This is a genomic window from Roseovarius gaetbuli (assembly GCF_900172365.1).
Lineage (GTDB): Bacteria > Pseudomonadota > Alphaproteobacteria > Rhodobacterales > Rhodobacteraceae > Roseovarius > Roseovarius gaetbuli.
Genome location: NZ_FWFJ01000017.1, coordinates 1 through 56,964 on the forward strand (window position 1 = coordinate 1; position 56,964 = coordinate 56,964).

The following is a 56,964-nucleotide window of genomic DNA, read 5'->3' on the forward strand; positions in this document are numbered from 1 at the left end:
CCAGATACTGGCGGATGCCGCTCAGATCGACAAACCGGTCAATCGAACGAAGCAAGTGATTTTGCGGGATGTGATCCTCCAGCGAGAACTCATAAAACAGCGCCGCCTGTGCTTCCTGCCTCGGTCCCAACATGGCAAAATCCCCCGATCAATATGGGAATTGAATCAGTGATGCACGCCTCGATCAAGGAAGAGTTTTTCAACAAAATAAGCCGAAAGCCGCGAGCAGGCCGGTCTTATCGGCAAGCCGCATCAGATGGAACAGATTGCCGCCAATCTTGCGGGCCGCACGCCGGATTTCAAAGGCAAGGTCTGACGGGGCGGCCTAGTCGCCATAGACAATGCCCCAACGTTCAATCAGCGCCTGTTGCAACTGTTTCGCGCGCTTGTTCCAGGACGACGCGCCGGGCGGGCGATCATCCTGCGCCGAGTTCACCTTGGCGCGCAAACTGTCGCTCGCAGAGAAAATGGCAAAGGCCAGGTCGACCCCGTCGGGCGTGGTCATGTACCCCGCAAGCGCGCTCACGAAATAGAGCGTGCCGGTCTTTGCCACGACCTTGATCGGCTGGTTCTTGAGGGTGCGCCCGCGCGCATCGCGCAGCGGGATGTCACGCAACAGCGGCTTCAACAGCCCTGCCTTATGGGCCTTTCCAAGCGCGCGCGCCATCGACGCCGCCGTCAGCCGCGAGGCATCGCCAAGCCCGGAGTGATCAACCAGAAGCGCGCCGCTCATGCCGAGTGTCGCCTGTGCCCATTGGGTCATTTCCCGCGCCGAGGCCCGAAGTGGCACGGGCTTGCCACGCCGCGCGGCACTGGCGGCAAGGCCGACCATTTCGGCCGTCAGGTTGGTGGAATAGCGCAGCATGTCGCGCAACACGGTGCTGAGCGGATCACTGCGGTGGGTGACAAGGGCACTGCCGATGGGCGCACTTTTGGAGATTTCGGGCTGGCCGAGCTTGATGCCCTGCGCACGGGCAAAGGTGGCAAGCACCTCGCCTGCGTAAAGCTCTGGCTGGCGCACCGGCAACCACCGCGCGCCGCCGTTCCCAAGTGCGCTGCGCGCCACGGTCCACTCGTCGTGCTGAGCTTTGCCGCGATAGGTGTAAACCGGCGCTTTACGCTCGGCGATGCGCATGCGCGCCATGGTGACATCGGGGCGGTACTTGTCGGATCGCGCGTCCATGGTGATGGCGTATTTGCCGCCGCTGCGCTTCCACTCAAAATGCACCCGGTTGTAATTGAGGTTCAGCCCCGAGAGCGACGGATTATAGCCTGCGTGCTCGGGCTGGGTTTCATCAATCGCGCGCAGGAACGGCAGCGCCCCGCCCCAGACCAGGAACTTGCCGCGCAACTCGCGCAGGCCCGCCTTTTTGAGGGCGGCGGCCATTTCGGCAAGCGCGTTGGTATCAAGCGTCGGATCGCCCCCCCCGGCCAGCACGAGATCGCCCCTGAGGATCCCGCCGCTGATCGGTCCGGTGGCGACAAGGCGGGTCTGAAACCGGTGATCGGGCCCCAGCGTATCCAGCCCGTAAAGCGCCGTCACGGCCTTAGTCACGCTGGCGGGCGGCAGGCCGAGGGCGGCGTCGCCCTCTTCAAGGATAAGGCCGGTCTTGGCGTCGCTCACGGCAAAGCCGACGTTTCCCGACAGCTTGGCCTCGGCGATCAGGGCCTTGGTGCTGGGCGCGGTTGGGCCGCGGGTGGCGACACTGCGGGCGAAATCACCGGGGCGCGCCTTTGGGCGCAGCGACACGCTTGGCGCACCGGCCCATGCAGGGACGGCAAGCGCCGACAGCGCAGTGCCAAGAAAGGCGCGTCTGGAAAGCGGCTTGGTCATGGCGCAGAGTAAAGCGCAGCGCGCGGCGCGGTGCAATCGGCATTCGCGCTCACGGCCGCGTCACTTTTGTGTTGCATCCGCCCATGCGCCGCTCTGGCGCAGGTGGGTGGATGAGATCGCCATCATCGGCACATTGACAAAGCACCAGGCCGGGGCGTCCATCTGGCCAAGCCGGTGACATTGGCGGGCGCCAAGCCGGGCGTGATCAAACACCCGCGCGGCGGGCGACATGCGCGCCGAAATCCGCTGGCCCGGGCGGGCCAGAACGCCCACCGGCACGGTATTCATGATCTCGCGCCAATCCTGCCAGAGGTGAAATTGCGCCAGGTTATCGGCGCCCATCAGCCACACGAACCGCACCCCCGGCCGCGCACGGATCAGCGCCCGCAGGGTCTGGGCGGTATAGCGTGTGTCGGCCTGGGCCTCGAAATCGGTGATGTCGATGCGCGGGTGATCGACAAGCGCGCGCGCCGCGCCCATCCGGCGCCCAAGTGGGGCCGGGCCCTGCTCCTTGAGGGGGTTGCCGGGGCTGACCAACCACCACAGCCGATCCAGCCCGAACCGCTTGAGCGCCTCGCGGCTGATATGCAGGTGGCCGGCATGGGGCGGATCGAATGATCCACCCAAAAGGCCGATCACCTGACCGGGATGCGAAGGGGGCAGGGTGTATCTCATGGCTCTTTCATTGCCAGCCGCGCGCGTGGTGTAAAGCGAAAAGGCGCGGATCAGGATCTCGGGGGGCTTGCGAAAATAGCCCTGACCGGCGCTCTGCCAGATGCCCGCGAGGGTTTGCACGGATTCCTCGTAGCTGTTCTTGAAGCCATGCAAATAGAGCAGACCCTTGTCTTGACCGCTGTCGCTTCTCGTTGGGCCTCGACGCTCAGTATGACGCCGCTTTGACGCGCAGGGTCACTAAAAAAAAATTTTTCGGATTTTTTGCTGAAAGGGCATGGCGCGCTACGGGTCGTTAACCTTGCGCTGTTTAATGTGGCGCGAGGTCAGGCTTTATGCGGAGAATTTGTGCAGGTGTCAGAGGGCGCTCAGAACGTGACGGGGCCAGCGGTGCCCGAGGGCGCAGAAGCCCTGCAATCGGTCTATGGGTTGATCCTTGAACAGGCGCGCGATGGTATCGTCGTGCAGGATATCGAGGCGCGTATCGAATGGGTGAACCCGGCCTGTGAAGACATGTACGGCTGGAGCCTTGAGGAAATGCGCGGCCGCAAGCCGCAGGATTTCATCCTGCCGGCCAATGAGCGCCCGGATCGCGAAGCGTTGGAGAATTTCCGCTATGATCCCGAAAGCCCGCTGTTTCGCCGCTATCAGCTAAGCCGGAATGTTCGGCGCAATGGTCAGGTTTTCTGGAATCAGCAAAGTTTTGCGATGCTGGATCTCGGCCCCGGAGCGCATCAAAAAAGGGTGGTGGTGACCTGTCGAGATGTCACCGACCAGGTGAATGCGGAATTGGCGCTGCGCCAGATTCAGGTCGATCTCAAGCGAAGCGCGCATCACGACGATCTTACGGGGCTGGCCAATCGCAAGAAGCTAGAGGATTACCTTGGGTCCAAACTCGTGACGGATCATATCGCGCAGGGAAAGTTCGGCGTTCTGGTGATCGACATCGACAAGTTCAAGGATATCAACGACACGCTTGGCCACGGCGCGGGCGATGCCACGCTAAAACACGTGGCGCGCGCCCTTGAAAGTCATTGCGCACCGGGGGATTTGGCGTGCCGGACGGGCGGCGACGAGTTTCTGCTGATCTGCCTTGAACCCGGCAACAAGGCCGCGTTGATCGAGCGGGCCAATGCGGTGCTTGAGACGCTGGCCCATCCCCTTGACTGGGATGAGCAGGCGATTCGCATCGGCGCCTCGATCGGGGCCTGCTTGCCAGAGCGGCTTTCCGATACCGGCGAGGCCCTGATCCAGCGTGCCGACCAGGCGCTTTACAGCGCCAAGGCGCGTGGCCGTGGGCAGGTCGTGTGCTACACGCCGCATCTGGGGCAGGTCCAGAAGGCGCAGCAGGAACTGGCGCGCGATCTGCGCGAGGCGTTGGTCGCGGAACAGTTTGAAATCTACCTTCAGCCACAGCTTCGCCTGTCGGACCGCCGGATTTGCGGCTGTGAAGCGCTGGTACGCTGGCGCCATCCGCGGCGCGGATTGCTGCTTCCGTCAGAGTTTTTGTCGGCGGCGGATGGTTTGGGGATATTGGCCGATATCGACTATATGTCGATGAACATGGCGCTTGATGCCCTGGCCGAATTGCATGCGGCCGGGTTTGACCAGATGACCATGGCGATCGACGTGTCAGCCTCGATCCTGGCGGATGTGAATTATCCCGGTCTGCTTGACTGGGGGCTTCAGATGCGCGGTTTGCGCCCGGAACATATCTGTATCGAAGTGCTCGAAACCACCATCCTTGACGGCAGCGGCCATGACATCGTGACCGCCGTCGAGCGGCTCAAGCGGCTTGGCGTGCGCGTGGCGCTTGATGATTTCGGCACCGGCTATGCCGGCCTGTCGCATATGGCCACCTTCGAGATTGACGCGATCAAGCTTGACCGCTCGATGATCGCGCGGCTGGACAGCGATCCGCGCAATCGGGTGATCGTGCGCGCCATTATCCGCCTTTGTACCCTGCTGGACATGCAGGTGGTGGCCGAAGGTGTCGAAACCGAAGGCCAGCTTGACATGCTGCGCCGGGCCAATTGCCCGGTCATTCAGGGCTTTGGCCTTGCCCGTCCGATGCGGCGCGAGGATTTGATCACCTGGATGACGGCGCATGATCCGCTGCCAGCGACCAAGCCATTTCGCATTGCCCCGGCGCCCGTGTCGTCGCCGATCCATAGCCTGCGCTAGGCCATTGCCCCTCGACGCCATGGAGGGTATCAGGTGCGTTGGATTACAGATACGCAAGTGGAGCGGCACAACATGGCAGCCTATCAATACGTCTATCACATGCAGGGGGTCTCCAAGACCTATCCGGGCGGGAAGAAATGTTTCGAGGACATTCACCTGAGCTTTTTGCCCGGCGTCAAAATCGGTGTGGTGGGTGTAAATGGCTCGGGTAAATCGACCCTGATGAAAATCATGGCCGGCCTTGATACCGATTTCACCGGCGAGGCCTGGGCCGCCGAGGGCGCCAAGGTCGGCTATCTGCCGCAGGAGCCGCATCTTGATCCGGCGCTGAACGTGCGCGACAACGTCATGCTTGGCGTCGCCGCCAAGAAGGCCAAGCTTGATCGCTTCAACGAATTGGCGATGAATTACAGCGACGAGACCGCCGATGAGATGGCCGAGTTGCAGGATGAAATCGACAGCCAGAACCTCTGGGATCTGGATTCACAGGTCGATATCTCGATGGAGGCGCTGCGCTGTCCGCCCGATAGCGCCGATGTCGAGAGCCTGTCTGGCGGTGAACGCCGCCGCGTCGCGCTCTGCAAGCTGTTGCTCGAAGCGCCCGAAATGCTCTTGCTCGACGAGCCGACCAACCACCTTGACGCCGAGACCATCGCCTGGCTGCAACAGCATCTGATCGACTATAAGGGCACAATCCTTATCGTCACCCATGACCGCTACTTCCTTGATGATATCACCAGCTGGATTCTCGAGTTGGATCGCGGCCGCGGCATGCCCTATGAGGGCAATTATTCTGCCTGGCTTGAACAAAAGGCCAAGCGCCTGAGCCAGGAAGCACGCGAGGATAAATCCAAGCAAAAGACGCTTGAGCGCGAACTTGAGTGGATGCGGCAGGGCCAAAAGGCGCGCCAGGCCAAGCAAAAGGCCCGGATCAACGCCTATAACGAGCTTGCCGGACAGTCCGAGCGCGAAAAGCTCGCCCGTGCCCAGATCGTGATCCCCAATGGCCCGCGTCTTGGCAACAAGGTGATCGAGGTCAACGGCTTGACCAAGCACATGGGCGACAAGCTCTTGATCGAAGACCTGAGCTTTTCGCTGCCGCCGGGTGGTATTGTCGGGGTGATCGGCCCCAACGGCGCGGGTAAATCGACGCTGTTCAAGACCCTCACCGGCCAAGAGGCGCCGGATTCTGGCACGATCGAGTATGGCGATACGGTCAAGCTGTCGTATGTAGACCAGTCGCGCGACGATCTTGCCCCCAATGACAACGTCTGGGAAGCGATTGCCGACGGCAAGGACATCATCAAGCTTGGCGATGCCGAGGTGAACGCGCGCGCCTATTGCTCGTCGTTCAACTTCAAGGGTGGCGATCAGCAAAAGAAGGTGTCGCTTCTGTCGGGCGGTGAGCGCAATCGCGTGCATATGGCGCGGCTGCTCAAGGATGGCGGCAATGTTCTGCTGCTCGATGAGCCGACCAACGATCTTGACGTTGAAACCCTGCGCGCGCTGGAAGATGCGCTGGTGGATTTCGCCGGCTGCGCCGTGGTCATCAGCCACGACCGCTTTTTCCTCGACCGGATCTGTACGCATATCCTTGCGTTTGAGGGCGACGCGCATGTCGAATGGTTCGAAGGCGCCTTCAGCGATTATGAAGAGGACAAAAAGCGCCGTCTTGGCCCCGATGCGCTTGAGCCGAAGCGGGTGAAGCACAAGAAATTCGTGCGATAGGCGGCAGGTATCCGCTTTAATATCGGGGGCAGGCGCGGAAATACCTTGCAATTTTTGCGCTTTGCCCCCATATGCACCTTGCGAACGTTATTCTATTTCGACCTGTTGTCTCCCTAAACCGGCGCTCAGTCTTCGATCCAGACATACCTTGCCGGGCTGCCGCACCTACGCGGGCAGCATTAAATTTAGGAGAACACGGATATGGCTACTGGCACCGTGAAATGGTTCAACACAACTAAAGGCTTCGGCTTTATTGCCCCCGATGGCGGCAGCAAAGACGTTTTCGTACACATCTCGGCCGTTGAGCGGTCGGGCCTGTCGGGTCTTGCAGATGATCAAAAAGTAACATTTGACATCGAAGCCGGCCGTGACGGCCGCGAAAGCGCGATCAACCTCGCTCTGGCATAAGCCTTAGCATCGGTTAAGATTACAGGCGCGGCCCCCGAAACGGGGCCGCGTTTTGCGTTTGCGGGTGCGGTATTTTGCACAACAGCGAAAGTGCTAGCGCTAACCCGGTTCACCCCGGCGCGCGAAGGGGATAGAAGGCGGACAAGACCAAGCCAGGAGCCGTCATGCGTACCCCAAAACCCGTCGTTTTATGCATTCTGGATGGCTGGGGCCTGAGTGAGGAAACAGCGGCGAACGCGCCGCATCTCGCAAATACCCCCACCTTTGACCGGCTGATGGCGACATGTCCCAATGACACGCTGATCACCCACGGCCCCGATGTCGGCCTGCCGCGCGGGCAGATGGGCAACTCCGAGGTCGGGCACACCAATATCGGCGCGGGCCGGGTGGTGGCGATGGATCTGGGACAGATTGACCTTGCGATCGAAGAGGGCAGCTTTTTCGAGAATGCCTCGCTGAAGCGCTTTATCGCCAAGCTGCAAAAGAGTGGCGGGCGTGCGCATCTGATCGGGCTGGTGTCGGATGGCGGCGTGCATGGCCATATGACCCATATCGTGGCCGCAGCACGCGCGATTGCCGAGGCCGGGGTGCCGGTTGTCCTGCATGCGCTGACCGACGGGCGCGACGTGGCGCCGAAATCGGCGCGGGTTTACCTTGAACGCCTCGCCGAGACATTGCCCGAGGGGGTCGAGATCGCCACCATCATCGGGCGTTATTTCGCGATGGATCGCGACAATCGCTGGGGCCGGGTGCAAGAGGCTTACGAGGCGATCGTTTTTGGCAAGGGAATCCGCTGTGCCAACCCGCGCATCGCGGTGACAAACGCCTATGTGCGCTCTGAATCCGATGAATTTATCGCGGCGAGCGCGATTGGCGACTATTTTGGAGCGCGCGATGGCGATGGTGTGTTCTGTCTCAATTTTCGCGCCGACCGGGCGCGCGAAATCCTTCAGGCGATTGCCGACCCTGATTTCACGGCTTTTGACACCGGCAAGCGGCCGGAATGGGCCGCGCTTTTGGGGATGGTCGAGTATTCCGAGGCGCATAATGCCTGGTATGACACGGTGTTTCCGTCGCGCGATATCAATAATACGCTCGGCGAATGGGTGGCCAAGAAGGGCCTGCGACAGTTCCATCTGGCCGAGACCGAAAAATACCCGCATGTCACGTTCTTCCTGAACGGAGGCAAGGAAACGCCCGAACCCGGCGAAGACCGCTATATGGCGGCCTCGCCTCATGTGGCGACCTATGACTTGCAGCCCGAGATGTCGGCGGATGAGGTCACATCCCATTTTGTCAGCGCTATCCATGAAGACTATGACCTGATCGTCGTGAACTATGCCAACCCCGATATGGTTGGGCATACTGGCAACCTTGCGGCCGCGATGGCGGCCTGCGAGGCGGTGGATCAGGGCCTTACCCGTGTGGTCGAAGCGTTAGAGGCGGTGGGCGGCGCGATGATCGTGACCGCCGATCACGGCAATTGCGAGGTGATGGTCGATCCGGTCACGGGTGGCCCGCATACCGCGCATACGCTCAACCCTGTGCCGGTTATCCTTGTGGGTGGGCCAAGTGGCGCGCATCTGCGCTCAGGCGGGCGGTTGGCCGATTTGGCGCCGACCTTGCTTGAGCTGATGAACCTGCCCAAGCCCGAGGAAATGACCGGGGAAAGTCTTTTGAAATGAGCATGTTGCGGGCCCTTCTCTGTGTCGGGTTGGGCTTTGTGCCGCCCGCGTTTGCGCAGGTGTCGACCGATCCTGCCACGGCGGCCTTTGCGGCCGCCGAGCGGCTTGGCCGGGCGTCAGAGGCGCTCAGCAAGGCGGAAGGCGCGCAAAACCGGGTCAAGGCGCTGACCGAGACGATCACCGCCTTCGAGGACGGGCTTGAGGCGATGCGCGACGGGCTGCGCCGTGCGGCGGTGCGCGAACAGGCGCTGAGCGCTGAGTTGCGCGCGCGCGACGATGAAATCGCCCAGCTTTTGGGCGTGCTTCAGACGATGGGCAATGCCCCGGTGCCGGTGCTTTTGATGCATCCGGCGGGGCCGGTGGGCACGGCGCGGGCGGGGATGATCCTCTCTGAGGTGGCCCCGGCGCTTGATGCACGCGCGCTGTCGCTGCGTGACAAGGTTCAGGAACTGAGCGTGCTGCGCGCGCTTCAGCAAAGCGCGGCGGACAAGCTTCAAGAGGGGCTTGAGGGCGTGCAGGAGGCGCGCAGCGCGCTCAGCGCCGCGATGGCCGAGCGCACCAACCTGCCGCGCCGCTTTACCGAGGATTCGGTAAAAACCGCGCTGTTGATCGCCTCGACCGAAACGCTTGAGGGCTTTGCCAGCGGGTTGAGCGAGATCGCGATCGACGAGGCATCCGGAAGCCTGCCCGATATCAGCGCGCGCAAAGGCGCCTTGCCGCTTCCGGTCGAGGGCACCATCCTGCGCCGCGCAGGCGAGGCAGACGCCGCCGGCATCAAGCGCCCCGGTGTCGTCGTCGCCACCCGCCCGCGCGCCCTTGTTCGCACGCCTGCGGCGGCGACGGTGCGCTATCGTGGCCCATTGCTTGACTACGGAAATGTGATCATCCTGGAACCGCAATCGGGGATTTTGCTGGTGTTTGCCGGGTTGGATGTTGTTTATGGTCAAACAGGCCAGGTGTTGCCCGGCAGCAGCCCGGTGGGGTTGATGGGCGGTGCGGGCGCAGAGGGCGATCTGCTTTTGGCCGCCGATTCTCAGGATACGGGTTCCGAACGGACGCAGACGCTCTATATTGAGGTCAGACAAGACAATTCCCCAGTGGACCCGCTTGCGTGGTTCAAGACCGACAAGGATGACTGAAACATGAAAAAGTTCCTGATGGCCGCTTCGGCCGGTATTCTGACCGGCGTCGTGGTAACAACCCAGGTGGCGGCACCGCTTTTGGCACAGGAAGCGACCGACTCGATTGACGTTTACGAACAGCTTGATCTCTTCGGGGACATTTTTGAACGCATTCGCGCGCAATACGTCGAGGATGTCGACACCAAGGATCTTGTCGAGGCGGCGATCAACGGCATGCTGACCTCGCTTGATCCGCATTCCAGCTATCTGTCGCCTGACGATTCCGAAAACATGCAGGTCCAGACCCGCGGCGAATTCGGCGGCCTTGGCATCGAGGTGACGCAGGAAGACGGCTTTGTCAAAGTTGTCTCGCCGATGGATGGCACCCCCGCCGATCAGGCCGGGATCGAATCGGGCGATTTCATCACCCATGTCGATGGTGAAAGCGTTCTGGGCCTGACCCTCAACGAGGCGGTCGAATTGATGCGCGGCCCGGTCGGCAGCGAGATCATCATCACCGTGGTGCGCGAAGGATCGCCCGAGCCGTTCGATGTGTCGATCATTCGTGACACGATCAAGCTTACGGCGGTGCGCGCGCGTGTCGAGCAAAACGCCGTGGTGCTTCGGGTGACAACCTTTAACGAGCAAACCTATCCCAACCTCGAAGCTGGACTGGCCGAGAAGGTCGAGGAACTTGGCGGCGAAGACAACGTCAGCGGCATCATTCTTGATCTGCGCAACAATCCCGGCGGGCTTTTGAACCAGGCCATCAAGGTGTCGGATGCCTTCCTTGACAAGGGCGAGATCGTCAGCACCCGTGGCCGCAACCCGCAGGACGGCGAGCGTTTCAACTCGACGCCCGGTGATCTGGCGAACGGCAAGCCGATTGTCGTGCTGATCAACGGCGGCTCTGCCAGTGCCTCCGAGATCGTGGCCGGCGCGCTTCAGGATCATCACCGCGCGATTGTTGTCGGCACCAAGAGCTTTGGCAAAGGCTCGGTTCAGACGGTGATGCCGCTGCGCGGCAATGGCGCGATGCGTCTGACCACAGCGCGCTATTACACGCCGTCGGGCCGCTCAATCCAGGCGCTTGGCGTGAGCCCGGACATCCTTGTGGAACAACCCCGCCGCACCCCGGCCACCGAAGAGGATGAGGCGGTCACAACCCGGCCCAATCGCTCCGAGGCCGATCTGCGTGGCAGCCTGTCCAACGACAGCTTGACCGAGGATGAGATCAAGCAGATCGAAGAAGATCGCGCCCGCGCCCTTGAGGCGGCCAAGCTGCGCGAAGATGATTATCAACTGGCTTATGCCATTGATATCCTGCGCGGTCTGTCGGTGATTGGTGGCGGCAACTAAGCCAGTCTAGCAACGCTTGAAAGGGCCCTGTTCCGCTCGGGACAGGGCCCTTTTTTGTGGGCCAGCGTCAACTTTGAGCCTATTCCGTTGAAAAACTCGCCTGATCGCTCGAAAGGGCAAGATCAGCAGAATATTGTCCCGCTAAAACGCCATTCTGGAAGTACCGTTTGTCAATTGGCCTGTGACGAGAACAGTGTTCCAAGTTTCCGAGGCGATTTTGGCGTAGCGGAGTTTTTCAACAGAATAAGCCCATAGCAGACTTGGCCCCAACGCCCGGAGCAAGGCGCATGGCGTCGCCGGGCAGCGACCGACCGCCCCATGGGCGGGCGCTTTTGCAGTGTTGAACTCCAATGAATTCGTTGGATGTTTGTTGCAGGATAAAGCGGCAGTTACGACCGGATGTACGCCCACCCGCGGTCAGGCACCGCCTGGCATTCAACGTCGGCTTCGTCATTCGCCATAAGGCGCCATTGATCACGCGGTGTCTGAGAAAGAGGGCGTTTAGCGGCAAACCAATACTATCACCTGAGCGGCGTCAGACCTATCAAGGGCGCTGTCAGGCCATAGGCCTTGCCCCCGGAAGGTGCAGCGCCAAAATCGGCGACGGGTGCAGGATTTGCGAAAGGCTCAGGCGTTGGGCGGGGTCCAGGCGCGCAAGACTTTGCTGTTGTCGTCGTCGTCGTATTCATAAAGCTCTTCGGTGGTCACGCCGGGAATGGCGCCAAACTCGTCCGAGGTCTTGCGCGGAAGCCAGGAGGTTTTGACCTGACCGGGATAAAGCTCTGCGAGGATTTGAGAGGTCGACAGCGAGCATTGCGCCGAGGGCACCGGGCCCGCGGCCTTGGCAAGCGCGATGGCGCGCTCTGCAGTTTCGGGCGAGACATCGAGGCGCTGAATGCGCACGCGATAGGTCTTGCGCGCGTGATAGCGGGTATAGACATCGGCCACCGGCGGGGTGATGCCATAGAGCAGGTCGTTGCGCTCTGGGATGGTCTCGTGCTTGAACGACCCGGCGGGGTCAAAGATCACCCGTTGCGAGCCGTTGATCATCAACGAGGTATGCGCGCCCGCGTCACTATGGTTGTTGAGCATCGTGAACAGGGTCAGGCGCGGCGGCCCGTCATGACGGTACGCGGCGCGTGTCACTGCCTCATCCGGGGCCCATACCGATTCGGCGGCGCAACCGGCCAGCGCAAACACAGCCGCAATCGCAATCATCCAACCACGCATGGGAAACCCTCTACCTTGAACGCTCGTCCGGTCGCGCAAGCGCGGCTTAGCCGTTGACGATTGCGATAAAGACCAGCACGCCGATGATCACGACAACGCTCCATGTGACCGCTTTGACAAAGCCGTCAAAGGTCTTTTCCTGAACCTGAATATCCATCTCACCATGCTTGTGATCGGCCATTTGGGTATCCTCTTTCATAACTGAATCTGTGTATCTTGCGGCTGGATACTGCATTTGATCGGGGCTGTCACCACCCAAGCTGTCACAGGGGATCAAGCTTTTGCAAGGTCCTCGGCAAGACGAAAGCCGATGCGGTTGGGCGCGGCCACCTTGGCCGGTTTCGGCAGGGCGCGCAACATCACGCTAAGCTGCCCCACATGCTGGACAAGCTGGGTGCGCGCACCGCTGGCATCCTCGCCGTAAAAGGTGACGATATCGGGGTCGAAATAGCCCATGCCTTCGATCCGCAACACGCCCGCGTCCCCGCCGACAAAGCCCATCGCGACCTCGTGTTCCTCGTCGAGGGTCTTCTCGAAATTCTGGATGTAAAGGATCATCCGCTCATAGGCCCATTGCGCCGCGCTCTTGTCGCCGCCCGGCTTGTCGCCAAGCGCCTTGGCGGCCGCTTTCATGCAGGGTTGATCAGGGTCGGAGTGGACTTCGTGAAAGCGCGGCATCGCATGTGCCTCGGCGGCCTCGGCCGATGTTTCGATCTTGTCGTCCATATCACCACTCCTCTTTAACTGTCACAGACCTGCCAGAGCCAGGCGCCATCATCGCGGCGCCAGCGTCTAACTTCGCCAGCCTGATGCATATGATTGAGGTGCGCAACCGACTCGACAAGGGCCAATCCATAGGTGCCGCGATCAATTTTTCGTTTGAACAGCTGCGGGAAACACTCCGCTGCGGTGCGCGGCGTCTCGAGGTGCTCGCGCAGGCGCGTCAACGCGCCGTGGTGGTTTTCGCTCAGCTGGCGCATCCGCATCGGCAGACCGGTGAAGGGTAATTTATGCCCGCCAAGCACCAGATGATCGTCAAGGGCAAACCCGGCAAGGCGGGCACAGGCCGCCAGCCAATCGGCAAGCGGGTCGGCCTCGGGCTCGGTCGGGTAGACGCCGATATTGGGGCTGATCGAGGGCAGGATCTGATCGCCGGCTATGACCAGAGTGTCGTCGCGGCTCCAGAGGGTGAGGTGGTCGGGCGCATGCCCGCCGCCAAGCCGCACGTCCCAATCGCGCCCGCCCGCGCGGATCACCTCGCCCTCTTGCACGCGGGTATAACCCACCGGCAGCGGGTAACAGATATCGGCGAAATTATAGGGACGCTCGGCGCGACGCGCTTCAAACACATCCGGGTCCATCCCGGCGCTGCGCCAGAATTCAAGCGCCTGTGGTGTCGGTTCATCCTCGACATCAAGGATCAGCATCCGCGACAAGAGCCACGAGGTCCGCGTTGCCCAAAGCTCGGCGTTAAAACGCGCCATGAACCAGCCCGCCATGCCGATATGATCGGGGTGGTGGTGGGTCAGGATCACGCGGGAAACGGGTTTGCCCGCCAGCGGCCCGGCGAGAAGGGTTTCCCAGAGGGCCACGCTGCGTTTGGAGTGGATGCCGGTATCGACGATGGTCCAGCTGTCGCCCTCCTCAAGCGCGTAGATGTTGACGTGATCAAGCACCATCGGCAACGGCAGGCGCAGCCAGAGCACGCCGGGCGCGACGGTGATTGCCTCGCCCGCTGCGGGCGGTTCCGCCCACGGATAACGGATGATGCCGCCGCCGCCGTCCATCATGCGCCAAGATCCGCGGCGCTGAGCGCATAAAGGTCATCGGCACCCGATGTGGCATGCGCCAAAAGCCCGGCATGTTCGGGCAAAAGCCGGGTGATATAGAACCGTGCAAGGCGTGCGCGCGCGCCAGTGCCGCCCTCGGCCAGAGCCGCCTTGAGGTGGAAATGCCCGCCAAGGACGCGCGCAAAGGCGCGCTGGAACGGCGCGGCGCCGGCAAAGCGCTGGTTAAGGTCGCCCTGCGCCAGCATCCATTCCATCGCCTCGCGCAGGGTTTCAGAGGCCTGCCAGACCGGCTCGGCCAGATCAGGCAGCGTGCTGCGCGCGGTTTCGGCCAGCGTCGCGATCTCGTCAAGGATCGCAAAGCCCGCCTCGCCGCCATCCATGAGTTTGCGGGCCACAAGATCCATCGCCTGAATGCCGTTGGTGCCCTCGTAGATCGCGGTGACGCGCACGTCGCGGTAATACTGCGCCGCGCCGGTTTCCTCGATAAAGCCCATGCCGCCATGCACCTGGACGCCCATTTCCGAGACGGCCATGCCGGTTTCGGTGCCAAAGGCCTTGACAATCGGCGTCAGGAAGGCGGCGCGTGCGCCCCAGTCGGCATCATTGGTGGCGGTCTGCATGTCGGTGGCCGCCGCACAGGTCAGCGCGATGCTGCGCGCGGCAAAGATATCGGCCTTCATCGTGCTCAGCATGCGGCGCACATCGGCGTGATCAATGATCGTGCCGGTGCCGCCCTCGACCGGGGTGCGGCCCTGTTTGCGATCCAATGCATAGGCAAGCGCGTGCTGATAGGCGCCTTCGGCGACGCCGATGCCCTGACCGCCGACGCCAAGGCGCGCGTTGTTCATCATCGTGAACATTGCGCGCATCCCGTCATGCGGTTTGCCCACAAGCCAGCCGGTCGCGCCGTCAAATTGCATCACCGCCGTCGGGCTTCCGTGCAGGCCCATCTTATGCTCAAGGCTGACCACCTTGAGAGAGTTGGCGCGCCCCGGTGTGCCGTTGTCGTCGGGGATGAACTTCGGCACCAGAAAGAGGCTAATGCCCTTGGTGCCGGGCACCCCGTCGGGCAGGCGGGCCAGCACAAGGTGACAGACGTTTTCGGTGAAATCATTGTCGCCCCAGCTGATGTAAATCTTCTGGCCGGTCACCGCATAGCTGCCGTCGCCATTGTCTTCGGCCTTTGAACGCAGCGCGCCGACATCCGATCCGGCCTGCGGCTCGGTCAGGTTCATGGTGCCGGACCATTCGCCGCTGACCAGTCTGGGCAGGTAGATATCCTTGAGCGCATCGCTGGCGTGATGTTCAAGCGCCTCGATCTGGCCTTGGGTCATCAGCGGGTTGAGTTGCAGCGAGAGACAAGCCGAGGACATCATTTCATTGACCGCCGTCGTCACCGTCATCGGCAGGCCCATGCCGCCATGCTCGGGGCTGGCGCTTATCGAGACCCAGCCGCCTTCCGCAATCGCGCGATAGCCGTCGCCGTAACCCGGCGAGGTGCGCACGACGCCGTTCTCAAGATGCGCCGGATGCAGATCGCCGGGGCGTTGCAGCGGGTAAAGAACGTCCTGACACATGCGCCCGGCCTCGGAGAGAATGGCGGCGGTCATATCCGGGGTGGCCTCTGCGAAGCGATCGGTGGCGGCGACCTTTTCAAGGTCGACAACGTGATCGAACAGAAACTGATATTCCTCGACCGGGGCACGATACGGCATTGAAATCTCCTGATCTATTGTGCGGGCGACTTGGCAGCGTGGCCGCGCCCCTATATGGAACTTACCTTGAACCTGAGCGTAATCAATCGCGGCCAGCCTTCAACCGCTACGCCGCGTCAAAAAGGGCCACGTTACCTTGGAAACGACATGTCTTTCGCCCGACGAAGAGGGATTTGCAAGGGCGGCTGCAATTTTGCGCGCCGGGGGACTTGTCGCATTTCCGACCGAAACGGTCTATGGGCTTGGCGCGGATGCGCGTCAGGATCACGCGGTCGCGCGGATTTTCGAGGCCAAGGACCGGCCGCGGTTCAACCCGCTGATCGTGCATGTCGGCAGCATCGAGACCGCTCAGGCCTATGTCGAGTGGAACGATTTTGCGGATGTGCTTGCGCGTGCCTTCTGGCCGGGGCCGCTGACGCTTGTGTTGCCGCTGAAACCGGATGCGGGCCTGTCGTCGCTTGTGACCGCCGATTTGGCGAGCCTCGCCGTGCGCCTGCCGGCGCATCCGGTCGCGCAGGGCTTGCTTGAGGCTTTCGACGGGCCGGTGGCGGCACCATCGGCCAATCCTTCGGGGAAAATAAGCCCGACCGAGGCCGGGCATGTGCTGGCCGGTTTGTCGGGCCGGATCGAGGCGGTTCTAGATGGTGGCGCCTGTGCGGTCGGGGTGGAATCCACTATTGTGGGGCTGGTCGGCGCGCCCGTGCTTTTGCGCCCCGGAGGATTGCCTCTGGAGGCGCTTGAGGCGGCCTTGGGGCAGCCGTTGCGCCTGCATGGGGCGGATGATCCGTTGAGTGCGCCGGGGCAGATGCAATCGCATTATGCCCCCGGTGGGCTTGTTCGGCTGAACGCGACCGAGCGCCGGGAGGGGGAGGTTTTGCTGGGGTTCGGCGCGGTTGAGGCCGATCTGAACCTGTCGGTGGCCGGGGATTTGACCGAGGCTGCGGCCAATCTGTTTCACCACCTGCATGCGCTTGATGCGCAAGGTGCGGGCGTGATTGCGGTCTCGCCGATCCCGGATCACGGATTGGGGCGCGCGATCAATGACCGCCTGCGCCGCGCAGCGGCCCCGAGAGACTAGGGGGCGCTGCCCCCGCCGCGCGAAGCGCGACTCCCCCGGAGTATTTTTGCCAAGAAGAAGGGGCTTGCAAGGGGTCAGCCGAGCAGGGCGAGACCGCCGTAAAGCGTGAGCGCGCCGAGGACGATGGCGAGGATCACGTTGCGGGTGAAATAGCCCACCGCCAAGGTGATGATCGCCGCCGCCATGCGCGGGGCATCCAAGGTGCCGCCGGTGGCGGCGGGCCAGACCACGAGCGGTGCCACCAGCCCCGGCAGGACGGCCACGGCGGTGTAGCGAAGGTGGCGCAGCATCCAGGCAGGCAGGGGGCGGTCGCCGATAAGCCCGGTGAACACGAAGCGCAGTCCGAAGCTTCCGAGACCAAGGAGGAGGATGACGATCCAGAGGCTTGTCTTGTCGATCATTGTGCGTCCCCTGCAGGAAGGGCGCGGCGTTCGACGATCAGCTCGACCTGAGCGCCGACCATCATCGCGGCCACGCCCGCGATCAGCAGGCCGAGGTTGTAAGGAAGAAAGGCAAAGACCAGCGACAGGGCGACGGACGTAAAGGCCGCCGCCAAATGGGCCGGTGTGCGCAGCATCGGAGCAATCATCGCAAGAAAGGTGATCGGCAGAGCAAAATCAAGCGCCAGCCCCTGTGGAATGGAGGTGCCGACAAGCGCGCCAACAAGAGTGAAGATATACCAAAGCGGGCAGATCGGGGTGACCACGCCAAAGAAATAGGCCAAGCGTTGCGGGATCGACCAGCCGGGGTTGGCCTCGAATTTGACGATCGCGCAGGCATAGCTTTGGTCGACGGTGAAGTAGGCCGCAAGCGCGCGCTGGCCCAAGGTTGCCCCGCCGATATAGGGGGTGAGCGAGGCCGAATACATCGCCATGCGCAGGTTGACGGCCAGTGCCGAAATCAGCGCGATTGCGGTTGGCGCGCCGTCTGACAAAAGCTGAAGCGCGGTGAATTGCGCCGCGCCGGCGATGACGAGCACTGAAAAGCTCATGGTTTCAAGAACGTTGAGGCCCGCCTCGGTGGCGACAACGCCGAAGAGGACGGAAAACGGGACGATTACCAGAATAAAGGGCGCGCCATCGCGCACACCTTGCCAATAGATCGATTTGGTGGTTTGCCTTGGCACCGCTTGCCCCTAAGTTGCCCTTGTGCTCTGGCAAGGGCGTACCCAATGCAAGGAGGAGATGCAATTGGCCTTGAGCGATGATCTGTCCGGTTACCTGATCGCGCCTGATCCCGGTGCGCCGCGTCTGACGCGCGCGGTTGAGGGCGTGGATCACATGGGACAGCCGATACGCATTTCCGTGGTGGAGGAGCGCCCCTTGACGATTTTCCTCAATGGTCAGGAAATCGTGACGGCGATGACGATTGGTGACTATCCTGAATATCTGGCGCTTGGGTTTCTGCGCAATCAGGGGATGCTTGCCAAGGGCGAGGTGGTCCGGGGTGTCGATTATGACGAAGATCTGGAGACGGTTGTAGTGCGCACCGATGGGCAGACCACCTACGAGGAGAAGCTCAAGAAAAAAACCCGCACCAGCGGGTGTGCAGTGGGCACGGTTTTTGGCGATATGATGGAGGGGCTTGAGGGCGTGCAATTGCCGCAGGTCGAGGTCAGGACCTCTGATCTTTACGCCTTGGCCGCGCAGATCAATCGCACACCATCGCTCTACCTTGAGGCAGGGGCGATCCACGGCACGGTGCTCTGTAAAGGGGCGCGGCCCTTGGTCTATATGGAGGATGTGGGGCGTCACAATGCGGTGGACAAGATCGCTGGCTGGATGCTGAGCGAAGGTGTTTCGGCGCAGGACAAGCTTTTGTACACCACCGGGCGGCTGACATCAGAGATGGTGATCAAGACGGCGATGATGGGCATTCCGGTGCTGGCGTCGCGGTCGGGGTTTACCGCTTGGGGCGTTGAGATTGCCAAGCAAGTCGGGCTTACGCTGATCGGGCGGATGCGGGGCAAGCGGTTTGTGTGCCTGTCGGGAGAAGAGCGGCTTTTGCGCGACGCCGACCCAGAGGCCGTAGCCGATGAGGATCACAAATATCGTCGCAAGGGGGCACCGACATGATCGGCCGGGCGCGGGTCATTTTCTTGAACGAAGAAAATGTGAAAGAAAATTCATCTAATTTTCTTGGCTGGTTGCGAGGGCAGCGCGCATGAAGCCGCCTCTTGGTGTTATTCTCGCGGGGGGGCGCGCCACGCGCATGGGCGGTGGCGACAAGGGGCTTTTGCCGCTTGGATCGTCAACCATTCTTGACCATGTGATGACACGGTTGAAGCCTCAGGTGGCAAAGCTCGCGCTAAATGCCAATGGCGGCCCGGAGCGGTTCGCGGAGTATGGCCTGCCGGTTTTAGGCGACAGTATCGAGGGATTTGCCGGGCCTTTGGTTGGGGTGCTGGCCGGGCTCGACTGGGCCGCGGAACAGGGCGCGGACGCTATCGTGACCGTGGCGGCGGATACGCCGTTCTTCCCCACCGACCTGGTGGCGCGCTTGATTGTGGCCGCAGAGGGCATGACGTATCCGCTGGTTCTTGCCGCCACTCCGCGCGGCGCGCAGGAGACGAAATCCATGAGCGGCTCTGGTCTCATCCGGCATCCGACCTTTGGGCTCTGGCCGGTGGCCTTGCGCGATGACTTGCGCGTGGCCCTTACCGATGGCTTGCGCAAGGTGGTGATCTGGACTGACAAGCACGGCGGGCGCGAGGCGCTTTTCGACGAGGCGGGTGATCCGTTTTTCAACGTGAATACTCCCGAAGACCTTGAACAGGCGCGGGACAGATTGGGGGCAGGGGTATGAGGCTTTACGGCGTGACCGGCTGGAAGAATGCGGGCAAAACCGGCTTGATGGAGAGGCTTGTGACCGAGATCACCGGGCGCGGCATCCGTGTCTCGACGGTGAAACACGCCCACCACACCTTTGACGTCGATCACGCGGGCAAGGACAGCCACCGCCACCGGGTGGCCGGCGCGACCGAGGTTTTGCTGGCCTCGCGCAACCGCTTTGCACTGATGCACGAGTTGCGCGATGAGGATGAACCGTCGCTTGCGATGCTGCTCGACAAGCTGGCGCCGGTCGATCTTGTGTTGATCGAGGGCTACAAGCGCGACACGCACCCCAAGGTCGAGGCCTTTCGTGCAGAGACCGGCAACCCGTTGATTGCCACCAATGACCCGACCATCCGCGCCGTCGCAAGCGACAGCCCGCTTGATCTTGATCGCCCGGTTTTCGACCTCGACGACACGCTGGCGATCGCTGATTTCATCCTTGCCGAGGTCGGGTTGTGAGACCATTCGATACCTTCGCCGCAGTCGATTGGTCCGCCGGAAAGCGCGGGCCTGCCAAACCTGGCAAGGACTCAATCTGGTTGGGTGTCGAGCGAGTCGGCGTCAGTGCGGAACCGGTATATTGCAGATCGCGATTTGAGGCCGAGGAGCGGCTTGCCACCTTGATCGACGCAGAGCGTTCCGCCGGAAGGCGCCTCTTGCTGAGTTTCGATTTCCCCTTCGGCTATCCGCGTGGTTTTGCCGAGCATGTGACCGGACAGTCGGATACTCTTGCGCTATGGGACTGGCTTGCAGAGCGGGTTGAGGATGCGCAAGACGGCCGGAATAACCGCTATGACGTTGCCGAGATGATGAACTTTATGTTCGAAGGGCCCGGTCCGTTCTGGGGCAAGCCGAACGAGCGCGATTGGCCCGGCATTCCTTATCGCAAGGTGGGAATCCCTTTTGCACCGGTCGGGGAACGTCGGGCTTGCGATCTCAAGGCCAAGGCCTCGTCAAGCTGTTTTCAACTTGCCTTTCCTCCCACCGTCGGCGGGCAGGTCTTGATGGGGCTTCCTGTTCTTTCGCGCCTCAGGCGCCGCCCCGGTGTTGCGGTCTGGCCCTTTGAGATATCGGCGCAGGCCCCTGTCGTGCTTGCCGAGATCTGGCCGGGTTTGATCGAGTCGGCTGTCAAGGCGCGCATGGCGCGGTTGGGCAAGGGGGCGATCCGGGATCGCGAGCAGGTGCGGCTTCTCGCACGGGCCTTGTCGCGCGTGCCGAGTGATGAACTGGGGCAAATGATGGCGGACGTTCCTGCGGATGCAGCTGAGGAAGGCTGGATATTGGGCGCAGGCAATGGCGCGCGCCTAACCGCACTCACGGATATCCCGGCAACGGCTCCCCCCCCGCTGCGCGACGATTGCTTTGCACTTCCCGGCGGTGTCGACTGGACCCCGGCGGATCAGGCGCTGGCGCTGTTGCGCGCGCGCTTGCACCGGGTGGTCGGGCAGGAAGAGGTTGATCTGTCGCGCGCCCTGGGCCGGGTGCTTGCCGCACCTGTCACCGCGCGTCGCGCCAATCCCCCGCATCCCAACACGGCGGTCGATGGCTATGGCTTTGCCTTTGCCAGCCTTGGCGCGGGTGATCAGACCTTGCCGCTGGTGGCGGGGCGCGCGGCGGCGGGGGTGCCTTATGCGGGCGAGGTGCCGACGGGGCATGCGGTTCGGGTGCTGACCGGGGCAGCCTTGCCGACCGGTGTCGATACGGTGATCCTGCAAGAGGATGTGAGCGTTGGCCCGGGCGAGATTGCCTTTCGTGCGGGCATAAAACCGGGCGCCAACACCCGCCGCGCGGGCGAGGATGTGGGCGAGGGCGAGACCATCCTTGCGCCCGGTCGTGTCCTGACGCCCGCCGATCTTGCGCTTTGCGCCGCCGTGGGCGTGGCGCGGCTTGAGGTCTGCCTGCCGCTCCGGGTGGCGATCATTTCGACCGGGGATGAATTGGCCGAGGCCGGAGGAACACCGCGCGAGGGCCAGATTTTTGACGCCAACCGCCCGATGCTAAGCGCGCTTGTGCGCGATTTCGGTTATGAGGTGGTTGACCTTGGCAAGGTGGCGGATGACCGCGAGGCCCTGCGCCGCGCGCTTGATCGCGGCGCGGCCGAGGCGGATGTGATCCTGACCTCGGGCGGGGCCTCGGCGGGGGATGAAGACCACGTCTCGGCGCTTTTGAACGAGGCGGGCGCGATGGCGGAATGGCGCATCGCGATCAAACCGGGGCGGCCTCTGGCGCTTGGGCTCTGGTGTGAGACACCGGTTTTCGGCCTGCCCGGTAATCCGGTGGCGGCGCTTGTTTGTACGCTGATCTTTGCGCGCCCGGCGATGGCCGCCCTTTCTGGGGCCGGGTGGTTTGAACCGCAAGGCTTTGATGTGCAATCGAATTTCGAGAAGCGCAAGAAACCCGGACGGCGAGAATATCTGCGCGCGCGGATGCGCGACGGGCGCGCCGAAGTGTTCAAATCCGAAGGTTCTGGCCGCATCAGCGGGCTAAGCTGGGCCGAGGGCTTGGTCGAACTTCCCGAGGCGGGCGCCGAGATCAAGCCCGGCGACAGCGTGCGCTACATCCCCTTTGCCAGCTTTCTGCGCGGCTAGAGCATGTTGCTCAAAGGTGGGAACCGGTTTTGAGCGTCGACAACATGCGACACGCTCTGAGCGCGCGTTATTCCGGGGCAGGGCCGGTCACATGCACACGCGTGCCCCAGCCGGTGCATTGTTCGGTCAGACGCGGCGGCAGGGGCTGGTCGGTGAACACCTGATGCACATCGCGCAGCGATCCGATCCGCACCGGCGCGCTGCGCTGGAATTTCGAGGCATCGGCGACCAGAAACACCTCGCGCGAGCGGTTGAGAAGGGTCTGGCCGACGACCACTTCCTGAATGTCGAAATCAAGCAGGTCGCCGTCGACGTCCATCGCCGAACAGCCAAGGATCGCGTAGTCGAACTTGAAATTCTCGATGGTGCGCGCCGTCAGGTTGCCGACAAGCCCGTTGTCGGCCCGCCGCAGGGCGCCGCCCGCAACCACGATATTGCAGGATTTGTTGGCCAGCAGGATTTGCGCGACGTTCATGTTGTTGGTGACCACCATCAGGTTGCGATGATCAAGCAATTCGCGCGCGACCGCCTCTGTGGTGGTGCCGATATCAAGAAAAACCGAGGCCTCGTCGGGGATCGCGGCGGCACAGGCGCGCGCGATGGCGGTCTTGGCGGCCTCGTTCAGGCGGCGGCGTTCCTCGTAGAGGATATTGTTGACCCCCGACGGCAGGATCGCACCGCCATGCACCCGCTCAAGCTTGCCCGCATTGGCAAGTTCGGTCAGGTCGCGGCGGATCGTCTGAACCGTGACGTCAAAGCGCTCGGCCAGCCCCTCGACGGTGACCTTGCCCTCGGCGCGGGCGATTTCAAGGATATCGGGTTGGCGAAAGCTTTGTGACATGCGGCTGTCCTTGGGTGGGTTTCGTTCGATTATGTTCGTTTTTGTCCGCCGCGCAAGGGGATGGGGCATTGGCAACTCTGAAATCGCCGTGCCCGGTGACGAATCAAGCGGGGTAACGCCGCATCAAGCAGGTGGGCGAGACCCAAGTGGCGCAAGGGTGGGTGCGGTAGCTCCGCTAAAAAACAATGAAAACAATCAATGCGGGAAAAATGGAACGCAAACGAATATTCTTTTCTTGACGGTTGGGCGGATTGGTGGTTCGCTTTGGGGCATATCGTGGGGGGAAATCGGTGCCGGATGCCAACGCAGACAGGATTGTCGATCTGTTCGTCATTGGCGGCGGGATCAATGGCTGTGGCATTGCGCGCGATGCGGCGGGGCGTGGGTTATCGGTCGAACTGGCCGAGATGAACGATTTGGCCTCGGCGACCTCTTCGGCCTCGACCAAGCTGTTTCACGGCGGTTTGCGGTATCTGGAATATTTCGAAATCCGGCTGGTGCGCGAGGCTTTGATCGAGCGCGAAACCTTGTTGTGCGCCATGCCGCATATCAGTTGGCCGATGCGCTTTGTCCTGCCCTATCACAAGGATATGCGGTTTGAGGGGGAAACGCCGACTTCGCGGATCGTGAACCTGGTGATGCCCTGGATGAAGGGGCGGCGCCCGGCCTGGCTTATCCGGCTTGGGTTGTTTCTTTACGACCATCTTGGCGGGCGCAAGATTTTGCCGGGCACGGCCACGCTTGATTTGACGCGCGCGCCCGAGGGGCGACCGCTCAAGGACAAATATACCCGCGCGTTCGAGTATTCCGACTGCTGGATTGAGGATAGCCGCCTTGTGGTATTGAACGCGCGCGACGCGGCGGCGCGCGGCGCGGTGATCCGCACCCGCACCAAGGTGCAATCGGCAGAGCGGATCGGTGATTTGTGGCGCATCACGCTTGTCGATCAGGCGACCGGCCATCGCAGGATCCTGCGCGCGCGCGGGCTTGTGAATGCCGCCGGGCCTTGGGTCAAGGATGTGATCTCGGGCACGCTCCGGCTTAATTCGACCGAAGGCGTGCGGCTAGTGCGCGGTAGCCATATCGTGACCAAGCGGTTGTTTGATCACGACAAATGCTATTTCTTTCAGGGCACCGACGGGCGGATCATTTTCGCCATTCCCTATGAGACCGACTTTACCCTGATCGGCACCACCGACGCCGAGCATACCGATGCCAGCCAAAAGCCGGAATGCACGCCAGAGGAGGCCGCGTACCTGTGCCGCTTTGCCAGCGAATATTTCAAGGTGCCGGTGACAAGCGACGATATCGTCTGGACCTATTCGGGCGTGCGCCCGCTTTATGACGATGGCGCGAAATCGGCCACGGCGGCGACGCGCGATTATGTGCTGTCGCTGGATGACACAAACGGCGCGCCGCTTTTGAATGTGTTTGGCGGCAAGATCACCACCTATCGCAAGTTGGCCGAGGCGGCCCTGGCCAAGCTTGCGCCGCACTTTCCCGGCGCAAAGGTCGGCTGGACGGCGGGCGTGCCCCTTCCGGGCGGGGATTTTCCGGTCGATGGGGTTGAGGGGTTGGTGCAAAGCCTGCGCCGGGGCTATCCTTTCCTGAGCGAGCCTTGGGCGCGCCGTCTTGTGCGCGCTTATGGCACCGAGGCGATAGATATCCTTGGCGATGCGCGCGCGGCGGCGGACTTGGGGCCGGATTTTGGCGCCACCCTGACCGGCGCCGAGGTGCGCTGGCAGATGAGCCATGAATTCGCGCGCGAGGCCGCCGATGTGGTCTGGCGGCGCACGCGGCTGGGTCTGCGGATGAGCGAGGCGCAGATTGCCGCGCTTGACGATTGGATGAAGCAGGAACGGCGCAGCGTCGGCGCGCATGCGGTGGCCAAGGAATGAACAAGGGTTTGGATCAATGACGCTTGAACTTAAGGGCGTATCGAAGTCGGTGAATGGGCGGGTGCATATCCATCCCACCGACCTCACGCTTGAGGCGGGCACGATGAATGTGCTGTTGGGGCCGACCTCGTCGGGGAAAACCTCGCTTATGCGGCTTATGGCGGGGCTTGATGTGCCCGAGGCGGGCCGCATCCTCTGGCAGGGGCAGGATGTGACCGGCATGCGGGTGCAGGATCGCCGCGTCGCCATGGTCTATCAGCAGTTCATAAATTACCCCTCGATGAGCGTTTATGACAATATCGCCTCGCCGATGCGCCTTATGGGCAAGACCGCCGCCGAAATTGACGCCGCCGTGCGCAACACCGCCGATCTGATGCAGCTCTCGCCGATGCTTGAGCGCAAGCCGCTTGAGCTGTCTGGTGGGCAGCAACAGCGCTGCGCCCTGGCGCGCGCATTGGTCAAGGATGCCGGGCTTGTGTTGCTGGATGAACCCTTGGCGAACCTTGATTACAAGCTGCGCGAAGAATTACGCGCCGAGATCCCCAAGATTTTCGAGGCGGCCGGAAGCATCTTTGTCTATGCCACCACCGAACCCGAAGAGGCGCTTTTGCTGGGCGGCAATACCGCCACCCTCTGGGAAGGGCGGGTCACGCAATTCGGCCCGACGCCGGGGGTCTATCGCCGCCCGAATGATGCCACCACCGCGCGGGTCTTTAGCGACCCGCCGATGAATTTCCTTGAGGTCACCAAGGCGGGGGATCGTATCGAGTTTGGCGACGGCCAATCCGCCCCTGCCATCGGAAGCATGGCAGATTTGGCCGATGGGCCCTATCTTGCCGGGTTCCGCCCCAATCACCTTGAGCTGGAGCAACAGGGCGGTGACAGCCTTGTGTTTGACGCGCACCTGAGCGTGACCGAGATCACCGGATCAGAGACCTTTGTGCATCTTGATCATCATGGCGCGCGGTGGGTCGGGCTTGTGCATGGCGTGCGCGATCTGAAACTGGGCGCGGCGCTTCGGGTCTATCTTGATCCGGCCCATGTCTATGTCTTTGCCCAAGACGGCGCGCTTGTGGCCCCTGCGGCCTATGCAAAGGCGGCATGAGGGGGGAACATGGCAAAAATCACGCTTGATAATCTGGCCCATAGCTATCTGCCCAAACCGGCGGGCGAGGGCGATTATGCCCTCAAGGAGCTTAACCACGTCTGGGCCGATGGCGAGGCTTACGCGCTTTTGGGGGCGTCGGGCTGTGGCAAGTCCACGCTTCTGAACATCATCTCGGGGCTGTTGCATCCCTCACAGGGCCGCATCCTGTTCAACGACCACGACGTCACCGCGCAGGCCACCGCCGAGCGCAATATCGCGCAGGTGTTTCAGTTTCCGGTGGTCTACGACACGATGAGCGTCCGCGACAACCTTGCCTTTCCGCTCAAGAACCGGGGTGCATCGCCCGATTATATCCGCGACCGGGTGCAGGCGATTGCCGCCATGATCGGCATGGAGGCCGAGTTGAACCGCAAGGCGCGTGGCCTCACGGCGGATGCCAAGCAGAAGATTTCGCTTGGCCGTGGCATGGTGCGCGAGGACGTGAACGCGCTTTTGTTCGACGAGCCGCTGACGGTGATCGATCCGCATATGAAATGGGAATTGCGCACCCAGCTCAAGGCGCTGCATCACGAGTTTGGTCACACGATGATCTATGTCACCCATGACCAGACCGAGGCGCTGACCTTCGCCGATAAGGTGGTGGTGATGCATGACGGGCGGGTGGTGCAGATGGGCACGCCGCAAGAGTTGTTTGAGCGCCCCGAACATACCTTCGTGGGCTATTTCATCGGCAGCCCCGGCATGAATCTTCTGGACGCCGAGGTCAGCGGCACAACCGCGATTGTGGCGGGCACCGAGGTGGCGCTTGGGGCCGATTATGGCCGCCCCAAGGGTCGGATTCAGATCGGCGTGCGCCCCGAATTCGTGACTTTGGCGGCGGGCGACACCGGCCTTGCCGTCACTGTGCGCCGGGTCGAGGATGTGGGGCGCCACAAGATCCTGCGCTATGATTTTCAGGGCGCCGAGATCAACGTGATCGCCGCCGAGGGTCAGGCCATTTCGCCCGATATGACGCGACTGATCTTTGATCCGCGCGCGATCAATGTCTATGCCGACGACTGGCGCGTCAGCCCCAAATCCCCCGCAGAAGAGGCCGCGTAATGGAAAAGACCGTCAATCAAAAGGCGTGGTTTCTGGTGCTTCCGGTGCTGATCCTGGTGGCGTTTTCCGCCGTGATCCCTCTGATGACCGTGGTCAATTACTCGGTGCAGGACACCTTCGGCAATAATCAGTTCTTCTGGGCCGGGCTTGAATGGTTCGACGATATGCTGAGTTCCGAGAGAATGTGGGACGCGCTTGCGCGACAGGCGGCGTTTTCGGCGATCATTCTGGCGATTGAAATTCCGCTTGGCATTTTCGTGGCGCTGAACATGCCGAAAAAAGGGTTCTGGGCCTCGCTCTGCCTTGTGCTGATGTCTTTGCCGCTTCTGATCCCGTGGAACGTGGTTGGCACCATCTGGCAGATTTTCGGCCGGGTCGATATCGGGCTTCTGGGCTATACGCTTGATAAAATTGGGATTTCCTATAATTACACGCAGGATATCACCGCCGCATGGATCACCGTGATCGTGATGGATGTCTGGCACTGGACCTCGCTTGTCGCGCTTCTGGCCTATGCCGGTCTGCAATCCATTCCCGATGCCTATTATCAGGCGGCCAAGATTGATCAGGCGAGCCGTTGGGCGGTGTTTCGCTATATCGAACTGCCGAAAATGGCGGGGGTTCTGATGATCGCCATTCTGCTGCGCTTCATGGATAGTTTCATGATCTACACAGAGCCCTTTGTTGTCACCGGCGGCGGGCCGGGCAATGCCACGACCTTCCTTTCGATTGACCTTGTGAAAATGGCGCTTGGACAGTTCGACCTTGGCCCGGCGGCGGCGTTTTCGATCATGTATTTTCTGGTTATCCTGTTGATTTCATGGGTGTTTTATACCGTGATGGTCAACCTTGATAAGCGGGAGGGCAACTGATGTCAGGCAGAAACGCGGCGCGTCTCAATGGCAAGGCCATCGTCATGGGGCTTTACCTGTTGTTCCTGATGCTGCCGATCTATTGGCTGATCAACATGAGCCTCAAAACCAATGACGAAATCCTTGGGGTGTTTTCGCTCTGGCCACAGAACCTGACATTCGCCAATTACGCGACCATCCTGACCGATGCCAGTTGGTACATGGGCTATGTGAATTCGCTGATTTACGTGGTGATGAACACGGTGATTTCGATCACCGTGGCCCTGCCGGCGGCCTATGCGTTCAGCCGTTATAGTTTCATGGGCGACAAGCACCTGTTTTTCTGGCTTCTGACCAACCGGATGGCGCCGCCTGCGGTCTTTGCCTTGCCGTTCTTTCAGCTTTATTCGTCGGTGGGGTTGTTTGACACCCATATCGCTGTGGCGCTCGCGCATTGCCTGTTTAACGTGCCTTTGGCGGTCTGGATTTTGGAAGGCTTCATGCGCGGTGTGCCGCGTGAAATCGACGAGACCGCCTATATCGACGGTTATAGCTTCGGGCGGTTTTTCATCAAGATTTTCATGCCGCTGATCGCCAGCGGTGTCGGCGTCGCGGCGTTCTTTTGCTTTATGTTTAGCTGGGTTGAATTGCTGTTGTCGCGCACCCTGACAAGCGTCGATGCCAAGCCGATTGCCGCCACGATGACGCGGACGGTTTCGGCCTCTGGCCTCGACTGGGGCGTGCTCGCCGCTGCCGGGGTTCTCACCATCGTGCCGGGGGCTTTGGTGATCTATTTCGTGCGGAATTATATCGCCAAGGGCTTTGCCCTGGGGAGGGTGTGATGACGAAGAAAACCGAATATCTGATTACCTGCTTCGACCGGAACGGCAATAAGCAGTATGAACTCCGGGCACCTAAGGGCGCAAATCCTAGACTGCTGCTCGAACGGTTGATTTGTCGTGACCTCGATGACGACACTCTTATCGCATCGTGCCTACGCAAGAATGCTAAACGAGCCTACGACCCATTTCAGATTATCGACATGAGAGAGGAGCACCGGCGAGAGCAGGCACAAGGCGCATTGAGATCTGACCCGAACACTAACGATCCAATCGGAGTGTACAACAGGGCGAGAGAGGCTCCGATTCCAAGCGGGAAGACATTGCTAATCGCGGGTTTAAACCATGATTTCTTCATCAAGGAAGTGGAGACCTAAAATGGAATGGATGGCATGGACCCTACCGACGGCGATCTTCTTCGGGGTGATTGCCTGTCTGCTGGTCACTTTCACGGTGCTGGCGATCAAATTCCCCGAGACGCCGCGTGTCGGGGTTCTGAGGATCGAGACCACGCGCGGCGACCGGCTTTTCATCACGCTCTTGGGCTCGGCCTTTATCAACCTAGCTTGGCTCGGGTTCGTGGGCACAAATCAGCCCTATGCGATGATCGTCTGCGCGATCTACGCGGCGGCGGTGTTTCGCTGGGTTTGACCCCGCGAAGAATACCCTTCGGGCGCGCGAGTGACCGGAGACTATAAATAACAAAGTTCGATCTAGGGAGGATGAACATGAACTTTCGACTGAAAACCTCAACCGCGCTGGTGGCGCTGGCCTTGGCGGCCGGTCCGGCACTGGCGGATATGGAGAGCGCGAAGGCGTTTCTCGATAGCGAGATCGGCGATCTCTCGTCCCTCAGCCGCGCCGATCAAGAGGCGGAGATGCAGTGGTTTATTGACGCTGCCGCTCCGCTTGCGGGGATGGAGATCAAGGTGGTGTCGGAGACCATCGACACCCATTCTTATGAATCCAAGGTGCTCGCCCCGGCGTTCACCGCGATTACCGGCATCAAGATCACCCATGACCTGATTGGCGAGGGCGATGTTGTCGAGAAACTTCAGACCCAGATGCAATCGGGCGAGAATATTTATGACGCCTATATCAACGATAGTGATCTGATCGGCACCCACTGGCGCTATCAGCAGGCGCGCAACCTGACCGACTGGATGGCGGGCGAGGGGGCGGATGTGACCAACCCCAATCTCGACCTTCAGGATTTCATCGGGTTGTCATTCACCACCGGCCCCGATGGCAAGGTCTATCAGCTTCCCGATCAGCAATTCGCGAACCTTTACTGGTTCCGCTATGACTGGTTCAACGACGACAAGAACAAGGCGGATTTCAAGGCCAAGTATGGCTATGACCTTGGGGTTCCGGTCAACTGGTCGGCTTATGAGGATATCGCGGAATTCTTCACCGGGCGCGACCTAAGCCATCTGGGTGTCGAGGGCGAAGTCTTTGGCAACATGGATTACGGCAAGAAAGACCCCTCGCTTGGCTGGCGCTATACCGACGCGTGGATGTCGATGGCCGGCATGGGAGACAAGGGTGAACCCAACGGCCTTCCGGTCGACGAATGGGGTATTCGGGTGAATGAGAATTCACAGCCCGTCGGCTCTTGCGTCGCGCGTGGCGGGGCTACAAACGGCCCGGCGGCGGTCTATGCCGTCACCAAGGCGATTGAGTGGCTTGAGAAATATTCACCGCCCGCCGCCGCCGGCATGACCTTCTCCGAGGCGGGGCCCATTCCCGCGCAGGGCAATGTCGCGCAACAGATGTTCTGGTACACCGCGTTTACCGCCGCCACGGTCAAGCCTGACCTGCCGGTGATGAACGAGGACGGCACGCCGAAATGGCGCATGGCCCCAAGCCCGCATGGCGCGTATTGGTCTGAGGGCACCAAGATCGGCTATCAGGATGCCGGCTCGTGGACCCTGATGAAATCGACGCCGGTGGATCGCGCCAAGGCGGCCTGGCTTTATGCACAGTTCATCACCTCGAAAACCGTGGACGTGAAGAAAAGCCATGTCGGCCTGACCTTTATCCGCGAGAGCACGATCCAGCATCAGAGCTTTACCGATCGCGCCGACAAGCTTGGTGGTCTGGTCGAATTCTACCGCTCGCCGGCAAGGGTCCAGTGGTCGCCCACCGGCACCAACGTGCCCGATTATCCCAAGCTGGCACAGCTCTGGTGGCAGAATATCGGCGATGCCATGTCGGGCGCAAAGACCCCGCAAGAGGCGCTTGATAGCCTTTGCGCGGATCAGGAAAAGGTGCTTGCCCGTCTGGAACGTGCCGGCATTCAGGGTGATGTCGGTCCCAAGCTCAACGACGAGCAGGACCCGGAATACTGGCTGAGCCAGCCCGGATCGCCCAAGGCCAAGCTTGCCAACGAGGATGAAGAGCCGGTCACCGTCGCCTATGACGAGCTGATCAAGTCCTGGCAGTAAACCACGCGGGCAGGGGCCGGTGAGCGGCCCTTGCCTGATCCCCATTGCGCGGGGCGGCTGTCGCGCTAGACTGCGGTCGTCGATCCATATCGGCGGCCGCATTTTGCGTAAGACCTGAAGAGGGAAAAGCATGACCCATATCCTCGCCATTGATCAGGGCACCACATCAAGCCGGGCGATCCTGTTTGATGAGAGCATGCGGATCGTGGCCACGGCACAGGAAGAATTCCCCCAGCATTTTCCGCAATCGGGCTGGGTGGCGCATGATGCCAATGATCTTTGGTCAAGCACGGCGGGCACCTGTCGTGCGGTGATTGAAAAGGCCGGGCTGACGGGTGCGGATGTGGCCGCGATCGGCATCACCAATCAGCGCGAAACCACCGTTGTCTGGGACAAGACGACCGGGCAGGCGGTGCATCACGCGATTGTCTGGCAGGACCGGCGCACCGCCGATCATTGCCGCCAGCTTCGCGAGGCGGGCCACGAGCCGATGGTGGCCGAGCGCACCGGTTTGCTGCTTGATCCCTATTTTTCGGGCACCAAGCTTCGCTGGATTTTGGAGAATGTCGAGGGCGCGAGGGCGCGGGCCGAGGCGGGCGAGTTGCTGTTTGGAACGGTCGACAGCTTCCTGATCTGGAAGCTGACTGGCGGCGCGGTGCATGCCACCGACGCCACCAATGCCGCGCGCACCCTGCTTTACGATATCCGCAAGGGCCGGTGGAGCAAGACGATCTGTGAGCTGCTGGATATCCCGATGCAGATGCTGCCAGAAGTGCGCAATAGCGCCGATGATTTCGGCCACACGCGCGCCGATCTTTTCGGGCGTGAGATCCCCATTCGCGGGGTGGCGGGCGATCAACAGGCGGCGACCGTCGGACAGGCCTGTTTCAAGCCGGGCATGCTGAAATCCACATACGGCACAGGATGTTTCGCGCTTTTGAACACTGGCGACACGCCGGTCGTGTCGCAAAACCGGCTGTTGACGACCATCGCCTATCAGCTTGGCGGCAAACCGACCTATGCGCTTGAAGGCTCGATTTTCGTGGCCGGGGCGGTGGTGCAATGGCTGCGCGACGGCCTTGGGATCATCCGCGCGGCCAGCGAGACACAGCCCTTGGCCGAACGCGCCGACCCCGAACAGAACGTGGTGCTGGTGCCGGCCTTTACCGGGCTTGGCGCGCCCTATTGGAATGCCGAATGTCGCGGCGCGATGTTCGGGCTGACGCGCAACACGCGCCCCGAGGAACTGGCGCGTGCGGCGCTTGAAAGCGTCGGCTTTCAGACCCGCGATCTGTTGCAGGCGATGCGCGACGATTGGGCCGGTGACGGCGCCGATGCGATCCTGCGGGTGGATGGCGGCATGAGCGCCTCTGACTGGGCGATGCAGTTTCTGTCGGATATCATCGACGCGCCGGTGGATCGCCCCGAGGTGCTTGAAACCACCGCGCTTGGGGCGGCCTGGCTTGCGGGCATGCAGATCGGGCTTTACCCTGGTCAGGACGAATTCGCCGCCACCTGGGCGCTTGAGCGACAGTTTTTGCCCGAGATGGACGAGACCCTGCGCCAGACCAAGACCGAGGCCTGGAAACGGGCGGTCGATGCAACCTTGGGTTTTTAGGATATTGGCCGGAAAGATGTTATGATGAGGTCACGATAGGTTTCGCCTTTGTGACCGCATCACCTATTGTTAACGGCCCCTGATCCTATTACTTTTTAACGGATTGATGAATGGGCCTTTGGCCTGAAGGAGCACGCATGACCGATCCGGTCTCTGTCATAGTCCCCGCCAGAAACGAGGCCGAAACCATCGGCAAGGTTGTTTCTGTTCTGTTCGAAATGGCAGATGTGGGCGAAGTTGTCGTGATCGACAACGGATCGGACGACGAGACCGCCGCCGAGGCACGCGCGGCGGGCGCGCGGGTGGTGTCCGAGCCACGGGCCGGCATGGGCCACGCGGTGCGCACGGGGATTGCGGCGACAAGATACGACTGGGTGATGAAGGTCGACGCCGACCTCGATAAATTCGACACCGATCTTTTCGCCCGCATGCCCGCCGCGCGCGGCCCCGGCGTCGGGCTGGTCAAGGGGGCCTGGCATGATCCGGGTGACAATATGCCGATGACGCGGCTGTTGGTGATGCCTGCGATCTGTCTGATGTTTCCCGGTCTGGGCCATTTGCGCGCGCCCAATTCGGGCCTTTACCTGTTCAACAAATCGCTGATCGCGCAGGATGCTCTGGTGGGCGATTACGCGGTTGATCTTGATGTCATGCTGCGTGTGCACGCGGCGGGGGCCAAGGTGGCCGAGGTCGATATCGGCCGGATCGAGCATGACGTGCGCGATGTGCCGCATTATAACGCCATGGCTGAAATGCTGTTGAAATTCGTCCTCAGCCGCCAGAACCGCCACCTGACCACCGAGGTGGTCATGATGGCGCAGGACGCGGCAGAGGTGATCCGCCATGCGCTTGGCACGCTGGCCGCCAAGGCGGTCGCGGGCGGGCGTGTCACGATCTATCTTGCACAGGATCAGGGACCCGACGCCGAGGTGTTGCGCGCGGTGATGGCGCCCTATCCCACGGCGCAGGTCTTGCCGCTTGCGGGGGCCACCGGCTTTGCCCCCGGCGCCAACGCAACCGGGATTTGCGTTCTGGCGCCTTTCCCGCAGGCCGGGGAAAGCGAAGTTCTGGACGCGGCAATCGCATTGCATAACGGGGTGGGTGATCTTGCCTCGGAGCTGTTGCTTGTTCCGATCCAAAAGGCCGGACGGGTGATTGCCGGGTTCCGCCCGGATACTGTCACGGAGAACGAAGACGGTTTGGAGATCAAACGCGAGGCCCTTAACCGGCTTGAGGGCATGGCCGTGGAGAGCACGCCGCAGCGCGAGATGTTTCAAAGTTATGCCTCCTTGCCAGAGGCGCTGCGGCCCGGCTTTCAATCAGTGGAGAAACGCCCCTCGGCGGGCTGAACTCCGACAACACCTGCTGCACCGGGCAGGGGGATAAACCGACAAAGCGGCGCGGGTCTGATCTGACCTGCGCCGCTTTTTCATGGTCTCGGAGATGTCTGTTCAGGAGCCTTTGAAGTTCACTTCGCCTTCATGCTCCATTACATTTTCCTGTGCCGTCTTCTGGCGATTATCGCTACGGTTGCGCCGGATGCGGCCATATTGGCCGATGCCGACTGCCAAAAGGATAATTGCGCCACCGGGGATCAGGCCGGGGCCGGGGTCTTCGCCCAGCATGACCATGGCGATCAGGATCGCGGCCAGCGGCGAGAATGACGTCGCCAGTGACACATCGCCGGAGCGGGCGTATTTCAGGCCGAGCGCCCAGGCGAACTGACCGCCGATGACCACGATCAGCGCATAGATCCAGACCCATTGCCAGACGATGGGATGGAACACGTCCTGAAAATGCTTTGGGCCAAACAGGTGGATGGCGAGAAAGAAGTAAAAGGTCGTCCCCACCGCGGTGCGATAGATCGAAAAGATACCGAGAGGAATGCCGCGCAGACCGGTGCGCGCCACCAGTGTCGAGGCGATATAGGAGAGGGTCGCAAGCAGCGCGCCAATCTCGCCCTTGCCCAGGACAAAGCTGTTGTCGCCGCCCTTAAGCGCGATCATGAGCGCCGCGCCGCAGAGGGCCACAAGGCCGGCGGCAAAGGACCACGGCTCGAACTCTTCGCGCAGCAGGAAATAGGTCGCCAGAAGGAACAGCGGCGGCTCGATCCGCCCCATCAGCACCACGTTGGTCACGGTGGTATGTTCCAGCGCATAAAAGAAAAGCCCCGGCGTCAGCGCCGAAGACAGGAACGCCGAGAGCGTCAGGATCGCCCAATGTTTCGCCTTGAGCGCGCGGAGATTCTCAAACGTCCAGTCCCGCCAGAACATGAAGACCATCGGCACCATTGACATCAACGAGCCGACAAACAGCAGGTTGCAATAGGTGATGACATTGCGCCCCATGACCCGGTTATTCAACCCGATATCGGCGAGCAGCGACACAAGCGAGTTCGACGAGGCATAGATGATCACCGCAACCCATGCCAATGCGGCGCCCAGCAGAATCCTGGATTGATCGGGCAGGGTCTGGGTGGTGGCGTTGCTCATAATTAGGGTCCTGATCCAAAAGGCTTTTGTACATCTAAAGTGCGCCTTGCGCAGGGTTTGTTCAATGCACGGTTGCACACCTCTGCGTCACGTTGCCGACAGTGGCACGTAATATTGTTTCAAATCCGGTCCGCCGATAACGCTTGTGTGGTCAGGCGTGAAAATCTGCGTGATTTCGGTTGTAAAACCGCCGCTCTGCGGCAAGGTTGAGCCCTAAGGCGGGCCGAGGTGGCCCAAGGCAAACTGAAACGACGAAGCGGAGCGCAGGACATGACAGAGCTATCGGATGGCGCAAAGGGTGGCTTCGTCACGATTTTTGACGACACTTACAATCAGCCCGATTGCCGGGCCTATTTCCGGATGATGGACGCGCTTGGCTATCGCAATCAGCATCACGCGGTGGCGGCCTTTCGGGCCGGGCTTGCCGAATTGATGCGCCTGCGCGGGCTCACCTCGGCGCGGATCGTGGATTTTGCCAGCAGCTATGGCATTGTCAGCGCGTTGATGGGGCATGACCTGACGCTGGCCGAGGTGTTTTACCGCTATCGCACGCCGGGTTTCGACGGTTTGGACGCGCCCGAGGTGATCCGCCGTGATCGGGATTGGCTTGCCGGCATCCGCCGCGCGGCGCCGCCGATGCGCTTTGTCGGGATTGATGTGGCCCCCAATGCCGTGGCCTATGGCACGGCGGCGGGGCTTTTCGATGCGGGGTTTGTCGAGGATCTTGAGGCAAATCCGGCCTCGCCCGCCCTAGCGGCCGAACTGGCCGAGTGTGACATGATCGTTGAATGCGGCAGTGTGGCACAGCTTATGCCGGATGCGCTTGACCGGCTTTTGGCGGCGGCGGGGCCGCGCAAGCCCTGGGTGATGACCTCGCCCATTCGCGGCAACGAGCGGCCCGAGGCCACCGAGGTGTTGCGCGACCACGGGCTGGTGGTCGAACGCTTGCCGATCCCGCCCTTCGTGCATCGCCGCTTCGAGAGCGCCGACGAGCAGGCCCGCGCCATCGTCAATGCGCGCGCGCAGGGCCATGACACCGAGGGCGTGGAAAGCACCGGGCTTTTTCATGCGCAGGTTCTCTTGGCGCGCCCGGCTGGCGAGCTGAGCAATCCTGCGGATTGGCCGCTGCCTGTGCGCGTGGCGCCGATGGGCTAGGGTGGTCATAGCCTGTTGTCGCGCGGCGCGCGCCGGGCTATTATCGCCGACGTTATTGAAAGCGATTTTACAAGACACTCGACCCATTTGCCAAAAGGGACCGCCAATTTTGCCAGTCACGCCCCAATATCCTGACCGCGCCATTCGCGGTGCTGCCGACCGGATCTGATCCGATGCGCGGGCTTGGATTTCTGACCTTTGCCGCGGCTGTCGCCTTTGGCTATGGCGGTGGGCAGCTTGCGCTTGTGATGGCGTCCAAGGGCACGCAGGGGGCGGCGCCGGTTCAGATCGGGGCGGCGCTTGCCGCAGTCGAGGCCGCCATCCCCGAGGCTCTGCCGACCGATTGGCCGCCGGTGTTTGACGCCTATGTGCCCGATCCACCCCGCGCGCAGGCCCCGCCCAAGAAGAAAGAGAAGTACCGCCTTGTCGGACTTGTGGCCGGGGGCAAGGATGCCTGGGCGATCATGAGCGCCTCGGGTGGGGATGTGCTTGTGCGTGCGGGTGACCGGCTTGTCGGTGGCGAACAGGTGATCGAGATCGAGGCCAACGGCGTTTGGATCGAGCGCGAGGAAAAGCGGGTTCTCATCCGCTTTGAGGAAACCGCGAACGAAATGATGGCGCGGGTGATGTCGAACGGCTCGGTTGAGAGCGATAATGTCGATGTGCCCATAGATGCGTTTTCAGGGCGTGACATGCGCCGGGTGCTTGGCCGGGCAGGAAGCGTGCGCATGGTGGCCGCCAATGGCGGGCAGGGCGAGAAGTTTCCCGAAATCCTCTGGGTACGCGAAGGCCAGATCTATGACCTTATCGGGCTAGAGCGCGGCGATATGGTGCTTCGGGTGAATGGCTATTCGGTTTCGGACCCTGAAACCCTTGCCAATGCCGCGCAGATCTTGCGCAGTTCTGATGAATTCGCGGTTGATATTCTGCGCAAGGGGCAGCGCCGCACAATTACCGTCAAGATCACTGGCCGCGGCTAACGCCGGAGAGTGCGCCACAGATAGATTCGCGTTCTGCGCGAGCGATAATCCTTTGGTTGCTTGCGGATTTGAAATTGCAATCTTAACGTGTACGCATTCAAGGGTGGTTTTGGTTCTTTTGATCTGAACCTCTGGAAAATTAATTTTCAGCACCTACTTAACCCATGGTTAAGACTTTTTCTGATTGTTGACGATCTGGATATAGTCTCAAATTTTTACTTTGAAACAATAACTTGTGCTTGCCGCGGGGTCTGAAAAACGCGCCGCAAGCATTTACACGCCCCGGTAACGAAAATGTTACCGTTGTCGGGGGTGTTTTTTTGTGTTGTCATAACCCGTGACAAGAGTGTCAATTTGACGCGTCTTGTCGTTTCAACTGACGGCAACGCCGTGCTGCCTTTGTGCACGGAACCAAGGAGCATTTGCTCTTACAACTATTAAAACAAAATTCGCAGGTCACGGATCTGCGCGGGCCACACATTACTCACCTCTACCGGCCTGTAATCCCACCTAACGAGCCTCGGCTCGAACCTTAAGATAAGGCGGCATTGGGCTGTTCTAAAGACGGGGTCCTTTGGCCCTTCTTACTCGCGGCACATTTGGCGCGAGGGCGATCGCGTCATGTCTGACGCGTGACAAAAGTAATATTCGCGAGCTTTTTCTGCTGGAGGACTAAGCATGAAACGAAGAGAAGCATTGAAGCTTGGCTTGGGTGTTGCGGGCGCTACCGCTGTAGCATCGCAGGCCGGGGCCGAGATCAAACAATGGCCGGACAGCGCTGCTGACGGTTTGACGCAGGATGGTCTGGTATTCCCGGACAATTTTGTACCGAGCATCGTCTCGTCACCGAGCCCTGATGTCGAGCCGTTTACCGCGCCGCTCAACATTATGCCAACGGCGCAGCCGATCGACCCCTCGACATACGATCCGCCGATCGAGCCTGATCGCCATCAGCGGTTCCACGATTTCCCGCCGGTAAATCATTACGAAGAAGTGATGAGCGAATTCCGCTGGAAGTATCACTGGCAGCCCCCGTATGGCGATGGCAACGAAGGTGTTGTTGGCCGTGACGGTGATCCGGATGTTGGCTCCTGGCACTGGGGTTTCAACGGCATTACGCCGGGTGAGACGTATAAATCCAACTATGGCGAAGCGCTTTTCCTGCGTCGCAACAACCTGCTGCCGCCCGTTGGCACAGGCAATGTGACCTTCGCGCTTCCGTCGCCGACGATCCACATGCACAACGGCCATACCGCGTCCGAATCTGACGGTATTCCGCAGGATTTCTTCAATCCTGGTGAATTCTGGGATCACCACTATGGCAACTTCCCGGCGGGTTCGCCCGATGGGTGGGACTATGACAACACCGAGATCATGAACACGCTGTGGTATCACGACCACCGTCTGGATTTCACCGCGACCAACGTTTACGCGGGCTTCTCGGGGTTCTACCTGCTGTTTGATGAGCGTGATTCAAACAACGAAAACGATCCGAACCCGCGGGCGTTCAACATGCCGTCGGGCGATTACGACATTCCGCTGATCCTGCATGACGTGCAGTTCCAGCCGAACGGTCAGGTGATCTGGGACTTCTTCATGCCCGATAGCCCGATTCAACCGGAACCCAAGGACGTGCCCGAAGATGTGGGCAACTCTCAGGGGGCGCTGGATACGTTCGGTCCCAACCGTCTTGAGTACACCACACAGGGTATGACAGGCGACAAGATCACCGTGAACCGCATCATCCAGCCCTATCTGGATGTGGATCGCCGCAAGTACCGCTTCCGTTTCCTGAACGGCGGTCCGTCGCGTCTTTACACGCTGGTGCTCAAGATTACCCCTGCCGGTGGTGGTGAGCCCTATTTCGACGATTGGGTCATCCTGTCGAACGACGGTAACCTGCTTGAGGCTCCGCTGATCGAACCTTCGTTCGAGCTGTGGGTTGCAAACCGCTTTGACGTGATTGTCGACTTCTCGAAGTACGGCGATGGCGATCTTGTCGAGGTTTACAACACCAAGGAAATTCGTTCCGATGGCGCTGGTCCGACCGGCTATAGCCTCAAGGGCGAAGACATGATGCCCGTCATTCAGTTCCGCTGCAAAGCGGGTGACGTTGCTGATCCGTCGAAAATTCCTGCCAAGATGCGCAAGCTTCCCAAGATCCGTATGTCGGAAGTCCGCCGTAAGCGTCTGTTTGTCTTCGATTATGACAACGGTCTGTGGACGGTGAACGGTCGCCTGATGGATCCCAACCGCGTGGATGCCAAGATCGAGCAGGGGTCTGCCGAAATCTGGACCTTCCGCAACGAAGGCAATGCTTGGGCACACCCAGTCCATACCCACTTCGAAGAGTTCCAAATTCTTGAGGTCAACGGTCGTCCGCCAAGTGCGGTTGAGCGTGCCCGCAAGGACGTGGTTTCGCTTGGACCTGGAGACGAAGTTACGTTCTTCAGCCGCTGGCGCGACTTCTTCGGTAAGCACGTGATGCACTGTCACAACGTTGTGCACGAAGACCATGCCATGATGATCCGTTGGGACATCGTTGAGCCGGGTCAAGGCGACTAAGCTTCACCGAATACGGAAATCTCTGAGAAAGAGAGGAGACTATCATGACGAATAGACGTCAATTTTTGACCGGACTCCCGGTTGCCGCAGCGGTGGGCTTTACTACCACGGCGGGTTCGTCCTCGGAACGGGCGGCGCATGAGGCCAAAGCGGCCATGAAGCGCATGGATCACGGTCGTGTCGTTCAGACCGGCAACGTGATCGATTCCACGAAACGGGACTCGTTCCCGCATCTGGAATTGACCAACCAGCACGGGGAAACCAAAGCGTTCTACGAGAACTATATCGAGAACCGCATTGTGGTTATGAACTTCTTCAGCATTCGCGACGAAGCATCATTTCCGATTACCGAAAAGCTGAGCAAGGTTGTGGCCGAGCTGGGTGACAAAGTGGGGAGCGAAATCCAAGTCGTCTCCATCACGCGTGACCCGGAATACGACACACCCGATCGCCTTAAGGCTTTCGCGGCCGAGTTCAACACACCCGAAGCCTGGACATTCCTGACAGGCTCGCGTGAGAACAGCTCGGATCTGGCCTTCCGGATGTACCGGATGGGTCATAGCGCAAAACCCAGCAACAGCCGCAAGGTCGATGTCATCTTCTATGGCAACGGCAGTGCCGGTCTTTGGGGCGCATTCCCGGTTGATATTCAAGCCGATGATGCCGCCAGCCGGGTTTCGTGGGTTATGCCGCATGCCATCCCAGCGGATGGAAAAATGCGTCGTGCCGGTCCGCGTGTGTTCGATCTCAAGGATACGCGCAACCACAACCGCGAAGTCTAAGTCACTGGCCCCGGGCAACCGGGATCCCAGCACAGCATTCAAACGGAGACTATGAAAATGTTTCTCAAATCTATTAGATGGGCGGCGGTGGTGGCTTTGCCAGTCGCAGCCACTCTCGGAGGGACCACTGCTTCGGCGCAGGGTCTTGCCGGCATCAACCAGTTCTGTATCGATAAATTCGGTTCAGGACAGCAACCGCGCGTGCCTTTCGAGACACGGGTCATTAGTCCAGATGGAACTGCTACCCATCTGACGACTGCCGGTGGCGAGTCGGTTTTTCCGGCAAACCCGGATTATCCGAACGGGGACAGCTTTACGCCGCACCCGTCCAACATGATCCCGACGGTGTACGAAAACCTCAAGAGCTGTCGCGGCAACTATATTCCCAACACGTTGCCGTCCACGCCGGAAAACCCCTACAATCTTCATGACGATCCTGTCGTCACGGAGATCGACAAAACCTCGCCGACCGATGATCTCGACTGGATCATGGATCAGATCGAGGCAATGTCGGAACCCCACCGTGTCTGCCGTAGCTTCGGTGGCAACCGCCACTGCTATGAGTATCCGCGCCGGGTTCCGCAGGATCGGCTTAGCAAGCTGGCACGTGATGCCGTTGATATCATTGAAGGAAATGATCTTACGGGCCGTCTTAGCAACCGCGAATACGAAGGTTTCCCGCTGCTGCACTATCTCGGTGGTCTGAAGGAAAAAGCGGTTGATCCGGTGACCAAGTCGGTGACCGTCAACCAGATCTGGTACGATACCCACATCGAATCCGACACCGCCTACATTGATCCGGAAGTGGTGAACGACGAAGAGTGGACCATCAAGTACAACGTCAAGATCCTGAACCGTGGGCACGAAGACTTCGCACCCTACGCGATGGTTTTTGATGATCCGAACGAACTTAACCTGACGGATGTTGGTGGGCCTGACCTGACCGCAGGGGGCACGCGTGTTGCGCGTATTCCGAACGTCGGGTTTGATCAGACCTTCTTTCCGATGCAAGAAGGCCTGATGTACACCCTCAACATGAAGATGCCCCCGGCACGCTTCTGGAATCTCAGCTATCACTGGGGCTGGCGCAACCACCCACCACGGGTTCAGGTCGTTGAAAACGTTCTGGTCCCGATTGCCGGCAACCGCCGCAACTTTGCCGAGATCGGTGTTTTTGGCGCAAACCCACGTGAAAGCGAAGCCACCAAGCTTGCGGCGATCGAACAGATCGGCGACACGGCACCGGCCAAGCGGATGTGGGCCATGTTCCGCGAACTTGCGAACATGAACACCAACCGCGCTCACGGTAGCGACTTCAGTGGTCTCAACGGCTCGGTTATTCAGGCGCAGATGGCTCAGATTCGCGAAGCCTTCTACGACTGGGGCAATCGTAACCAACTTCCCACTGGCTATGAGATGGGTGAAGGTTATGACATGACGGTCCTGTTCCTGAACAACACCATTTATGGTCAGCTCAAAGGCCATGACAGTACTGCAGAAGTTCGCATGACTGACGGTGTCTGGGATAAACGTGGTGATGAAGTCAAAATTGAGCTTCTGAATGGCGACTACTATCGTCATGCCTATGTTCTGGTTGACTTTGGCGGTCTGCGTGGCTGGGAAAATACCTTCCACAATACCCTGCCTGTCGGTGGTGCCGGTCCGCTCTTTACCTTCGGCCGGAACGCCTTCTGGATCCATGTTGCGGGTCAAGGGGCTATCCCGATCCCGAATGCGGTACGCCCGGAACAGCTTTCGCCGACACCCGTGGCGAACGCGTTGGCTGGTGTGATCGGCTCGAAGAAGGGCAACCATCACTGGACAGATTCGCTCTATTCAGCGATGGGCGGTACGCCGGATGCGATGTCAGACTATGTTAACACCGACGGTGTTGGTAAACATTCTCTGACCGTTCAGTTCAGCTACGAGCCGTCGCGTCGTCTGCGGATGTATCAGTTCGATGCTCTGCACCACGACACGGCCGTGTGGTCGGTTCACTAAGCGATTATAAGAAATGGGCATCGGCGGTTTTGCCGCCGGTGCCCGTCATTTTGAGACATTACTTTCTCGACGGAGACTTAAAATGAACCATATCAGAGCTGCTCTGAGTGCTCTTCCGGCCTGCGCCCTTGCCACAGTGGTCGGTTTTTCCACGCCTGCGCTTGCCGGGAGCGATACATCGTCTCACACGATGGATCACAGTCAGGGAAATATGCAGACCCACGACAACACCCAAAAATCCAACACCGCAATGACGGGCCACGGGGCCGATCACGAGGCCGATCACGGCGACGATGGTTTCACCGCAGGTCACCGTATGCCACGCCATCTTGCGATGGACAGCGGGAATGGTAGCGACATCGCGATGCGTACTGACGGGTTTCAGTACCAACGCACCCTGAATGATTACAAAATGCCCGACGTCACCCTGCGCGACTCTCATGCTCGCAAAGTCAACTTTGCTGAGCTGATGACGTATGACGGGCCGGTGCTGCTTAATTTCGTGTTCACCAGCTGTGCCACGATCTGCCCGGTGATGAGCGCGACCTTTGGCCAGACCCAGGATGATCTGGTGGCGATTGACCCCAATTACCTGATGGTCTCGATCTCGATTGATCCGGAATATGACACCCCCCGCCGCTTGCGTGAGTATGCCAAGCTGCATGATGCGCGTGACAACTGGGTGCTTTTGACCGGCCAGTTTGACGATATCTTTACCGTCGTGCGCGATTTTGATGCCGTGTATAAAGGCGAGAACAAGATGTACCACCGCCCGCTGACCTTCCTGCGCAAGGCCAAAGATGCGCCCTGGCTCCGGCTTGAAGGGTTGCTGTCGTCCGAGGAACTGGCGGATGAATATGCCAACCTGCTGCGCCCCGAGGTGAACTGATGCTGGGACAAACTTCGATTCGCAAAATCCTGCGCCGCGTCGGTCTGGCGCTTGTGCTGGCCGTGACACCGGTTTTGGCCGGGGCCGGGCAGGCGGGCGATGCCGAACTTGGCCGTCGCCTGTACTGGGAGGGGATCGGCGCCGATGGCAAGCCGGTCACTGGCGTGACCCAGGGCGACGTGCAAATTTCCGGGGCACAGTTTTCCTGTGTGAACTGTCACCGCCCTAGCGGTTTTGGCACCTCTGAGGGGGGCAACTATGTGCCGCCGATCATGGGGAATATCCTGTTTGACAAGAAGCATATGGATCGCAACCGTATCTTCAAGGATCTCTATCAAGAGGTGCAGCCGCCGAATTTCTGGGCCCGCGTGCGCCAGCCGCGCATGCGCCCGGCCTATGACGAGGTGCTTTTGGCGCGGGCGTTGCGCGACGGTGTGGATGCTGGCGGTCACGAGTTCGACCCGATCATGCCCCGCTACGAGCTGTCTTCGGCCGATGTTGCCAATCTCGCCGCTTTCCTTCGGAATCTCTCGGGCGAGCTTGACCCCGGCGTCGACGACAAGAACATTCACTTTGCCACGATCATCGGCCCGGATGCCGACCCTGCCGAGGCAAAGGCGATGCTTGATACCATGCAGGCGTTCTTTACCTACATGAACATCGACACCGAGGGCGACACCACGAAACCGACGTTTTCGCCGAACTATCGCTCGAACTTCGTAGACGCCTATCGCATCTGGAACCTGCACGTCTGGCAGCTTGAGGGTGCCCCCGAAACATGGCGCGCCCAGCTTGAGGCAAAATATGCCGAACAGCCGGTCTTTGCGTCTTTGAGCGGTCTGGTCAAAGGCCCGTGGGACGAGATTGGCAAGTTCTGCGACGACAAGCGTTTGCCCTGCGTCCTGCCGAATGCCGAATTGCCCACACCGGGCGAGGGGCGCTATGGCTATTCGGTGTTTTTCAATCGCGGTATCGCGCTTGAGGCCGAGGCTCTGGCGATCCATTTCGGCGATGAGGAGGTTCCGCTTGGCCGCGTCGTGCAGATCCACGGCGCAGGTCCGCAAGGCACACGTCCCGCGGCGGCCTTTCAAGAGACCATGACCATGGTGCTTGAAGGAACCGAAGTTGAAACTGTCGAATATGCTGGCGCTGCGGGGCTCAGGGCCGCTCTGAAACGTCACGCCGATGCCGACACCCTTGTGATCTGGCCCGAGGATGCCGCCGAAGCGGTTAAGGTTCTGGTCGATGTCGACCCGAAAGCGGCGCTGATCACCTTGCCGTCGGTCAGCAAGGATTTCGCCAACGCGGCTTTCCCAAGTGACATGATCGCGCGCACCAAATTGATTTGGCCGTATGACAAACCGGGCTCGTATCATCCGCGAAAATATCGTATAAGAGGGTGGATGCACACGCGCAGGCTGGATGTCACCCATCCGCGCATACAGCTGCAGACTTACTATGCATTGACGCTGATGGAGTTCGGCCTCATGCATGCAATTAGTGATTTTTATCGCGATTATGTGCTTGAAATCATTGAACATGAGGCGGAAAATGAGCTAAATCCCGGCACCCATCCCGAACTGGGTCTTGGGCCGGGGCAGAGGTTCGCCTCTAAAGGCGCGTTTATAGCAGAACTGGCGCCGGAAGAGCGGGTTGGCTACCGCGTCGTCAGTGATTGGATCGTACCCTAGGGTTTTGAGTAATGGGCTCTTACGGTACGTAGTGGGCGGTGGGGAAACCCGCCGCCCATGTTTTTTTACCCCGATGATTTCGGTGGTTTAGCCGATTAGAAACCAAAGGCCCGCGGCCCCGGCAAGATAGGCCCCAAAGGGAATTTCTTCGTTCGATCCGGGGCGTTCGCCTTTGCGCCAGCCGACACAGATCGCGACAAGCATCGCGGTTATCGCGGCGATCAGCGCCACCACGGGAAGGGCGGTTGCGCCCAGGCCGACACCTATTCCACCCATCAGTTTGACATCGCCCAACCCCAACCCTTCGCGCCCGCGAAGTTGTTGATAAAAAACGCGAATCACCCAGAACACACCCGCGCCGACGAGGCCCCCGATCACTGCGTCAAGCGGTCCGCGAAACGGGTCCTCCAAGGCGAGGCCAAACCCCGTAACCGCCAAAAGCCCGGTCAGCACATTGGGCAAGCGAAAGGCGGCCAGATCACACATGACCAGGCCCAGCAGGATCCAGAGAAAAAGCGCACCAAGCACCATATGCAGGGGCGATTGTGCCCCCCATACCGCCGCAATCGCCAGAGCCGCCCCCGCAATTTCGGCGTAGAACAGGCGCTTTGGGATTGCCGTTTCGCAGGTCCGGCATTTGCCGCCCAACATGAGCCAGGACAGGATCGGCATCTTGTCGCGCCAGGAAATCCTTGTCCCGCATCTGCGGCACCGCGACGGCTCTCGGACCACGCTTTCCCCCCGTGGAAGACGGTCCGCCCAGGCGGCCATGAATGATCCGACCGCCGCGCCGCTCAGGATCAGGAAAAAGGCAAGGGGGGCTGTGGCTGGCATGGGCAATCCGATGCTTGAAAATGGTCGGCGGATGCAAGGCTATGATTGTGCATGGCGCGCTGTTGGTTTATGATTTGTTTGGCATTCTATATTTTTTTACGGATCGATTTTACCATGAAAATCAATACGTCACACCCGATGAGCAAACCTGGCAAACCCGATGGCGAGGCCGGCTTTTCGTTGCTGGAACTGATGGTCGTGGTGGTCATCATGTCGATTCTCGCGCTCGTGGTGATGCCGCGCATTATTGACCGCCCCGATCAGGCGCGCGTTGCGCGGGTACAATCGGATCTTGCGGTGCTGAGCGGCGCGGTCAAGCTCTATAAGCTCGACAATTTCCGTTATCCGAGCACCGAACAAGGCCTGCTTGCCCTGAGAGAGGCGCCGACAATCGCGCCCGTGCCGCAGAATTACGCGTCAAACGGCTATATCGACCGCCTGCCGCAGGATCCCTGGGGCAATTCCTATCAATATCTGCAGCCGGGTATTCACGGCGAATTTGATATTTTCACCCTCGGCGCCGATGGCGTCTCGGGCGGGGATGGCGTCGATGCGGATATCGGCTCATGGAGCGAATAGGACCGGCATCCGAGCATGGTTTTACCCTTCTGGAGATGGTGATTGTCGTTGCAGTGATCGCCGTTTTGTCGGTCACGGCGACGTTTTCCGTCACACAGCGCAACAGTGGGGACAGCGATGTCTTGCGCTTTGGCGCGGCCTATGACCGGCTGCGCGATGCGGCCATTCTGGGCCATTCCGCGCGCGGTGTCGCGCTTTTGCCCGGCGGCTGGCAGGTGCTTTTACCGGCCCCTCCGGGGGCTGAGGCCGAGGGCTGGCAACCTAATGGCAGAGCTCAGAAATTTCGCGGCGAGGTGCGCTTTGAAGGCGCGAGCGGGCCGATTTTCCCCAAGGAACTCGACCGCGAACCTGCCCCCGATCTGGTGTTTCTGCCCGACGGTCAGGTGACCCGCTTCGAGGTCAGCTTTATCGGCAACGGCACCCTCATGCGCTGTGCGTCGGCTGGGTTTTCAGGCCTGGTTTGCGAGGGGACATGACGCGTCAACCCCCCGAAATCAAAGCTCCTGACGGCACGCGCGGCGTGACCTTGCTGGAACTGGTGGTCGCCGTTTTCGTGCTCTCCATCGGCACCATCGCCGCCCTGCGCAGCGCTGATCAGGCTGGTCGCGTTCTTGGCGGCGAGGCGGCCCGTGTCATGGCCATGCAAGTGGCCTTGAACAGGGCTGAAGAGCTTCGGCTTTTGGGCGCGATTGGCGCGCGCAGCCTGAGCAACCGGGTCGTTTACGGGCCCTACACCTGGCAGGTCGCGGTCAGTGAAAAGGCCACGCGCGCCGGGTTCACCGAGGCAACGATCACCGCGCGCAGCCCGGATCAGCCGGGCGGCCGCGTCGTGGTGATCGCGCCGACCGAGGTGGTGCAATGAGCGCGCCAAACCCACCGCGCACCGCGCAGGACCGGGGGCTGACCCTGCTTGAACTTGTTGCGGTGCTGTCGATTTTTGCGATGGTCGCGGTCATGGGACTTCAGGCGCTTGGCGGCATGATGCGCGCGCGCGACCGGATCACCGACGCCGATGAAAAGGCGGCGGCCCTGTCGCGCGGGCTTGTCCTGTTGCGCAATGATCTGAAATCCGCCGCGGCTCTTGGGTTCTGGCCCCCCGAAAGCATCGAAGCCGAGCCCGCTTTTCTGGATCAGAGCGCGGATGAGGGCCGACTTGCCTTTTCGACCTCTGGTCAGCCGGTTTTGCCCGAGGATCAGGCGGCGGGGCAGTCGCGGGTGATTTGGCGGTATGACCGCGAGGACGAGCGTCTTATCCGTCAGGTCTGGCCGGTTCTGCGGCCTGCCTCGGAGGCCGCACGTGCGCCGGAAACGGTGGTTTTTGACCACATCGCCAGCTTTCGCGTGAGCGCCTATGCCAGCCTCGAAGAAGGCTGGGTTGCGGGCTGGGGCGTGCCCGGACCATTGCCGCGCCCGGATTTGCCCGATGCGGTGGACATTCAGTTTGACTCGGATGTTTACGGGCCTTTGCGGGTCATGGTGCGCTTTTGATGACCGAGGATCGCGGCATAGCCTTGTTGAATGCGCTGATCATGGTGGCGGCGATTTCTGCCGTGGCGGCGGGGCTTATGCTGCGCGCCGAAACAAGCCGGAGCCGGGTCGAGCATGTGCAGATCAGCGAGCAGGCGATGTTGCATCTGGATGCGGCGGAAATGCTGATTGATCCGGTGTTGCGCGCCGATTGGGAGCGTGACCAGAACCTTGATCACCTGCTGGAAGGCTGGGCGCTTGAGAGGTTTGGCGCCGATATTGATCGCGCGGTACTGGCGGGAAAGATTACCGATCTCCAGGGGCTTTTCAACGTCAATGCCTTGAGCAATCCAAGCGATCTTGCGGCGGTGCAGGCCTTTGAGAGGTTGTTGCGCGGGCTTGGTCTTCCGGTGTCACTTGGGCGCGAGGTGGCCGGTTTCGTGCAGGTGCGCGGCCCGGTTCTGGCCGAGGAATATGGCGCGCGCGACATTCCGCTGCGCCCGGCGGGCGGGCCGATTTCCGCGATCGAGGAATTGCGCCTTGTGCGCGGCATGACGAGCGAGCATTACGCCCGCCTTTTGCCCTTCGTTGCGGCCCTGCCGGTGGGCGTGGCGCTTAACGTCAATACCACCTCTGCCGCTGTACTTGGCGCGGTTTTGCCCACGGCCAACCCGGCCGGAATAGAGCGTCTTATCGCGGATCGTGGCCGCTTGCCCTTCGCCAATGCCGGTGATTTCAGAGAACGCGCCGAAACCTTGCTGCATCCGCGCGTGATCGAGCAATCGCAGGCCCCCAAGGGTGGGTTTGGCGTGACAAGCCGTTGGTTTCAGGTACGGTTTGACCTTGCGCTCGATGGGCGTATTCTAAGCCGCATCGTGACTGTAGAACGATCCGCGCTGACGGGCGCAGTAGAAATCAAGAATCGCCGGGCGAATCCGCTATGACCCTTGTTTTAAATCGCAAAAAGAGCGCCAAGGCGACGCCGGTGCAAACCCATGATCTTGGCTCTGGTGGGGCCTTGCCGACGCATCCTTTCGTGGCACTTGTGCCGGGGACGGCGGCGCCGCTGGTGCGGCTTGATCTGCCCGAGGCCCTCAAGGGACAAGCGCGCGACCGGGTGGCGGCGCGGCAATTGCGCGATGCCTATGGCGGCTCGGATGCGGGGCTTGATCTTCGCCCGGCGCGCCTTGCAGGCACCCGTGATGGCTGGAGCCGGGTGCTGGTTGCCGATATCGCAGAGCGTCAGGATTGGGCCCGCGCCGTGGCCCCGGCGGGGGCGTTGTGTCGTGCGGTTCTGCCCGACTACCTGGCCTTGCCCGCCGCCCCCGATCTTTGGGTGATTGAGGCGTGCGGCGACCATATTCGCGCGCGCCTCGGGCCCGAGGATGGCTTTTCCGGCGAGGCCGATCTGGCGCTTACCCTGCTTGAAAAGGCGGCGGCGCTAGCGCCGCCCCGCGCGGTGTTGCGGCTTGGCGCGGCCGCGCCCGAAATCGACGCCTATCTTGACGCGCAAAACCTCACCATCTGCGGCGCGGCGTCAGAGCTGGCGGCGCATGGCGTGACCGATCCGCAGGTCTTTGGACATGGCGAGTTTGCGCTTGATCTTGCGCGCGATCCAGGCGCCGAGCGCGCCGAAATGCGCCGCCGCTTGCGCCAGTTGCGCCTTCCGGCTGGGCTGGCGGTTCTGGGGCTGGTGGGCTGGGTCGCAGCCACGGTGATGGAGACCCGCGAGTTGCGCGATCAATCGCTGGCCTATCGCCAGAACGCCGAGCGCATCCTGCGCGACGTGATGATCCCGACAGGCCCAATTTTGGACATTCGCACCCAGGTGACGCAGCGCCTTGAACGTGCCCGAACCGCGCGCAGCGACGGCGACGCCGAGGCGCGCCCGCTTGATGTGTTGCGCCGCGCAGGCGCGGTTCTGGCCGATCATGATGGCACCATCACGCGGGTCAGCTATCAACCCGGCGCAGGTCTGGTGATTGATGTGCAACTGGCGGATTTTGCGGCCCTTGACGCGCTTGTCAGTGCCCTGCGCACGACGGGTGTCGAGCCAAGGGTGGCACAATCGGTGACCCGCGAGGGGGCGGGCATCGAGGCGGTGCTGGCGATGGCGGTTACGCAGAACGGGGGCCGCCGATGACGGGGATGATGGACGCGATCATCGCGGCCTTGCTTGGCCTGAGTGGGCGCGAACGGCTATTGGTGGCGGTGCTGGCGCTGGTAGCGCTGCCTTTGGGGGTGGTTTACGGCGTGGCTTTGCCGCTTGCGGATGCGCGCCAGGAGGCACAACGCGCCGTGACCGAGGCCCGCGCAACAGAGCTTTGGGTGGCGGATCAATCGCTGCTTTATGCCTCGGAAACCACGGCGCTGCGCAATGCGGGCGAGGCGGCAAACGGCGGCCCGCCCATCGGCATCAGCGGCATCGAGGCCAGCCTTGTCGAGGCGGGCTTGCGCGAAAAGGCCAGCGAATTGGCCAATGCCGCCGATGGCGGCATCACCATGCGGTTTGATGCGGTGCGCTTTACCCGGCTTGCCGAGTGGCTGAGCGCGCAAGAGACAAGCTGGGGCTATACGCTTGTCGGTTTTGCCTTTGAAAGGGGCGAGCGTGAAGACGTGGTTGCCGCCGATCTGCGTCTGGTGATTGATCAATGATCCGTTTCCTTCTTATCGTTGCCGGGGTTCTGTGTGGCCTTGCTCTTGTGGGGCTGAGCGAGGGGCGCGTCGGGCATTTGCGTGCCTTTGCGCCGCAAATGGTGCCGGGCTGGGCCGCACCGGTCGACAATGGCGCAACGCTTTGGCGGGGCCGCGCGCGCGGCCTGCGCCCGATGGGTCTTCCGGTCGAGAGCGACGTGACCTGGCGGTTTGCCCGCCTTGGCGCGCCCGGCGCGGTCTGGAGCCTGAGCGCGGTGGCAGAGGGCCTTACTGGCCGGGCCGAGCTTGGCCTGCCGCTGGCGCGGGACCGGGCAAAAATTAGCGATGGGCGCGCCGAAATCCTGCTTGGAGATTGGCCGGGTCTTGTCCGGGGTGTCGCGCTTGACGGCTTGTTGACCGTTAGCGACCTGCGCGCCAAGCTTGCCTTGCCTGGGCGGAGCCTGCGGTCGTTTGACGCCGATCTCCGCTGGACCGGGGCGCGGGTTCAGGGCCAGGACATTGGCACCGGCGAGATGACTGTTCTGTCGGATCAGGGCGGCGGCTGGCGTGCGCCCTTTAGTCTTGCGGGCGATGTGATCACGGTCAGCGGCACGCTTGAGGGGCGCTTTGGCGCGCCGGTCGCGGTGCTTGAGGTGCGGATCGAAGATGCAGGTGAAATGCCCGCCGAGTGGCAGGCCGCGCTTGATCGGGTCGCGCGCAAGGACGGCATATCCTGGGTTGTGCGCCGTGATCTTGACCTGTCGCAGGACTGGCCGCTTTTGTGAGCCTTGCGGCGCGCGTTAGCTGCGCGCGCCCAGCTGTTTGAGTTCGACCTTGATATCCCGATGCCGCGAGGCCATGGCCCCGAGCGGATCGAGGTCGCCGTCAAGCGCCATCATTTCCTTTAGCGCGGCATCTGCCGCGCGCAGCTTGGCCACGGTTTGCGGCCCGGCCGTACCGGCGGTGATCTCGGCGAGCGCACTTTCGTGTTTCGCGGCGCCGCTGACGGCGAGGGCTGCGGCGCGGTCGCTGCCTTTGCGCGTGCTGGCGAGAGCGTCGGAGACCTGGCCCGCCTCATCATAACGCCCGGCGCGCAACAGGGCATGTGCATATTCAAGCCGCAAACGCGGCTCAAGCGGGCCGGATTGCGGGATAAGCAAGGCATAGCTATTGATCGCGGTGTCATAATTGCCCGCCTCAAGCGCCTTGCGCGCCGTGCTGTATTTGCGCTGAAAATTGTTGCCCTCACTGATCGCGCTCGGCTCGCAGGCTGCAAGAGCCATCAAAACCGGCATCAAAATCAATGGGCTGTTGTTGAAACGAAAGCGCATGCGCCCTCCTGCAAATTCTAATGAGCCTTACCTATCACGTCCCAAGAGAGGCCGGCCAAGGAAAAACCGGGGTGTGAGCGAAAAATCTCAAAGGTGAGTCATAAGTGTGCCAGATGCCGTTTAACAATAGAAACGCCATATGAAATCGGATAGTATGCCCGCGTAATAGCAAGAAAAACCGTTGATAAACGGCGGTTGGATTCCTGAGGTAATACTAACGGACGGGCGGTATCAATTGATGATGTTCGTAATTTATAACGATGCAGTTTTTTAGAGTTCTCGCCCTAGGGGCAGTTATCTGGCTGGCGCAGGTGTTTCCCGCGACGGCGCAGGTATCATTGGATTTGCGCGATGCAAGCCTGCGCGACTTCGTGCAGGTCGTGGCGCAATCCACGGGCCGGAATTTCATCCTTGATGACCGCGTACAAGGCAGCGTGACAGTGGTCGCGCCAAACCAAGTGTCACCCTCGGCCATCTACGAAATTTTCCTGAATGTTCTTGAGCTTAACCGCCTGACCATTGTCGAGGGCGACGAGGCGGATCGGATCGTTCCGATTGACGTGGCGCGCGAACTGGCCCCCGGACAAGAGCGCGCGGGCCTTGGCGGGGATTATGAAACCCGCGTGATCGTTGTGCGCAACAGCCCGGTCGCCGATATTGCCGAGGTGGTGCGCCCGCTCTTGCCTGCCGAGGCGGTGCTGTCGACGGTGCCGGATGCGGGGCTCATGATCCTGTCGGACCGGCGCGAGAACTTTCAGCGGATCGTCAAGCTGGTGGACCGGCTTGACACGCCAAGCCGCAATTCGATTGAAACCATCCCGCTGCGCAACGGCAATGCGGCGGATATGCTGTCGGTGATCACCACGCTGGCGATCACGCCGGCCGGGTCAAGCCTGTCGGCCGATAGCCGCTCGAATGCGCTTATCGTTTCGGGCACGCCAGAATTTCGAGATCGCGTGCGCAGTATCGTCACCCAGCTCGACAAACCGCAGCGCAGCATCGCCACCGAAGTGGTGCGCCTGAATTATGCCGATGCAAATGATCTTGCCGATGTGGTTCGCCAGAGCTTTGGCGCGCAGGCGACTTCTGCCGAGGGGGCCGTCACGGGCAATTCTGCGATCACCATCGTGGCCGAGCCCCAGCAAAACGCGCTTATCATCACGGCGCCCTCGGACCGGGTAAATGCGATCGTGGCCGCCGTGCGCGGCCTTGATCAGCGCCCCGATCAGGTGCTTATCGAAGCGGTGATTTTCGAGCTGTCGGTCGACAGCTTTTCCGACCTGTCGTTCCAGTTTGGCGGCGTGATTGAGGATGCAACGGTTGGCGGCGTGGAATTCGCGCTTCAAGGCCGCCCGACGCTGACCAACCTTGTCGGCACCGTTCTTGCGGGCAATAACCCGACCGGCGGCGGCACCGGTGGGACGATTGCCGCCTTTGACAATAGTGGCATTGGCGGCTTTTTGGCGGCGCTTGCCAGCAAAAGCTCGACCAAGCTTTTGTCGACCCCGTCGATCCTGACCCTTAACAATCGCGAGGCCGAAATCGTCGTGGCGCAGAACGTGCCCTTCGTCACCGGCAGCTTTTCCACCGTCGGCGATAGCGCCGTTCCGAGTCAACCGTTCCAGACCATCCAGCGTCAGGATGTCGGCCTGACCCTCAAGGTCACGCCGCAGATCACCCGTGATAAAACCGTGCGCCTTGCGATCAATCAAGAGGTGTCGAACCTGACCAATTCCGCCTCGGCGGCGGGCGGCGAGATCACCTCGAAACGGCAATTGTCGACCAATGTTCTGGTGCGCGACGGACATGTGATCATGCTTGGCGGGTTGATGGAAGACGGCAATGGATCGGTCAATCAGCGTGTGCCGGGGCTGAGCGAGCTGCCGCTTCTGGGGCGCTTGTTCAAGGGTCGCAGCACCTCGCAGAACCAGCGGGTTTTGCTGGTGATGATGCGCCCGCGCATCCTGAGCACCGATGCCGAGGCGCGCGAGCTTACCCGCCGTCTTGCCCGCGAGGCCAAGCGCGCAAGTGCGGCCATCGCGCCGCCCGATGATGGCACCTATCCGCAGGTGCCGGATTCCACCTTTCCGTTCGACGGGGCCAATCTGAACCAACCGTTCGATGCCCGCTTTATCGACAAGGGCGCGCAGAACCGACGGTTTCCGCCGCTGCCCTCGCGGCTGCAATTCGTGGATCGGTAACCATGGCGCAGCCGCTTTTGCCCTTCACGCTTGCCCGCGATCAGCAGGTTCTGGTCGAGGGCGGCAGGTTGCTGGCAGGGCCAGAGGCAAGCGTGCTTGGCCTGCGCGAGGCGCGGCGTCGGGCCGGTGTGCCGCTTAGCGTTGATCACCTTGGCATCGACGCCTTCGAGGCGCAACTGGCGGCGCTTTATCAGGGCGGCTCTGGCGGGGACGAGGCCGATGGCGAGTTCAGCTTTGACCTTGAAGAGGGCGCAAATGGCCGTGGCCCGCGCGACCTTTTGGAGGATGGCGAAGAGGCCCCGGTGATCCAGCTCGTGAACCAGCTTTTGCGCCGCGCGGTGCGCGCCGGGGCGTCTGACCTTCATGTCGAACCCAACGAGGGCGGCTTGCGCGCGCGCATGCGTGTCGATGGCATGCTGCAATCGGTTCTGGACCGCCAGGATGTGCCGGTGCGCCGCGTGGTGTCGCGCCTCAAGGTCATGGCAGGCCTCGATATTTCCGAGACCCGCCTTCCGCAGGACGGCCATATCGCGCTGCGCCTTGGCGGGCGCGCGATCGACGTGCGGGTCTCGACCCTGCCGGGCAATTACGGCGAGCGGGTCGTGATGCGGGTGCTTGATCGCTCGGCCGGCCTCATGCCGCTGGAACAGCTTGGCCTGCGCGCCGATCAGGTCAGCGTGCTTGAACGCATGGCGGGGCGGCCCAACGGGATTATCCTTGCCACCGGGCCGACCGGCTCTGGCAAAACCACGACGCTTTATTCGTTGCTGCAACTGGCGAATGACGAAATCCGCAACATCCTGACCGCCGAAGACCCGATTGAATATGACCTTCCCGGCATCTCGCAAAGTCAGGTCAATGCCGAGATCGGCATGACCTTTGCCGCCGGGCTGCGCGCCGCCCTGCGCCAGGACCCCGATATCATTCTGGTCGGCGAAATCCGCGATCAGGAAACCGCAAGCGTCGCGGCGCAGGCGTCTTTGACCGGGCACCTGGTGTTTTCCTCGCTGCACGCCAATGGCTCTGTCGGGGCGGTGGTGCGGCTCCGCGATCTGGGGCTTGATGATTTTCTCATCGCCTCAACCCTGCGCGGCGTGATCGCGCAACGCCTCTTGCGCCAACTGTGCAAAACCTGCCGGAAAGCCGCAGCGCCCGCGCCCGACGAGGCCCGGCATTTCCACACCGCCAAGCTTGCCGCGCCCGATGGAATTTATCACCCGGTCGGCTGTGAGGCCTGCAACAACACCGGCTATGCGGGGCGGGTCGGCGTCTTTGAAATCCTTGAGGTCAGCGAGACCCTGCGCGCCACCATCGACAAGGGCGGCTCCGAGCTTGAGATGAAAGAGGTGGCGCTTGAGCCCGATCAAACCCTCTTTGGTCAATCCCTGCATCAGGTCGCGGCCGGTAAAACCAGCCTCGCCGAGGCGCTGCGCGTGGTGGGCGACGCGCTGTGAGGGCGTTCAGCTACACCGCCTTCAACGATGAAGGACAGCGCAAGAAAGGCACGCTTGTTGCCGAAAGCGAGGCACAGGCCGCCGATATCCTGCGCGGTCAGGGGCTTTTTGCCGAGAACATAAACGCCAAGCGCCAGGGCGGCGGACTGACCCGTTCGCGCGGGCGGCGCACCAAGTTGAACGCCGATATGCGCTCGGTTTTCACCCGCCAGATGGCGGTGCTTTTGTCGTCGGATCTCTCCGCCGAAGTGGCGCTTGAAACGGTGCGCAGTTCGGGCACCTCGCCGGCAATCGAGGGCGCGGCGGCCGAGGCCAAGGCGGCCCTTCTGGATGGTCACCCATTGTCGGTTGCGCTTGAAATGACCAATGCCGGGTTTCCGCGCTTTTACGTGGCCGCCGTGCGCGCAGGCGAGGTCTCTGGCGATGTGGCGGCGGTGTTCGAGGGGCTGGCCGATTACCTCGAAAGCGTCGGCACGGACCGCGCACAACTTGCTACGGCCTTGATTTACCCGGCTTTTGTCGCCGCTGTCTCGCTTTTGGTCTGTGGTATCCTGATGGTCAATGTCGCGCCTGAAATTGCCGTGATGTTCGAGGTGTCGGGGCGTGAATTGCCGCAGTTGACGCAGGTGATCATGGCAATCAGCGATTGGATTCAGGCCTATTGGATCGGTCTCGCGATTGGCTTTGTCGCCGCCATTTTCGGGATCATCGCCGCCCTCCGGGTGCCGCGCATTCGCGATGGCTGGCATGAGTTCGCTTTGAAACTGCCGGTGATCGGGCGCTTGCTTCGCCTGTCGGCGGCGGCGCAATATCTGCGCACGCTGGCGCTTGTGATTGCCAGCCGCCAGACGGTTGTGGATGCGGTGACCTCGGCCAGTGACGTGCTTGTCATAAGCCGTTTTCGCAACGAGGCGCTTGCCCTCGCCGAGGCGGTGCGTTCGGGCGAGAGCCTTAGTCAGGGGCTCACGCGCATGTCGCTT

The 56,964-nt window shown here is 61.2% G+C and carries 52 protein-coding genes (1 of these 52 only partly in view); 39 read left to right on the forward strand and 13 right to left on the reverse strand.

Annotated elements, in window-relative coordinates; genetic code table 11:
• Positions 1-325 precede the first annotated feature (325 nt).
• Entirely contained in the window at positions 326-1,834 is a 1,509-nt protein-coding gene (gene dacB / locus ROG8370_RS09885) for a D-alanyl-D-alanine carboxypeptidase/D-alanyl-D-alanine endopeptidase (RefSeq protein ID WP_085826923.1), read from the reverse strand.
• A gap of 60 nt (positions 1,835-1,894) precedes the next feature.
• Positions 1,895-2,509, reverse strand: a complete 615-nt coding sequence (locus ROG8370_RS09890) for a nicotinate-nucleotide adenylyltransferase (protein ID WP_085826982.1) — start codon at positions 2,507-2,509, stop codon at positions 1,895-1,897.
• A gap of 345 nt (positions 2,510-2,854) precedes the next feature.
• Between ROG8370_RS09890 and ROG8370_RS09895 the strand changes: the two genes are divergently transcribed.
• The 6 genes from ROG8370_RS09895 to ROG8370_RS09920 all read left to right on the forward strand — a co-directional run bounded on the left by ROG8370_RS09895 (position 2,855) and on the right by ROG8370_RS09920 (position 10,991).
• On the forward strand, positions 2,855-4,690 hold the full coding sequence (locus tag ROG8370_RS09895) for a putative bifunctional diguanylate cyclase/phosphodiesterase (RefSeq protein WP_170925218.1): 1,836 nt from the start codon (positions 2,855-2,857) through the stop codon (positions 4,688-4,690).
• Between the two features lie 72 nt (positions 4,691-4,762).
• Positions 4,763-6,418 (forward strand): energy-dependent translational throttle protein EttA, encoded by a 1,656-nt coding sequence (gene ettA / locus ROG8370_RS09900; protein WP_085826925.1) that lies wholly within the window; start codon positions 4,763-4,765, stop codon positions 6,416-6,418.
• Between the two features lie 201 nt (positions 6,419-6,619).
• Entirely contained in the window at positions 6,620-6,826 is a 207-nt protein-coding gene (locus ROG8370_RS09905) for a cold-shock protein (protein ID WP_073200690.1), read from the forward strand.
• Between the two features lie 164 nt (positions 6,827-6,990).
• Positions 6,991-8,511, forward strand: a complete 1,521-nt coding sequence (gpmI, locus tag ROG8370_RS09910; RefSeq protein WP_085826926.1) for a 2,3-bisphosphoglycerate-independent phosphoglycerate mutase — start codon at positions 6,991-6,993, stop codon at positions 8,509-8,511.
• Positions 8,508-9,650: a murein hydrolase activator EnvC family protein gene (locus ROG8370_RS09915; RefSeq protein ID WP_085826927.1), complete on the forward strand. Its 1,143-nt coding sequence runs from the start codon at positions 8,508-8,510 to the stop codon at positions 9,648-9,650. The genes gpmI and ROG8370_RS09915 overlap by 4 nt, the downstream gene beginning before the upstream one ends.
• A 3-nt stretch (positions 9,651-9,653) precedes the next feature.
• Complete coding sequence (locus ROG8370_RS09920) at positions 9,654-10,991, forward strand: S41 family peptidase (protein ID WP_085826928.1); 1,338 nt, start codon at positions 9,654-9,656, stop codon at positions 10,989-10,991.
• Positions 10,992-11,618: 627 nt separating this feature from the next.
• Here ROG8370_RS09920 and ROG8370_RS09925 read toward each other — a convergent pair.
• The 5 genes from ROG8370_RS09925 to ROG8370_RS09945 all read right to left on the reverse strand — a co-directional run bounded on the left by ROG8370_RS09925 (position 11,619) and on the right by ROG8370_RS09945 (position 15,726).
• Positions 11,619-12,221 (reverse strand): hypothetical protein, encoded by a 603-nt coding sequence (locus ROG8370_RS09925; protein WP_170925219.1) that lies wholly within the window; start codon positions 12,219-12,221, stop codon positions 11,619-11,621.
• 46 nt (positions 12,222-12,267) lie between these two features.
• Complete coding sequence (locus tag ROG8370_RS09930) at positions 12,268-12,420, reverse strand: aa3-type cytochrome c oxidase subunit IV (RefSeq protein WP_370738335.1); 153 nt, start codon at positions 12,418-12,420, stop codon at positions 12,268-12,270.
• Between the two features lie 74 nt (positions 12,421-12,494).
• Positions 12,495-12,947, reverse strand: a complete 453-nt coding sequence (locus tag ROG8370_RS09935) for a hypothetical protein (protein WP_085826930.1) — start codon at positions 12,945-12,947, stop codon at positions 12,495-12,497.
• Between the two features lie 14 nt (positions 12,948-12,961).
• The gene (locus ROG8370_RS09940; RefSeq protein WP_085826931.1) at positions 12,962-14,011 is read right to left on the reverse strand and encodes an MBL fold metallo-hydrolase; all 1,050 of its coding nucleotides are present in this window, start codon (positions 14,009-14,011) and stop codon (positions 12,962-12,964) included.
• Positions 14,008-15,726 (reverse strand): acyl-CoA dehydrogenase, encoded by a 1,719-nt coding sequence (locus ROG8370_RS09945; protein ID WP_085826932.1) that lies wholly within the window; start codon positions 15,724-15,726, stop codon positions 14,008-14,010. The genes ROG8370_RS09940 and ROG8370_RS09945 overlap by 4 nt, the downstream gene beginning before the upstream one ends.
• A 136-nt stretch (positions 15,727-15,862) precedes the next feature.
• On the opposite strand from ROG8370_RS09945, the gene ROG8370_RS09950 reads away from it, so the two are divergent.
• Positions 15,863-16,804, forward strand: coding sequence for an L-threonylcarbamoyladenylate synthase (locus ROG8370_RS09950; protein WP_085826933.1), 942 nt, complete (start codon positions 15,863-15,865; stop codon positions 16,802-16,804).
• Positions 16,805-16,878: 74 nt separating this feature from the next.
• Here the strand turns inward: ROG8370_RS09950 and ROG8370_RS09955 are convergent, their stop codons facing one another.
• Both ROG8370_RS09955 and ROG8370_RS09960 read right to left on the reverse strand, forming a co-directional pair.
• Entirely contained in the window at positions 16,879-17,205 is a 327-nt protein-coding gene (locus ROG8370_RS09955; protein WP_085826934.1) for an AzlD domain-containing protein, read from the reverse strand.
• Complete coding sequence (locus ROG8370_RS09960; RefSeq protein ID WP_085826935.1) at positions 17,202-17,930, reverse strand: AzlC family ABC transporter permease; 729 nt, start codon at positions 17,928-17,930, stop codon at positions 17,202-17,204. Before ROG8370_RS09960 ends, ROG8370_RS09955 begins: the two co-directional genes overlap by 4 nt.
• 58 nt (positions 17,931-17,988) lie before the next feature.
• Between ROG8370_RS09960 and fdhD the strand changes: the two genes are divergently transcribed.
• The 4 genes from fdhD (at position 17,989) to ROG8370_RS09980 (ending at position 22,226) form a co-directional block, all read left to right on the forward strand.
• Positions 17,989-18,879, forward strand: a complete 891-nt coding sequence (gene fdhD, locus ROG8370_RS09965) for a formate dehydrogenase accessory sulfurtransferase FdhD (RefSeq protein WP_085826936.1) — start codon at positions 17,989-17,991, stop codon at positions 18,877-18,879.
• An 88-nt stretch (positions 18,880-18,967) separates the two neighbouring features.
• The gene (gene mobA, locus ROG8370_RS09970; RefSeq protein ID WP_085826937.1) at positions 18,968-19,609 is read left to right on the forward strand and encodes a molybdenum cofactor guanylyltransferase MobA; all 642 of its coding nucleotides are present in this window, start codon (positions 18,968-18,970) and stop codon (positions 19,607-19,609) included.
• Positions 19,606-20,097, forward strand: coding sequence for a molybdopterin-guanine dinucleotide biosynthesis protein B (gene mobB / locus ROG8370_RS09975; protein ID WP_085826938.1), 492 nt, complete (start codon positions 19,606-19,608; stop codon positions 20,095-20,097). The genes mobA and mobB overlap by 4 nt, the downstream gene beginning before the upstream one ends.
• Positions 20,094-22,226, forward strand: coding sequence for a molybdopterin-binding protein (locus ROG8370_RS09980; protein ID WP_085826939.1), 2,133 nt, complete (start codon positions 20,094-20,096; stop codon positions 22,224-22,226). The genes mobB and ROG8370_RS09980 overlap by 4 nt, the downstream gene beginning before the upstream one ends.
• Before the next feature lie 67 nt (positions 22,227-22,293).
• On the opposite strand, the gene ROG8370_RS09985 is transcribed toward ROG8370_RS09980, so the two are convergent.
• Positions 22,294-23,067: a DeoR/GlpR family DNA-binding transcription regulator gene (locus ROG8370_RS09985; RefSeq protein ID WP_085826984.1), complete on the reverse strand. Its 774-nt coding sequence runs from the start codon at positions 23,065-23,067 to the stop codon at positions 22,294-22,296.
• Positions 23,068-23,357: 290 nt separating this feature from the next.
• Here ROG8370_RS09985 and glpD point away from each other — a divergent pair, with 290 nt between their 5' ends.
• The 10 genes from glpD to ROG8370_RS10035 all read left to right on the forward strand — a co-directional run bounded on the left by glpD (position 23,358) and on the right by ROG8370_RS10035 (position 34,278).
• The gene (gene glpD / locus ROG8370_RS09990) at positions 23,358-24,965 is read left to right on the forward strand and encodes a glycerol-3-phosphate dehydrogenase (RefSeq protein ID WP_085826985.1); all 1,608 of its coding nucleotides are present in this window, start codon (positions 23,358-23,360) and stop codon (positions 24,963-24,965) included.
• Between the two features lie 16 nt (positions 24,966-24,981).
• Positions 24,982-26,070, forward strand: a complete 1,089-nt coding sequence (locus ROG8370_RS09995; protein WP_085826940.1) for an ABC transporter ATP-binding protein — start codon at positions 24,982-24,984, stop codon at positions 26,068-26,070.
• Positions 26,071-26,079: 9 nt separating this feature from the next.
• Positions 26,080-27,174: an ABC transporter ATP-binding protein gene (locus ROG8370_RS10000; RefSeq protein WP_085826941.1), complete on the forward strand. Its 1,095-nt coding sequence runs from the start codon at positions 26,080-26,082 to the stop codon at positions 27,172-27,174.
• Positions 27,174-28,046 (forward strand): carbohydrate ABC transporter permease, encoded by an 873-nt coding sequence (locus ROG8370_RS10005; protein ID WP_085826942.1) that lies wholly within the window; start codon positions 27,174-27,176, stop codon positions 28,044-28,046. The genes ROG8370_RS10000 and ROG8370_RS10005 overlap by 1 nt, the downstream gene beginning before the upstream one ends.
• A complete protein-coding gene (locus ROG8370_RS10010) occupies positions 28,046-28,867 on the forward strand; it encodes a carbohydrate ABC transporter permease (RefSeq protein WP_085826943.1) in 822 nt (273 codons plus the stop codon). Before ROG8370_RS10005 ends, ROG8370_RS10010 begins: the two co-directional genes overlap by 1 nt.
• Entirely contained in the window at positions 28,867-29,241 is a 375-nt protein-coding gene (locus ROG8370_RS10015; protein ID WP_085826944.1) for a hypothetical protein, read from the forward strand. The genes ROG8370_RS10010 and ROG8370_RS10015 overlap by 1 nt, the downstream gene beginning before the upstream one ends.
• 1 nt (position 29,242) lies before the next feature.
• Positions 29,243-29,515, forward strand: coding sequence for a DUF2160 domain-containing protein (locus ROG8370_RS10020; protein ID WP_073197175.1), 273 nt, complete (start codon positions 29,243-29,245; stop codon positions 29,513-29,515).
• Positions 29,516-29,592: 77 nt separating this feature from the next.
• Positions 29,593-31,311: an ABC transporter substrate-binding protein gene (locus tag ROG8370_RS10025; RefSeq protein WP_085826945.1), complete on the forward strand. Its 1,719-nt coding sequence runs from the start codon at positions 29,593-29,595 to the stop codon at positions 31,309-31,311.
• A 130-nt stretch (positions 31,312-31,441) separates the two neighbouring features.
• The gene (glpK, locus tag ROG8370_RS10030; RefSeq protein WP_085826946.1) at positions 31,442-32,929 is read left to right on the forward strand and encodes a glycerol kinase GlpK; all 1,488 of its coding nucleotides are present in this window, start codon (positions 31,442-31,444) and stop codon (positions 32,927-32,929) included.
• A 137-nt stretch (positions 32,930-33,066) separates the two neighbouring features.
• Positions 33,067-34,278 (forward strand): glycosyltransferase family 2 protein, encoded by a 1,212-nt coding sequence (locus ROG8370_RS10035; protein WP_085826947.1) that lies wholly within the window; start codon positions 33,067-33,069, stop codon positions 34,276-34,278.
• Between the two features lie 102 nt (positions 34,279-34,380).
• Here ROG8370_RS10035 and ROG8370_RS10040 read toward each other — a convergent pair whose 3' ends face one another.
• A complete protein-coding gene (locus ROG8370_RS10040; protein WP_085826948.1) occupies positions 34,381-35,421 on the reverse strand; it encodes a DMT family transporter in 1,041 nt (346 codons plus the stop codon).
• A 270-nt stretch (positions 35,422-35,691) separates the two neighbouring features.
• Here ROG8370_RS10040 and ROG8370_RS10045 point away from each other — a divergent pair, with 270 nt between their 5' ends.
• The 7 genes from ROG8370_RS10045 to ROG8370_RS10075 all read left to right on the forward strand — a co-directional run bounded on the left by ROG8370_RS10045 (position 35,692) and on the right by ROG8370_RS10075 (position 45,484).
• Complete coding sequence (locus ROG8370_RS10045) at positions 35,692-36,576, forward strand: hypothetical protein (RefSeq protein ID WP_085826949.1); 885 nt, start codon at positions 35,692-35,694, stop codon at positions 36,574-36,576.
• Positions 36,577-36,749: 173 nt separating this feature from the next.
• A complete protein-coding gene (locus tag ROG8370_RS10050; RefSeq protein WP_139838100.1) occupies positions 36,750-37,556 on the forward strand; it encodes a hypothetical protein in 807 nt (268 codons plus the stop codon).
• Between the two features lie 678 nt (positions 37,557-38,234).
• Complete coding sequence (locus ROG8370_RS10055; protein WP_245827307.1) at positions 38,235-40,121, forward strand: multicopper oxidase family protein; 1,887 nt, start codon at positions 38,235-38,237, stop codon at positions 40,119-40,121.
• Positions 40,122-40,165: 44 nt separating this feature from the next.
• On the forward strand, positions 40,166-40,903 hold the full coding sequence (locus ROG8370_RS10060; RefSeq protein WP_085826951.1) for an SCO family protein: 738 nt from the start codon (positions 40,166-40,168) through the stop codon (positions 40,901-40,903).
• A 57-nt stretch (positions 40,904-40,960) separates the two neighbouring features.
• A complete protein-coding gene (locus tag ROG8370_RS10065) occupies positions 40,961-42,904 on the forward strand; it encodes a hypothetical protein (protein ID WP_139838101.1) in 1,944 nt (647 codons plus the stop codon).
• 82 nt (positions 42,905-42,986) lie between these two features.
• The gene (locus ROG8370_RS10070) at positions 42,987-43,793 is read left to right on the forward strand and encodes an SCO family protein (protein ID WP_170925220.1); all 807 of its coding nucleotides are present in this window, start codon (positions 42,987-42,989) and stop codon (positions 43,791-43,793) included.
• The gene (locus ROG8370_RS10075; protein WP_085826954.1) at positions 43,793-45,484 is read left to right on the forward strand and encodes a c-type cytochrome; all 1,692 of its coding nucleotides are present in this window, start codon (positions 43,793-43,795) and stop codon (positions 45,482-45,484) included. The genes ROG8370_RS10070 and ROG8370_RS10075 overlap by 1 nt, the downstream gene beginning before the upstream one ends.
• A gap of 87 nt (positions 45,485-45,571) precedes the next feature.
• On the opposite strand, the gene ROG8370_RS10080 is transcribed toward ROG8370_RS10075, so the two are convergent.
• Entirely contained in the window at positions 45,572-46,318 is a 747-nt protein-coding gene (locus tag ROG8370_RS10080; RefSeq protein ID WP_085826955.1) for a prepilin peptidase, read from the reverse strand.
• A 114-nt stretch (positions 46,319-46,432) separates the two neighbouring features.
• On the opposite strand from ROG8370_RS10080, the gene gspG reads away from it, so the two are divergent.
• The 8 genes from gspG to ROG8370_RS10120 are packed head-to-tail and all read left to right on the forward strand — an operon-like array spanning position 46,433 to position 51,783.
• Entirely contained in the window at positions 46,433-46,897 is a 465-nt protein-coding gene (gspG, locus tag ROG8370_RS10085; protein ID WP_085826987.1) for a type II secretion system major pseudopilin GspG, read from the forward strand.
• The gene (locus ROG8370_RS10090; protein WP_085826956.1) at positions 46,885-47,373 is read left to right on the forward strand and encodes a prepilin-type N-terminal cleavage/methylation domain-containing protein; all 489 of its coding nucleotides are present in this window, start codon (positions 46,885-46,887) and stop codon (positions 47,371-47,373) included. The genes gspG and ROG8370_RS10090 overlap by 13 nt, the downstream gene beginning before the upstream one ends.
• Complete coding sequence (locus tag ROG8370_RS10095; protein ID WP_085826957.1) at positions 47,370-47,759, forward strand: type IV pilus modification PilV family protein; 390 nt, start codon at positions 47,370-47,372, stop codon at positions 47,757-47,759. The genes ROG8370_RS10090 and ROG8370_RS10095 overlap by 4 nt, the downstream gene beginning before the upstream one ends.
• Positions 47,756-48,385, forward strand: coding sequence for a type II secretion system protein GspJ (locus tag ROG8370_RS10100; RefSeq protein ID WP_085826988.1), 630 nt, complete (start codon positions 47,756-47,758; stop codon positions 48,383-48,385). Before ROG8370_RS10095 ends, ROG8370_RS10100 begins: the two co-directional genes overlap by 4 nt.
• Entirely contained in the window at positions 48,385-49,308 is a 924-nt protein-coding gene (gene gspK, locus ROG8370_RS10105) for a type II secretion system minor pseudopilin GspK (protein WP_085826958.1), read from the forward strand. The genes ROG8370_RS10100 and gspK overlap by 1 nt, the downstream gene beginning before the upstream one ends.
• A complete protein-coding gene (gspL, locus tag ROG8370_RS10110) occupies positions 49,305-50,507 on the forward strand; it encodes a type II secretion system protein GspL (protein ID WP_085826959.1) in 1,203 nt (400 codons plus the stop codon). Before gspK ends, gspL begins: the two co-directional genes overlap by 4 nt.
• Positions 50,504-51,019 (forward strand): type II secretion system protein M, encoded by a 516-nt coding sequence (locus ROG8370_RS10115; RefSeq protein ID WP_085826960.1) that lies wholly within the window; start codon positions 50,504-50,506, stop codon positions 51,017-51,019. Before gspL ends, ROG8370_RS10115 begins: the two co-directional genes overlap by 4 nt.
• Positions 51,016-51,783, forward strand: coding sequence for a hypothetical protein (locus ROG8370_RS10120; protein ID WP_085826961.1), 768 nt, complete (start codon positions 51,016-51,018; stop codon positions 51,781-51,783). The genes ROG8370_RS10115 and ROG8370_RS10120 overlap by 4 nt, the downstream gene beginning before the upstream one ends.
• A gap of 15 nt (positions 51,784-51,798) precedes the next feature.
• Here the strand turns inward: ROG8370_RS10120 and ROG8370_RS10125 are convergent, their stop codons facing one another.
• Positions 51,799-52,329 (reverse strand): tetratricopeptide repeat protein, encoded by a 531-nt coding sequence (locus tag ROG8370_RS10125; protein WP_085826962.1) that lies wholly within the window; start codon positions 52,327-52,329, stop codon positions 51,799-51,801.
• Positions 52,330-52,589: 260 nt separating this feature from the next.
• Here ROG8370_RS10125 and gspD point away from each other — a divergent pair, with 260 nt between their 5' ends.
• The 3 genes in view from gspD to ROG8370_RS10140 are tightly spaced (at most 2 nt apart) and all read left to right on the forward strand, a layout consistent with a single transcriptional unit that may run on beyond the window.
• On the forward strand, positions 52,590-54,530 hold the full coding sequence (gene gspD / locus ROG8370_RS10130; RefSeq protein WP_085826963.1) for a type II secretion system secretin GspD: 1,941 nt from the start codon (positions 52,590-52,592) through the stop codon (positions 54,528-54,530).
• A 2-nt stretch (positions 54,531-54,532) separates the two neighbouring features.
• Positions 54,533-55,984, forward strand: coding sequence for a GspE/PulE family protein (locus ROG8370_RS10135; protein ID WP_085826964.1), 1,452 nt, complete (start codon positions 54,533-54,535; stop codon positions 55,982-55,984).
• Positions 55,981-56,964: the 5' portion of a type II secretion system F family protein gene (locus ROG8370_RS10140; RefSeq protein WP_085826965.1), read on the forward strand. 228 nt of this gene lie beyond the right edge of the window; only the first 984 of its 1,212 coding nucleotides appear in the window; the start codon lies at positions 55,981-55,983; its stop codon lies beyond the right edge, outside the window. The genes ROG8370_RS10135 and ROG8370_RS10140 overlap by 4 nt, the downstream gene beginning before the upstream one ends.

Excerpts from the sequence above, each read along its gene's own strand:
- dacB (WP_085826923.1), bottom strand. The coding sequence starts at position 1,834 with ATGACCAAGCCGCTTTCCAGACGCGCCTTTCTTGGCACTGCGCTGTCG.
- ROG8370_RS09890 (WP_085826982.1), bottom strand. The coding sequence starts at position 2,509 with ATGAGATACACCCTGCCCCCTTCGCATCCCGGTCAGGTGATCGGCCTT.
- ettA (WP_085826925.1), top strand. The coding sequence starts at position 4,763 with ATGGCAGCCTATCAATACGTCTATCACATGCAGGGGGTCTCCAAGACC.
- ROG8370_RS09905 (WP_073200690.1), top strand. The coding sequence starts at position 6,620 with ATGGCTACTGGCACCGTGAAATGGTTCAACACAACTAAAGGCTTCGGC.
- gpmI (WP_085826926.1), top strand. The coding sequence starts at position 6,991 with ATGCGTACCCCAAAACCCGTCGTTTTATGCATTCTGGATGGCTGGGGC.
- ROG8370_RS09915 (WP_085826927.1), top strand. The coding sequence starts at position 8,508 with ATGAGCATGTTGCGGGCCCTTCTCTGTGTCGGGTTGGGCTTTGTGCCG.
- ROG8370_RS09920 (WP_085826928.1), top strand. The coding sequence starts at position 9,654 with ATGAAAAAGTTCCTGATGGCCGCTTCGGCCGGTATTCTGACCGGCGTC.
- ROG8370_RS09925 (WP_170925219.1), bottom strand. The coding sequence starts at position 12,221 with ATGCGTGGTTGGATGATTGCGATTGCGGCTGTGTTTGCGCTGGCCGGT.
- ROG8370_RS09930 (WP_370738335.1), bottom strand. The coding sequence starts at position 12,420 with ATGAAAGAGGATACCCAAATGGCCGATCACAAGCATGGTGAGATGGAT.
- ROG8370_RS09935 (WP_085826930.1), bottom strand. The coding sequence starts at position 12,947 with ATGGACGACAAGATCGAAACATCGGCCGAGGCCGCCGAGGCACATGCG.
- ROG8370_RS09940 (WP_085826931.1), bottom strand. The coding sequence starts at position 14,011 with ATGATGGACGGCGGCGGCGGCATCATCCGTTATCCGTGGGCGGAACCG.
- ROG8370_RS09945 (WP_085826932.1), bottom strand. The coding sequence starts at position 15,726 with ATGCCGTATCGTGCCCCGGTCGAGGAATATCAGTTTCTGTTCGATCAC.
- ROG8370_RS09955 (WP_085826934.1), bottom strand. The coding sequence starts at position 17,205 with ATGATCGACAAGACAAGCCTCTGGATCGTCATCCTCCTCCTTGGTCTC.
- fdhD (WP_085826936.1), top strand. The coding sequence starts at position 17,989 with ATGCAATTGGCCTTGAGCGATGATCTGTCCGGTTACCTGATCGCGCCT.
- mobA (WP_085826937.1), top strand. The coding sequence starts at position 18,968 with ATGAAGCCGCCTCTTGGTGTTATTCTCGCGGGGGGGCGCGCCACGCGC.
- mobB (WP_085826938.1), top strand. The coding sequence starts at position 19,606 with ATGAGGCTTTACGGCGTGACCGGCTGGAAGAATGCGGGCAAAACCGGC.
- ROG8370_RS09985 (WP_085826984.1), bottom strand. The coding sequence starts at position 23,067 with ATGTCACAAAGCTTTCGCCAACCCGATATCCTTGAAATCGCCCGCGCC.
- ROG8370_RS09995 (WP_085826940.1), top strand. The coding sequence starts at position 24,982 with ATGACGCTTGAACTTAAGGGCGTATCGAAGTCGGTGAATGGGCGGGTG.
- ROG8370_RS10000 (WP_085826941.1), top strand. The coding sequence starts at position 26,080 with ATGGCAAAAATCACGCTTGATAATCTGGCCCATAGCTATCTGCCCAAA.
- ROG8370_RS10005 (WP_085826942.1), top strand. The coding sequence starts at position 27,174 with ATGGAAAAGACCGTCAATCAAAAGGCGTGGTTTCTGGTGCTTCCGGTG.
- ROG8370_RS10010 (WP_085826943.1), top strand. The coding sequence starts at position 28,046 with ATGTCAGGCAGAAACGCGGCGCGTCTCAATGGCAAGGCCATCGTCATG.
- ROG8370_RS10015 (WP_085826944.1), top strand. The coding sequence starts at position 28,867 with ATGACGAAGAAAACCGAATATCTGATTACCTGCTTCGACCGGAACGGC.
- ROG8370_RS10020 (WP_073197175.1), top strand. The coding sequence starts at position 29,243 with ATGGAATGGATGGCATGGACCCTACCGACGGCGATCTTCTTCGGGGTG.
- ROG8370_RS10025 (WP_085826945.1), top strand. The coding sequence starts at position 29,593 with ATGAACTTTCGACTGAAAACCTCAACCGCGCTGGTGGCGCTGGCCTTG.
- glpK (WP_085826946.1), top strand. The coding sequence starts at position 31,442 with ATGACCCATATCCTCGCCATTGATCAGGGCACCACATCAAGCCGGGCG.
- ROG8370_RS10035 (WP_085826947.1), top strand. The coding sequence starts at position 33,067 with ATGACCGATCCGGTCTCTGTCATAGTCCCCGCCAGAAACGAGGCCGAA.
- ROG8370_RS10040 (WP_085826948.1), bottom strand. The coding sequence starts at position 35,421 with ATGAGCAACGCCACCACCCAGACCCTGCCCGATCAATCCAGGATTCTG.
- ROG8370_RS10045 (WP_085826949.1), top strand. The coding sequence starts at position 35,692 with ATGACAGAGCTATCGGATGGCGCAAAGGGTGGCTTCGTCACGATTTTT.
- ROG8370_RS10050 (WP_139838100.1), top strand. The coding sequence starts at position 36,750 with ATGCGCGGGCTTGGATTTCTGACCTTTGCCGCGGCTGTCGCCTTTGGC.
- ROG8370_RS10055 (WP_245827307.1), top strand. The coding sequence starts at position 38,235 with ATGAAACGAAGAGAAGCATTGAAGCTTGGCTTGGGTGTTGCGGGCGCT.
- ROG8370_RS10060 (WP_085826951.1), top strand. The coding sequence starts at position 40,166 with ATGACGAATAGACGTCAATTTTTGACCGGACTCCCGGTTGCCGCAGCG.
- ROG8370_RS10065 (WP_139838101.1), top strand. The coding sequence starts at position 40,961 with ATGTTTCTCAAATCTATTAGATGGGCGGCGGTGGTGGCTTTGCCAGTC.
- ROG8370_RS10070 (WP_170925220.1), top strand. The coding sequence starts at position 42,987 with ATGAACCATATCAGAGCTGCTCTGAGTGCTCTTCCGGCCTGCGCCCTT.
- ROG8370_RS10075 (WP_085826954.1), top strand. The coding sequence starts at position 43,793 with ATGCTGGGACAAACTTCGATTCGCAAAATCCTGCGCCGCGTCGGTCTG.
- ROG8370_RS10080 (WP_085826955.1), bottom strand. The coding sequence starts at position 46,318 with ATGCCAGCCACAGCCCCCCTTGCCTTTTTCCTGATCCTGAGCGGCGCG.
- gspG (WP_085826987.1), top strand. The coding sequence starts at position 46,433 with ATGAAAATCAATACGTCACACCCGATGAGCAAACCTGGCAAACCCGAT.
- ROG8370_RS10090 (WP_085826956.1), top strand. The coding sequence starts at position 46,885 with ATGGAGCGAATAGGACCGGCATCCGAGCATGGTTTTACCCTTCTGGAG.
- ROG8370_RS10095 (WP_085826957.1), top strand. The coding sequence starts at position 47,370 with ATGACGCGTCAACCCCCCGAAATCAAAGCTCCTGACGGCACGCGCGGC.
- ROG8370_RS10100 (WP_085826988.1), top strand. The coding sequence starts at position 47,756 with ATGAGCGCGCCAAACCCACCGCGCACCGCGCAGGACCGGGGGCTGACC.
- gspK (WP_085826958.1), top strand. The coding sequence starts at position 48,385 with ATGACCGAGGATCGCGGCATAGCCTTGTTGAATGCGCTGATCATGGTG.
- gspL (WP_085826959.1), top strand. The coding sequence starts at position 49,305 with ATGACCCTTGTTTTAAATCGCAAAAAGAGCGCCAAGGCGACGCCGGTG.
- ROG8370_RS10115 (WP_085826960.1), top strand. The coding sequence starts at position 50,504 with ATGACGGGGATGATGGACGCGATCATCGCGGCCTTGCTTGGCCTGAGT.
- ROG8370_RS10120 (WP_085826961.1), top strand. The coding sequence starts at position 51,016 with ATGATCCGTTTCCTTCTTATCGTTGCCGGGGTTCTGTGTGGCCTTGCT.
- ROG8370_RS10125 (WP_085826962.1), bottom strand. The coding sequence starts at position 52,329 with ATGCGCTTTCGTTTCAACAACAGCCCATTGATTTTGATGCCGGTTTTG.
- gspD (WP_085826963.1), top strand. The coding sequence starts at position 52,590 with ATGCAGTTTTTTAGAGTTCTCGCCCTAGGGGCAGTTATCTGGCTGGCG.
- ROG8370_RS10135 (WP_085826964.1), top strand. The coding sequence starts at position 54,533 with ATGGCGCAGCCGCTTTTGCCCTTCACGCTTGCCCGCGATCAGCAGGTT.